The organism is Mesorhizobium sp. M8A.F.Ca.ET.181.01.1.1 (assembly GCF_004792025.1).
In the GTDB taxonomy this organism is placed as follows: Bacteria; Pseudomonadota; Alphaproteobacteria; order Rhizobiales; family Rhizobiaceae; genus Mesorhizobium.
Window position 1 is genome coordinate 220,520 of record NZ_SRTV01000005.1, and the last position, 57,671, is coordinate 278,190.

General features: G+C 61.3%; 49 protein-coding genes, 1 tRNA gene and 3 pseudogenes (2 of these 53 running past the window's edge). 43 read left to right on the forward strand and 10 right to left on the reverse strand.

Annotated elements, in window-relative coordinates; genetic code table 11:
* Positions 1–112 (forward strand): annotated as a pseudogene (locus EN824_RS19530) (S8 family peptidase) (it extends 2,357 nt beyond the left edge of the window).
* A gap of 232 nt (positions 113–344) precedes the next feature.
* Here EN824_RS19530 and EN824_RS19535 read toward each other — a convergent pair.
* The 4 genes from EN824_RS19535 to EN824_RS19550 are packed head-to-tail and all read right to left on the reverse strand — an operon-like array spanning position 345 to position 3,269.
* The gene (locus EN824_RS19535; RefSeq protein WP_126057776.1) at positions 345–1,874 is read right to left on the reverse strand and encodes an E2 ligase fold family C protein; all 1,530 of its coding nucleotides are present in this window, start codon (positions 1,872–1,874) and stop codon (positions 345–347) included.
* Positions 1,875–1,877: 3 nt separating this feature from the next.
* Positions 1,878–2,366 (reverse strand): Mov34/MPN/PAD-1 family protein, encoded by a 489-nt coding sequence (locus EN824_RS19540; protein WP_126057777.1) that lies wholly within the window; start codon positions 2,364–2,366, stop codon positions 1,878–1,880.
* Complete coding sequence (locus tag EN824_RS19545) at positions 2,363–2,980, reverse strand: putative metal-binding protein (protein WP_126057778.1); 618 nt, start codon at positions 2,978–2,980, stop codon at positions 2,363–2,365. Before EN824_RS19545 ends, EN824_RS19540 begins: the two co-directional genes overlap by 4 nt.
* Entirely contained in the window at positions 2,973–3,269 is a 297-nt protein-coding gene (locus EN824_RS19550) for a DUF2604 domain-containing protein (protein WP_126057779.1), read from the reverse strand. Before EN824_RS19550 ends, EN824_RS19545 begins: the two co-directional genes overlap by 8 nt.
* A gap of 311 nt (positions 3,270–3,580) precedes the next feature.
* On the opposite strand from EN824_RS19550, the pseudogene EN824_RS35630 reads away from it, so the two are divergent.
* The 16 genes and pseudogenes from EN824_RS35630 to EN824_RS19625 all read left to right on the forward strand — a co-directional run.
* A pseudogene (locus EN824_RS35630) lies at positions 3,581–3,820 on the forward strand (hypothetical protein); the annotation flags it as partial.
* Positions 3,809–4,732, forward strand: a pseudogene (gene fni / locus EN824_RS19555) (type 2 isopentenyl-diphosphate Delta-isomerase); the annotation flags it as partial. The pseudogenes EN824_RS35630 and fni, both read left to right, overlap by 12 nt.
* Before the next feature lie 515 nt (positions 4,733–5,247).
* Positions 5,248–7,554, forward strand: a complete 2,307-nt coding sequence (locus EN824_RS19560) for a S9 family peptidase (protein WP_126080685.1) — start codon at positions 5,248–5,250, stop codon at positions 7,552–7,554.
* Positions 7,555–8,387: 833 nt separating this feature from the next.
* A complete protein-coding gene (locus EN824_RS19565; RefSeq protein WP_245454737.1) occupies positions 8,388–11,909 on the forward strand; it encodes a Ulp1 family isopeptidase in 3,522 nt (1,173 codons plus the stop codon).
* A 206-nt stretch (positions 11,910–12,115) separates the two neighbouring features.
* Positions 12,116–14,140 (forward strand): conjugal transfer protein TraG, encoded by a 2,025-nt coding sequence (locus EN824_RS19570; RefSeq protein ID WP_024502848.1) that lies wholly within the window; start codon positions 12,116–12,118, stop codon positions 14,138–14,140.
* 116 nt (positions 14,141–14,256) lie between these two features.
* Positions 14,257–14,670, forward strand: coding sequence for a CopG family transcriptional regulator (locus EN824_RS19575; RefSeq protein WP_095488561.1), 414 nt, complete (start codon positions 14,257–14,259; stop codon positions 14,668–14,670).
* The gene (gene trbB, locus EN824_RS19580; protein WP_024502850.1) at positions 14,667–15,635 is read left to right on the forward strand and encodes a P-type conjugative transfer ATPase TrbB; all 969 of its coding nucleotides are present in this window, start codon (positions 14,667–14,669) and stop codon (positions 15,633–15,635) included. The genes EN824_RS19575 and trbB overlap by 4 nt, the downstream gene beginning before the upstream one ends.
* Positions 15,636–15,647: 12 nt before the next feature.
* Positions 15,648–15,956, forward strand: a complete 309-nt coding sequence (locus tag EN824_RS19585; protein WP_126057781.1) for a TrbC/VirB2 family protein — start codon at positions 15,648–15,650, stop codon at positions 15,954–15,956.
* Positions 15,956–16,228, forward strand: coding sequence for a VirB3 family type IV secretion system protein (locus tag EN824_RS19590; RefSeq protein WP_024502852.1), 273 nt, complete (start codon positions 15,956–15,958; stop codon positions 16,226–16,228). Before EN824_RS19585 ends, EN824_RS19590 begins: the two co-directional genes overlap by 1 nt.
* Positions 16,222–18,672: a conjugal transfer protein TrbE gene (gene trbE, locus EN824_RS19595; protein WP_126057782.1), complete on the forward strand. Its 2,451-nt coding sequence runs from the start codon at positions 16,222–16,224 to the stop codon at positions 18,670–18,672. Before EN824_RS19590 ends, trbE begins: the two co-directional genes overlap by 7 nt.
* Entirely contained in the window at positions 18,669–19,394 is a 726-nt protein-coding gene (gene trbJ, locus EN824_RS19600) for a P-type conjugative transfer protein TrbJ (protein ID WP_024502854.1), read from the forward strand. Before trbE ends, trbJ begins: the two co-directional genes overlap by 4 nt.
* A gap of 33 nt (positions 19,395–19,427) precedes the next feature.
* Complete coding sequence (trbL, locus tag EN824_RS19605) at positions 19,428–20,750, forward strand: P-type conjugative transfer protein TrbL (protein ID WP_126057783.1); 1,323 nt, start codon at positions 19,428–19,430, stop codon at positions 20,748–20,750.
* Positions 20,751–21,482 carry a conjugal transfer protein TrbF gene (gene trbF / locus EN824_RS19610; protein ID WP_126063930.1) on the forward strand — a complete coding sequence of 244 codons (732 nt, stop codon included), beginning with the start codon at positions 20,751–20,753 and terminating at the stop codon, positions 21,480–21,482.
* 1 nt (position 21,483) lies between these two features.
* Positions 21,484–22,509: a P-type conjugative transfer protein TrbG gene (gene trbG / locus EN824_RS19615; RefSeq protein ID WP_127232321.1), complete on the forward strand. Its 1,026-nt coding sequence runs from the start codon at positions 21,484–21,486 to the stop codon at positions 22,507–22,509.
* Positions 22,506–23,720, forward strand: a complete 1,215-nt coding sequence (locus EN824_RS19620; protein ID WP_126057785.1) for a TrbI/VirB10 family protein — start codon at positions 22,506–22,508, stop codon at positions 23,718–23,720. Before trbG ends, EN824_RS19620 begins: the two co-directional genes overlap by 4 nt.
* A 12-nt stretch (positions 23,721–23,732) precedes the next feature.
* Positions 23,733–23,975 carry a DUF2274 domain-containing protein gene (locus EN824_RS19625; RefSeq protein WP_126057786.1) on the forward strand — a complete coding sequence of 81 codons (243 nt, stop codon included), beginning with the start codon at positions 23,733–23,735 and terminating at the stop codon, positions 23,973–23,975.
* Positions 23,976–24,210: 235 nt separating this feature from the next.
* On the opposite strand, the gene hemN is transcribed toward EN824_RS19625, so the two are convergent.
* Positions 24,211–25,560 carry an oxygen-independent coproporphyrinogen III oxidase gene (hemN, locus tag EN824_RS19630; RefSeq protein ID WP_126059321.1) on the reverse strand — a complete coding sequence of 450 codons (1,350 nt, stop codon included), beginning with the start codon at positions 25,558–25,560 and terminating at the stop codon, positions 24,211–24,213.
* A 152-nt stretch (positions 25,561–25,712) separates the two neighbouring features.
* Here hemN and EN824_RS19635 point away from each other — a divergent pair, with 152 nt between their 5' ends.
* From EN824_RS19635 to EN824_RS36090, 13 genes are all read left to right on the forward strand, one after another.
* Complete coding sequence (locus EN824_RS19635) at positions 25,713–26,456, forward strand: Crp/Fnr family transcriptional regulator (RefSeq protein WP_126057787.1); 744 nt, start codon at positions 25,713–25,715, stop codon at positions 26,454–26,456.
* A gap of 496 nt (positions 26,457–26,952) precedes the next feature.
* Entirely contained in the window at positions 26,953–28,572 is a 1,620-nt protein-coding gene (ccoN, locus tag EN824_RS19640) for a cytochrome-c oxidase, cbb3-type subunit I (RefSeq protein ID WP_126057788.1), read from the forward strand.
* A complete protein-coding gene (ccoO, locus tag EN824_RS19645; protein ID WP_126057789.1) occupies positions 28,572–29,303 on the forward strand; it encodes a cytochrome-c oxidase, cbb3-type subunit II in 732 nt (243 codons plus the stop codon). The genes ccoN and ccoO overlap by 1 nt, the downstream gene beginning before the upstream one ends.
* Positions 29,304–29,314: 11 nt before the next feature.
* Entirely contained in the window at positions 29,315–29,464 is a 150-nt protein-coding gene (locus tag EN824_RS19650; protein ID WP_024502864.1) for a cbb3-type cytochrome c oxidase subunit 3, read from the forward strand.
* Between the two features lie 2 nt (positions 29,465–29,466).
* Complete coding sequence (ccoP, locus tag EN824_RS19655; RefSeq protein WP_126057790.1) at positions 29,467–30,330, forward strand: cytochrome-c oxidase, cbb3-type subunit III; 864 nt, start codon at positions 29,467–29,469, stop codon at positions 30,328–30,330.
* A gap of 166 nt (positions 30,331–30,496) precedes the next feature.
* Positions 30,497–32,056, forward strand: coding sequence for a cytochrome c oxidase accessory protein CcoG (gene ccoG / locus EN824_RS19660; RefSeq protein ID WP_126057791.1), 1,560 nt, complete (start codon positions 30,497–30,499; stop codon positions 32,054–32,056).
* Entirely contained in the window at positions 32,053–32,550 is a 498-nt protein-coding gene (locus EN824_RS19665) for a FixH family protein (protein ID WP_126057792.1), read from the forward strand. The genes ccoG and EN824_RS19665 overlap by 4 nt, the downstream gene beginning before the upstream one ends.
* Entirely contained in the window at positions 32,547–34,820 is a 2,274-nt protein-coding gene (locus EN824_RS19670) for a cation-translocating P-type ATPase (RefSeq protein ID WP_126059322.1), read from the forward strand. The genes EN824_RS19665 and EN824_RS19670 overlap by 4 nt, the downstream gene beginning before the upstream one ends.
* A gap of 5 nt (positions 34,821–34,825) precedes the next feature.
* Complete coding sequence (ccoS, locus tag EN824_RS19675) at positions 34,826–34,981, forward strand: cbb3-type cytochrome oxidase assembly protein CcoS (RefSeq protein ID WP_081714250.1); 156 nt, start codon at positions 34,826–34,828, stop codon at positions 34,979–34,981.
* A 681-nt stretch (positions 34,982–35,662) separates the two neighbouring features.
* Complete coding sequence (locus EN824_RS19680; RefSeq protein ID WP_126063931.1) at positions 35,663–35,938, forward strand: hypothetical protein; 276 nt, start codon at positions 35,663–35,665, stop codon at positions 35,936–35,938.
* Between the two features lie 280 nt (positions 35,939–36,218).
* Entirely contained in the window at positions 36,219–37,400 is a 1,182-nt protein-coding gene (ubiM, locus tag EN824_RS19685; protein WP_185928959.1) for a 5-demethoxyubiquinol-8 5-hydroxylase UbiM, read from the forward strand.
* Between the two features lie 254 nt (positions 37,401–37,654).
* A complete protein-coding gene (locus EN824_RS36085) occupies positions 37,655–38,818 on the forward strand; it encodes a GGDEF domain-containing protein (protein WP_245455339.1) in 1,164 nt (387 codons plus the stop codon).
* A complete protein-coding gene (locus EN824_RS36090; protein ID WP_245454739.1) occupies positions 38,812–39,477 on the forward strand; it encodes an EAL domain-containing protein in 666 nt (221 codons plus the stop codon). The genes EN824_RS36085 and EN824_RS36090 overlap by 7 nt, the downstream gene beginning before the upstream one ends.
* Positions 39,478–40,931: 1,454 nt before the next feature.
* On the opposite strand, the gene EN824_RS19695 is transcribed toward EN824_RS36090, so the two are convergent.
* Positions 40,932–42,254 (reverse strand): integrase, encoded by a 1,323-nt coding sequence (locus EN824_RS19695; protein ID WP_126057794.1) that lies wholly within the window; start codon positions 42,252–42,254, stop codon positions 40,932–40,934.
* A gap of 114 nt (positions 42,255–42,368) precedes the next feature.
* Positions 42,369–42,458: transfer RNA gene (locus EN824_RS19700), tRNA-Ser, on the reverse strand.
* A gap of 333 nt (positions 42,459–42,791) precedes the next feature.
* On the opposite strand from EN824_RS19700, the gene EN824_RS19705 reads away from it, so the two are divergent.
* The 3 genes from EN824_RS19705 to EN824_RS19715 all read left to right on the forward strand — a co-directional run bounded on the left by EN824_RS19705 (position 42,792) and on the right by EN824_RS19715 (position 44,536).
* Positions 42,792–43,460, forward strand: a complete 669-nt coding sequence (locus tag EN824_RS19705; protein ID WP_135863263.1) for a 50S ribosomal protein L21 — start codon at positions 42,792–42,794, stop codon at positions 43,458–43,460.
* A 98-nt stretch (positions 43,461–43,558) separates the two neighbouring features.
* On the forward strand, positions 43,559–43,828 hold the full coding sequence (gene rpmA, locus EN824_RS19710) for a 50S ribosomal protein L27 (RefSeq protein WP_013529063.1): 270 nt from the start codon (positions 43,559–43,561) through the stop codon (positions 43,826–43,828).
* Between the two features lie 120 nt (positions 43,829–43,948).
* On the forward strand, positions 43,949–44,536 hold the full coding sequence (locus EN824_RS19715) for a GNAT family protein (RefSeq protein ID WP_167531417.1): 588 nt from the start codon (positions 43,949–43,951) through the stop codon (positions 44,534–44,536).
* Positions 44,537–44,736: 200 nt separating this feature from the next.
* Here the strand turns inward: EN824_RS19715 and EN824_RS19720 are convergent, their stop codons facing one another.
* The gene (locus EN824_RS19720) at positions 44,737–45,606 is read right to left on the reverse strand and encodes an endonuclease/exonuclease/phosphatase family protein (RefSeq protein WP_127872162.1); all 870 of its coding nucleotides are present in this window, start codon (positions 45,604–45,606) and stop codon (positions 44,737–44,739) included.
* 130 nt (positions 45,607–45,736) lie between these two features.
* On the opposite strand from EN824_RS19720, the gene obgE reads away from it, so the two are divergent.
* From obgE to EN824_RS19745, 5 genes are all read left to right on the forward strand, one after another.
* Positions 45,737–46,768, forward strand: a complete 1,032-nt coding sequence (obgE, locus tag EN824_RS19725; RefSeq protein WP_135863260.1) for a GTPase ObgE — start codon at positions 45,737–45,739, stop codon at positions 46,766–46,768.
* A 4-nt stretch (positions 46,769–46,772) separates the two neighbouring features.
* Positions 46,773–47,909 carry a glutamate 5-kinase gene (gene proB, locus EN824_RS19730; protein WP_127872160.1) on the forward strand — a complete coding sequence of 379 codons (1,137 nt, stop codon included), beginning with the start codon at positions 46,773–46,775 and terminating at the stop codon, positions 47,907–47,909.
* Positions 47,910–47,912: 3 nt separating this feature from the next.
* The gene (locus EN824_RS19735) at positions 47,913–49,199 is read left to right on the forward strand and encodes a glutamate-5-semialdehyde dehydrogenase (protein ID WP_135932616.1); all 1,287 of its coding nucleotides are present in this window, start codon (positions 47,913–47,915) and stop codon (positions 49,197–49,199) included.
* 27 nt (positions 49,200–49,226) lie between these two features.
* Positions 49,227–49,859 (forward strand): nicotinate-nucleotide adenylyltransferase, encoded by a 633-nt coding sequence (locus EN824_RS19740; protein WP_245520748.1) that lies wholly within the window; start codon positions 49,227–49,229, stop codon positions 49,857–49,859.
* An 88-nt stretch (positions 49,860–49,947) separates the two neighbouring features.
* Positions 49,948–51,240 carry an MFS transporter gene (locus EN824_RS19745; RefSeq protein WP_135932617.1) on the forward strand — a complete coding sequence of 431 codons (1,293 nt, stop codon included), beginning with the start codon at positions 49,948–49,950 and terminating at the stop codon, positions 51,238–51,240.
* Here the strand turns inward: EN824_RS19745 and EN824_RS19750 are convergent, their stop codons facing one another.
* A complete protein-coding gene (locus EN824_RS19750) occupies positions 51,241–52,092 on the reverse strand; it encodes a mechanosensitive ion channel domain-containing protein (RefSeq protein WP_127275334.1) in 852 nt (283 codons plus the stop codon).
* Between the two features lie 242 nt (positions 52,093–52,334).
* Here EN824_RS19750 and rsfS point away from each other — a divergent pair, with 242 nt between their 5' ends.
* From rsfS to EN824_RS19775, 5 genes are all read left to right on the forward strand, one after another.
* The gene (rsfS, locus tag EN824_RS19755; protein WP_023777607.1) at positions 52,335–52,712 is read left to right on the forward strand and encodes a ribosome silencing factor; all 378 of its coding nucleotides are present in this window, start codon (positions 52,335–52,337) and stop codon (positions 52,710–52,712) included.
* An 80-nt stretch (positions 52,713–52,792) separates the two neighbouring features.
* Complete coding sequence (rlmH, locus tag EN824_RS19760; RefSeq protein WP_127872159.1) at positions 52,793–53,275, forward strand: 23S rRNA (pseudouridine(1915)-N(3))-methyltransferase RlmH; 483 nt, start codon at positions 52,793–52,795, stop codon at positions 53,273–53,275.
* A 154-nt stretch (positions 53,276–53,429) separates the two neighbouring features.
* Positions 53,430–54,779: a murein hydrolase activator EnvC gene (locus tag EN824_RS19765; RefSeq protein WP_127275332.1), complete on the forward strand. Its 1,350-nt coding sequence runs from the start codon at positions 53,430–53,432 to the stop codon at positions 54,777–54,779.
* Between the two features lies 1 nt (position 54,780).
* Positions 54,781–56,112, forward strand: coding sequence for a S41 family peptidase (locus EN824_RS19770; RefSeq protein WP_167531416.1), 1,332 nt, complete (start codon positions 54,781–54,783; stop codon positions 56,110–56,112).
* Positions 56,113–56,298: 186 nt separating this feature from the next.
* Entirely contained in the window at positions 56,299–57,495 is a 1,197-nt protein-coding gene (locus EN824_RS19775; RefSeq protein WP_135932618.1) for a divergent polysaccharide deacetylase family protein, read from the forward strand.
* A 29-nt stretch (positions 57,496–57,524) separates the two neighbouring features.
* On the opposite strand, the gene EN824_RS19780 is transcribed toward EN824_RS19775, so the two are convergent.
* On the reverse strand, positions 57,525–57,671 hold the 3' end of the coding sequence (locus EN824_RS19780) for a hypothetical protein (RefSeq protein ID WP_135863256.1). 180 nt of this gene lie beyond the right edge of the window; the window shows 147 of its 327 coding nt (coding positions 181–327); the start codon falls outside the window, past its right edge; it ends in the stop codon at positions 57,525–57,527.

Below are 57,671 nucleotides of genomic sequence, written 5' to 3' on the forward strand. Positions count from 1 at the left end.
CGCTCTGGCTCGGTACGCCCTGATTGTGACGATTCGGGCGCCTGGGGTCGATGTTGACATCTTCACACCCGTCGAAGCAGCCCTGACTGTCGAGACGTCGGTCGAGACCTGATGCAGCACTGTCCAAACCGGCCAACAACGGAGGTTTGACCAGCCTCTGGTGCCATGGCGGCTGGTGCTGGATCATCACGTCGGCACGGGATCATGCGCGGAGGACGATAGGCCGGCAAAGGAGCGGGCCAAGCGTGTCATAATGGCGCCCATGGTCACGCCCACAAGCCGCGCCCCCTGCGTCTACGGAGAGGTGCGCGTCTGCTTAGGCGGCCGAGACATCGCTTACCTGATCAACGCGCTCCGTATTTGCGCCTGTAAGCGGCAATGAAATCGTCGTCGCTACAGATGCAGCGGCCGCTGGAGTCCTTGGCCTTCGGATCGTGCAAGTGAGAGCCAAGGGGGCGCAGAAGATTCACCCGAGTGCTCGTCGTCGGGCTCATGGGAAACCCCGCACTATGCTTGACCAAATCCGCGGCAAGCATAATCCCGGCAAGCACCGACTGAAAGGCCATCGGAACCACAGTTCGAACGCGGCGACTTCCTTCGCTAAGCTGGAACACCAGACCGCCGCAGATAGCCTGCTGATAAAAGGAGCGCAGGGGCTGGCCGACAAACGGGGCTAGCGGTTCAAACGGCACAGCCATCGCTGTAGCCACGCGAACTACAAAGTCGTTGGGAACTCCGGCATTTGTCTGCAGGAGCGTTTTCACCTGCTCGTGTGCTTCCGGTATTCCGAGTTCCTCGGCAATCAGCTGGTGCTCGTCCTTGGATTTTCCGGATGGCAGGTACATGCAACAAAGGCAAGCCTGGCCGTCATCGAAACCATGCCGGGAGATACCGAGATCGTGCTCCTGCATCCAAGCGTTTGCGATCCATCGCGGCAGTGCACCTTGGACAGCCAGACGGTCGGCGGCGGTGTCAAGCGCCACACCCACTTGGTCTAAGACCCAATTGCCCCGGCGCGCAACATATTCTGCCCACGTCAGAGGGTGCGCCTCGACCTCAAGGCCAGTCGATCTAAGGGCGGTGGCTGCAAGAACCGCCTTGGACATACCAATCTCCGCCTGGCCGGCCAATGCGTAGCGCTGCAGGTTTGAGAGTTCGATCGCTTCGTGATCGATTACATGCAGACGACCCTTGAGATCGGGTTGTCTCGCTAGCGCCCAAAGCGAGCCATGGCCTATCGCACCGAGCCCAACGAGGTGGGTTTCGCCAAGGTCGACTGGGAAGTCGATCGGGCCAGCCTCCCCGGCTTTGGTCTTGTCGTAGCTGCATAGCGAGAGGTCGATGGTTTCGTCCAACTCGGCGCCGGTCAACTGGGCGGCGAAGATAGTTCGAAAGACGTTGGCGGCGCCGAAGCAACTGGCGGCGCCAGCTCCAAAAGGCAGCAGACTTGGGCCAGAGCCCACCGGGTCCGTACGCGACAGCTTTGCCGCCCAACCGTCCGATCCCACGAAAAAGATCGGGCACCGGAGTGATGGGCGCGTTACCCCTGCAACGACGCAGACGGTGGCAGACTTGCCGGAACGCCGGATGCCGACTTTTGGATTGATCGACTTTGCCAAGCGCTCCAGCGCTTGGGCTTGAGAGCTCGCCGCGCTGTCCAGCGGGAGTATCGCCAGAACCGGGTAGAGCCTAGCGAGCAATCTCACCGCAAGATCTAGTGTCGCCTGGCCTTCGGCGCAGGAAGCGGCCTGATGGTCGAAGGCGACTGCCACGACCTGCTTTTCAAGAGCTGCTTTGAAGTCTCCCAGATGAAAATCGGCCAGGACCTGAGATGCCGCCGTGGCGGCACGATCGATGAAGTTAGCGAATGCCATTGTTCAACTCGATATCATGATCATTCGCGACAGTGCCGCGGGAGGGAGCGCATTCCATTTGGCCTTTTCGTCAAGCCGATAGGCGGCGACCCGAGCAAAATCGAAAGGCTCGCGGGCGAAATTCGGCACTACCAGCGACAGACACCCAACCGTGGTAGCAACCGCATAAGCGTCGTCCGTCGTCGAATGGTAGGCGCGGCCCGGATGGCTGTGAATCTGGGCCAAGAGTTTCAGGCCGCTTTTGTAGAGCCAGACATTGAGCCGGTGCAGTTCTTCGGCCGCAACGATCACGCAAACGCCATCGTTTGTCCGAATGTGACGCTGCGCCGGGATAACCGTCTCTGTTACGGCAAAGTGCCGGTCTTGCTGAACGCCGACCCAGAGCGCCATCCCCTCATTGCCTTCGCGACCAACTGAGCGCAGATGCCCATGCGTGGTCGAGATGCAGCCGCGCGGGAGAGTCACGATCGTTACATCTCTCAAACCAGTCATTCTTGTATCGCCTGAGGGGATACCACCATTCCTACGATTGCCGGTGGGAGTTGAATCTGCAACTGCTCTATAGGAATGATTCCGTACTTGATGATCTTGTCCAGGATGAAGGCCAAACAGCCTTCGCCAGAACCCCGATGAAGTAGCCATGGATCACCTGAATGGGCTGGATTGTCGTGGTATTCCCGGACGCCCGCCATGCACAGGAATGGTTCGTCCTCGGGACTGTTGGCCTGGATGAAGTCCGTCAGCGGCACGGCGTTCTGCTGGATGAGAGCTCCTATCATCTCCGGCGGCGTTCCGGGCAGCGGCGGACGTCTAAGCATTTTCAGGTATAGATCTTTCCGGGCAATCGGATGACGCGTAAACGGATCGACGAAGACCACGGACGGTGGTCTTAAGTCGTAGTCGGTGAAGTCGACCTCGCTCGCTGCGCTGATCACCCGTGGTTTTAACTTGAGGCTTGCGAAAATGAAGAAAGCGCGCGGAAAGGTCGCCTCGATCAAGAAGCAGCCCTGAGCCCGATAGACATCAGCATATGGCCGGAACCGGCCGATCTCCCGATCAAACTTCGCTCGGGAGACCTCCGGATCCACACTTTGGGGTTTAGGCACCTGCGACGCCCGCCTTCAGGCTGAGGAACAGGGTCACAGTATTCGGGAAACCGAAATCGCCAAGCTTCTTGTCGACGTCGAGCAAGTTGCCGGCCTCATCCTTCAATTCCCAATTCTCGGCTGGTTGGGCGACATTCTGCGTGTTCTCAAGGGCTTTGGTACGAATGACGTGAAGCGGCTGGTTGGGATTGGCTTCGACCTGCGTGGGCTGGCCGTTCACCACCATCGTGATCTCGATCTTGCCCGGCCCGCCGCCGTGATTATCGCCCTTACCCGAATCCTTCGACATTGTCCTACTCCTGTGGCTTGCCAACCGTCCCACGCCCTGGCGCCCACCTGCGAGTGAGACCGGCGGTCTTCAATCGTTCACCCGGCGCCACGGCCGCGAGTACGCGAAAGACAGGGGATAAGCTACCGAATCGGTGCTTGCCTTCTTTTATGGGTGACTTGAGCCGCAAGTAAATGGTCTCAAATTGCTCCTCACAAGTATAATCGATTATAGCAATGCGAAAATATTGGCGACACGCCTATTCATCTGCTCTCTCACTCGCCTGCTCCGTGCTTGGCAAGGGGAGCTTTGACTGCGTCACGCGTCCCCCAATCCTGCAACGCATTCACCCGAGCCTGCGCGACACCAGCGCCCGCACCGGCCGTGATCCGCAGAACGAAACGCTGATCGTGGCGTTCTATCGCGAACTGGCGCTGCTGTTCTGGCTAGACGATTGCAACGACGTTGGCCTGATCGCGCCGGAGCAGCTCGCCGCCGTGGAGCAGGCGCTGGGGCACGGCGTACCGTGCGTTCTCTCCGGATTCGAGGGCTGCGCTCAGCTGCGCGCTTCGCTGGTGCTGGATCGGCGAACGGCGCCGGCCACGGTGGCCGCTGGCTGGGAGTACATCCATTTCGAACACTGCGCACTGCCCGAGTTGGACCTGACGCAGATCGACCTGCGCGCCTCGCTGCTGGGCAAGGCTATGCGCGCGCCGCTGCTGATCAGCTCTATGGCCGGCGGCATGCCACGGGCCGAGGCCATCAACCGGCATTTGAGCGAGGCAGCGCAAGCCTTGCGGATCGCCATGTGCGGTTCGCAGCGTGTGAGCCTGCAATCCCGTAACTCCCAGGGGCTAACGCGCGCGCTGCGCCGCCTGGCGCCAGACATTCCCTTGCTGGCCAATATCGGCGCCGCGCAACTGCGGGAGGCCGACGGCCTGGACCTGGCGCGTCGCGCGGTGGACGCGCTGGAGGCCGATGGGCTCATCGTCCATCTCAATCCGCTGCAGGAAGCGGTACAGCCGGGAGGGCGACCGCGACTGGCGCGGCGTCCTGGCGCTGATCGCTGGCGCCGCGCGCATCGTGGGCGTGCCGATCGTGGCCAAGGAAGTGGGGGCGGCCTGTCCGCCTCGGTGGCCTGTGCGCTCGTCGAGGCGGGCGTGGCGGTAATCGATGTCGCCGGCGCCGGCGGCACCAGTTGGGCCGCAGTGGAGGGCGAGCGCGCCCGCAATGCCGCCGACCGTGCAGTGGCGATGTCATTCGCCAATTGGGGGATTCCCACCCTGACCAGCGTGCAGGCGGTGCGTCGGGCGCTGCCAACGGTGAAGCTGATCGCGTCGGGCGGGATCCGCGATGGCGTCGACGTGGCCAAGGCCATCCGCCTGGGCGCGGACATCGCCGGGCAGGCGGCCAGCGTGCTGGGCGCGGCGACAGTGTCCACCGAGGCCGTTGTCGCGCATTTCGAGATCGTCATCCGCCAGTTGTTGGGTCACCATCAAACCAATTTGACGCCCCGGGACAATATCGTCCGGCATTGTCCGGTGTGCGACGATGTTGGGGATGCGACATAGGCGGATTGCCGTGTATTAAACCGCTTTTCCTTTGGCACGCATATTGCGCCCTATCGGTAAACCTCGTCATGGGCCGGCGGCAATCGCTCGGAGATTGTCGAAATAGCACAATCTGCCGGGGTGACATCCGGCCCGACTAGAGCAGGACCTTTCAGATGATGCAGAAAAGCAAGCGGCCATACTCGCGGGGAAATAGTCGCGTCAGGGCTGCATGGACGCTCTTTCCTGGTTGTTTCGGCGACGGACGCCAACTCTTCAATCGGCACCCGAACCAGTGCCTGGATGTCCAAGGAGCGCCCCTGTTGCGCGTGCCTGGCTGCACCCGCGTGCTGGCTCTCCTCCAAGGCGACGCTCGGCGCTGCTGCAGACCGGCGACGAGAACCCAACTTCAAAATTAGCATTCCGAAAACCGAAAGAAGTGAACAGGTATGTCCAGGATCGGCGCTTTGACGCGCGCGGCATGGCGATCGGCAACTCAGACGCTGGCCAAGGGTTCGAAAAGTTTACACCCGACGCTAGCGCCGGCCGATTTCAAGCGCGCACTTACGATCAACGATCGATATGGCGGGCTCACTGTCAATGTCCCCAAAATGCCTTTCTGGCTGACCGGGGGTGAAGCCTTCGTCTACCGCCGGACTAGCCACGGCGAGCAGCAGTTCATGCAGGTCGATGCTGCCACGGGTTTCAAGCGGCCCGCTTTCGATCAGGCGCGTCTGGCGGCAGCGCTAAACAAGGTGAGCCATGAGAGCTATCAAGCCGGCAATCTTCCGTTCGACCGTTTCGAACTGAGTGAGGATGGTCGCAGGCTCGACTTCCAGATTGAAGACACCCGGTGGAGCTGCGACCTTGCAAGCTATGACTGTACCAGCACCACATTCGATGCAAGGAAAGGGGACCGTAGGGAGCTCAGCCACCGCTACACGCCGCCAGCGGAGAACAACCCCGACAAGAGCAACGCGTCGCCCGACGGCAAATGGATCGCCTATATCAAGAACTGCAACGTTTTCCTGCGCAGCGAGGACGGATTGCAGGATGTTCCTCTGAGCCGGGACGGAGCCGAAGGCAATTGCTACGTCTTTTCGACGCTGAGCTGGTCGCCGGACTCGCGCCACCTCGCCGCTTACCTTGTTCGCCCCGGCTATAGGCGAGAGGTCCGCTACCTCAATTCATCGACGGACCAGTTGGAGCGGGAATATTCAACAATATTCTATCCCAGGCCGGGCGATGTCCTTCCGCTGCCCCAACCAGTCCTGTTCGACATTGCCGGCCGGCGCCAGATCGTGATTGACGGTGCCCTCTTCTCGAACGTCTTCGAACTTTCCCCTCTCCGGTGGTGGGCGGACAGCCGCGGCTTCACTTTCGAATATAACCAGCGCGGGCATCAGCTCTATCGCTTGGTCGAGGTAGACGCCGCCTCGGGCCGCGGGCGCTCCCTGATCGATGAGACCAGCGAGACATTCGTGGATTATTTGCCGCTGGGGCATGGCCAGGAGGATGCCGGAAAAATCTTCCGTTACGATGTCGATGACGGGAAGGAGATCATCTGGGCATCAGAGCGCGACGGGTATGAGCATTTGTATCTTTTCAACGGCCGGACAGGCGCGCTCGAAAACCAGATCACCCGAGGTGAGTGGGTCGTCCGGAGGGTCAACCATGTCGATCCGGTGAAGCGTCAGATCTGGTTCGAGGCGAGCGGGATGAACTCGCAGGAGGACCCCTATTGGGTCCATGCTTACCGCATCGGCTTTGACGGCAAGGGACTGACTGCACTGACGCCCGAACCGGCCAACCACCATATCGAGTTCTCGCCTGACAGGCGCTATTATGTCGATCTCTGGTCACGCATCGATCTGCCCCCGCGCATGGCACTCTACCGCGCCAGCGACAATGCCAAGCTCCAGCAGATCGAGACGGCCGACATTTCCGAGCTCGTCGCCGCAGGCTGGCAGCCGCCGCTCAGTTTCCATTCCAAGGGGCGCGACGGCAAAACTGACATCTGGGGTGTGCTCCACCTGCCAGCCAACTTCGACCCGACGAAGAAATACCCGGTTGTGGAGAATATCTATGCTGGACCCCACGGCTCCTTCGTCCCAAAATCCTTCTCGCGGTGGACAGAGCCGCTCACGCAGCTGGGCTTCGTCGTTGCTCAGATCGACGGCATGGGCACCAACAACCGCTCCCGCGCCTTCCATGATGTTGCTTGGAAGAATCTGAAGGACGCAGGATTTCCCGATCGCATTCTGTGGCACAAGGCGGCGGCCGCGCAATATCCATGGTACGACATATCCAACGTCGGCATTTTTGGCGCATCCGCCGGCGGCCAGAGTGCAGTCAGCGCGCTGCTCTTTCACCCCGATTTCTACAAGGTCGCCGTCGCCAAAAACGGCTGCTTCGACAACAGGATAGACAAGACCTGGTGGAATGAACTGTGGATGGGGTGGCCGGTCGGCATTGAATATTCGCAATCCTCCGCCGTTGACAATGCTCACAGGCTGCAGGGCAAGCTGATGATCGCGGTCGGCGAAATGGATGATAATGTCGATCCGTTTTGCTCGTTCCAGCTTGCCGATCGACTCATCAAGGCAGGAAAAGATTTTGACATTGTCTACGTTCCTGGTGCCAATCACCATACTCTAGGCACCTACACCGAGCGCAAACTCCTAGACTTCTTCGTTCGCAACATTCTCGGTCAGACCCCGCCCGACTGGAACAGCAAACCGATCGAGCTGGAGTAGCTTGTGGCTCTTGCAATTGTTAGCTCGCCTTATCGGCTGTAATCAGGGCGAGGCGCGAGCAAATCTGCACCGAAGGACGATCGTGGAGTCTAGGACTTGCGCTGCGTATTGAGGATAGGCTCGCCGCGACGTTGGTCTGAGCAAACTGCTTGATAGGCACGCCTGCAGACCGCGTGTGTGCGATTGCAAGATCCCCTATCAGCCTGGTGTGAAGCGTTCAGGGGAAAAGCCGCACCCAACGCCGCTTCCGCTCGCCGTAACGCTACGGCGGTGCGGCCCACCCGATCCGCTCGACGAGCATAGGAACACATAGGTCCCCGAACGGACGATTACCTTGGCAATAGAAGACCCTCGTCGGTCATCGCCGCTGTGGGTGGCAGCCCGTCGGTCTGGAGCTGCCACGATTCTCATCCTCGCGTCACATATGAGCTGAAGCTTTCCGGATCGGGTATCCAATCGGCATCCAGTTGCTCGGCGATATGGTTGAATTCTACCTCAGGACAAGAGTGAGTAGAGCAGCCCCGCTACGAAAATCCTATCCTGGTTCGTTTGACGCATCGACTATTCAGATTGATTGGCGTGATACCCGGCGCGGCCGCAACACGCTAGGCCGTCAACCGCTGAGCAGAAAACCAGCCTTCGCCTTCCGCGGCGGCGGACCTCGTCAGCCTTTCGAAAGCTTGCCTGAGTAGGTTGCTCATGTGATCTGTGGAAGTGAGGCTAGCGTGCACCCGTACAAACTGGACATTCATCGTAGCAGCTTGGCTGCAGGTGCAGCACGCCGTACCGCACGAGCAAGCGGACAAGCCGGCCAAGCCGGTTTTGAGCAGCACTTGGGCGAATTGCAGGCGGCGGATGAGTTGATGAGTGCACCAGGCGAGGATGTCCTCGTCAATGGCTCGCATGGCAAAGGTGAGTTGAGACCAACGAAGAGGCAGAGGATCCAAAGCAATCTGCAGCATGCTGTCACTGAGCGGCAACCAGGTCAGGTTGGTGACTCAGGCGCTCGCGCGATGATGCAACTCCCTGCCCATCAGGTGGGTACATCGGAACGGGAGGCGCAGCTCGCGATGCAGGGGGATGAGCACGAATACACCCCAGCGCCGCATCTCGATGGGTCGATGCCCTCGACAGTGCAGCCGGATCGTCCAATTGTGGCCCCCGACGGTGCCGACAAGCGTCCTGTTTATTCCAACGATGCCACCGCCATCGAAGGGCTGAAGTCTGCACTCCTTGCGGGTAAAGCCAGGCCGGACACGGTCACTCGCAGCGCAAATTCTCTTTTCGGCTTTAGTCGTTGGCTCTTTCAAAACAAAAAGCCAGGGTTTGCTGCTCGGCTTTACCATCCGTCGCTGAGCCAGGATCTCGAGGAGTACGAGAGTAGGGGTGGTTCCTCCACAGTGGCTGGCGCACTGCGTCAACTGATGAAGCCGATAGGCGGAGCCGCCCCGATTGTGGGTCGCGCTGTCCTGAACCCCCATCCTGACGACGCCGCGCTCACTAGACATTTCAGATCCGCGAGCGGCTACGCAACTGCTCTTAACCATTTCAGTCATTACCTACGTCAAAATGACAAGCTCGGGATTGCGGGCCGGATTTACGATGAATCGCTGGATAAAGATGTTGAGAGCTACAAGGCCGCCTCCTCTACTCGTGGAGCTCCGATCGAATCTGCACTGGTTTATATCCGCAAGCACCCGCCGCGCGTTATACTCGGGAGTCATCTGGAAAACGCGGTCAGCATGGAGGCTCGTCCCCGTGGCGACGCTGCTCAGCATACCGCACCACAGCAGGGATTCGATTGGCCAGAGGAGCTCCTGCCGGTAGGTTATAAGGAGGGCACCGATCTACCATTGTCTCTCGCCCCAACCGCGCACCAACACCAAGCACCCGACTTTGGAGAGGCCGTCCCTCACTTGAACTGGCGCCACGGCGACCAGGGCGCCCCGGAGGGGCTGGTAGCTGCACGGGACAGGAGCAGCCCGCTGCCAAGCGAGGCGGTGCCACATAAATCTGGACGGGGACTCGCTACGCAGCCCAGATTGTGGGCGGAGAAATCCGCCTCGCCAGAGCTCTTTCGACGGCGGGCGGAGCAGGCTCTGCCGGCGTCCGCCAGAGGTGTGGAGACATCCTCCGCGGTTGATGAAGCCGCCGCTCGCCAAGCTTTGGCTTGGTTGCAGCAGGAGATGGAGGGGATCGAACCGATGCAGGATCCTCATAAGGTGGCTACACCGGAATCTGAGGCGCAGCTCGTCAGGCAGAGGGATGAACACGAATCCACCCCAGCACCGCATCCCGGAGGTGGTGGTTCGATGTCCTCGACAGTGCAGCCGGATCGTCCAATTGTAGTCCCCAACGGTTCCGACAAGCGTCCTGTCTATTCCAACGATGCGACCGCTATCGAAGGGCTGAGGGCAGCATTCCACGCGGGTAAGGCCAGCGCGAACACGGTCACTTTCAATGTAAATTCTCTTTTCGGCTTTAGTCGGTGGCTCCTTCAAAACAACAAGCCAGGGTTTGCTGCTCGGCTTTACCATTCGTCGCTGGATCAGGATCTCAAGGAGTACGAGAGTACGGGTGGTTCCTCCACCGTGGCTGGCGCACTGCGTTACCTCAAGAAGTCGACAAGCGGAGCCCCGATTATGGGTCGCCCTCTCGTGATCCCCTATCCTGACGATGCCGAGCTCATTAGAGATTACAGAGCCGCTTCGACCAAGGAGTACCTGGCAGCGCCTGCGACCGGACGGAATCCAGATACCGTGGGCGGCTATACAAATTTTCTTAGACATTTTAGCCAGTATCTGCGTCAAAATAACAAGCCTGGGATTGCCGCTCGGATTCACGACAAATCGCTGGATAAAGATGTTGAGAGCTTCAAGGCTGTCTCCTATGGTAATAGACTAAGTATCGGTTCTGCATTGGCTCACCTCCGGGATATCCTGCCGCGCATTGTGCTCGGGCGCGAAACTGTCCTTGCTGCTCATCCGGCAGACGCAGTCACCAGGCGCGTTGGGGCCGCTGCTGAAGCTGGGCCAGCGGCACCGGCAAGAGCTCCCCAACCCGCCTCGCCAGCAACCGCTAAGCTGCCAGGCACCTACCGCGGCCTTCCACTGGTTGATGTGACCACACTGACGACCAGTTCCTCTGGGGCTCAGATCGGGGCGCTCGATCCGACAGCCCCGTCCAACGTTGCAACGGGGCGGGTGCTCGGCGCCGCCGAATGGCTGAGCGACGCCCATGTCCAGAGAGATTACAATTTGCTGGAGCGGCAACTGCAGGGGATCAATCCGGCGCTCGCTGCCCGGACTCGGCTGGTGGATCCTTCCGTATCCCATCTACTGCGACACACGTCGCCGCAAGACGCTCGAGGCATATTGCAGTCCATCTATAATCAAAACAACGCCACAGCCGACTTCCTGTTCTTGCCAGTGAATAATGGCACGGCTACTAGCCCCGGCACCCATTGGTCGCTGCTGCTCGTTGATCGCCGCGACCCCGAAAGGCGGTTCGCCTATCACTACGACTCCCTCCAGCGAGAGGGATATAACGACGTGCCTGCAAAACAGCTCGCAGGACTGCTGAATGCTACCTTGGCGCCAGCCCCCATGGCCAGACAGACGAACCATTATGATTGCGGCGTATTTGTCCTGGAGGGCACGTGGGCGCTGGTTGAACGATTGGTGAAAGGGCAGCGGCCAGACCACGAGCCGCTGCCCCTCGACAACCTCGTTGCCGATCGGCAGGCGCTGCAAGACCGGCTAAGGAGGCGCTTGCCGCACGAGGAAGAGCCGCGGCAGCTGCTGGAGGATGAACCCGCCTCCCCACCGATGATGGCATTCGAGCCAGGGGAACTGCGGCAACTGTTGGAAGACGAGCCTGACTCCCCACCAATGATGGCGTTCGAGTCAGGGGAACTGCGGCAACTGTTGGAAGACGAGCCTGCCTCCCCACCAATGATGGCGTTCGAGTCAGGGGAACTGCGGCAACTGTTGGAGGACGAGCCTGCCTCCCCACCAATGATGGCGTTCGAGCCAGGGGAACTGCGGCAGCTGTTGGAGGATGAACCCGCTTCCCCACCGATGATGGCGTTCGAGCCAGGGGAACTGCGGCAGCTGTTGGAGGATGAACCCGCTTCCCCACCGATGATGGCGTTCGAGCCAGGGGAACTGCGGCAACTGTTGGAAGACGAGCCTGCCTCCCCACCAATGATGGCGTTCGAGCCAGGGGAACTGCGGCAACTGTTGAATGATGAGCCTGCCTCCACTTGGGCACAAATCAATTCGACCCCACATGCGCGAGCGGACGGTGTTCATCAGCCAGCCCAGGCGCCCTGGCTCCCTGAACGCAGAAGATAACTTTGCGGAGGAGCGGTCACGCAACTGTCGGCGGCGCCGGGCCTCAGGGTGAATGGAGAGGATGGTGTCGCGTGAAGGCGCAACACGCGTGCTGACCGACCTGCATAGTAGGAAGTCGTTCATTGCTCCCAAATCGTATGTGAGGAACATTCCTGTCCCGGCTGCACCGCGCGATGCTAGGTCGCGTTGTTCAGCGGGCCAAGCCGATGACACCTACGAAGCTACTGATCGGGCAGATCGCCGTTGTGTGCGCAATTGTCATTATCGGCGTATGGACGGCAACCCAATGGTGCGCTCAAATGCTGACCTACCAGACGCCTCTCGGCGCACCATGGTTTCTCTTCGCCGGCTGGCCAATCTACAAGCCGTGGAAGCTGTTTGAATGGTGGTTCCACTTCGATGCTTATGCGCCGGAGGTCTTCGACAAAGCCGGTACGCTTGCAGGCGCCAGCGGATTCCTGGGCTGTGCCGCCGCAATCGCAGGCTCGCTTTTGCGCGCGCGACAGCGCGGGTCGGTTACGACCTATGGGTCTTCACGGTGGGCCACGACTCATGAGGTCGAGACGGCAGGGTTGTTACGGCCGGCGGGCGTTTTCCTCGGTAGGCTGAACGATCGCTATCTGCGCCATGACGGCCCGGAGCACGTCATGGCATTTGCGCCGACGCGTTCGGGCAAGGGCGTGGGGCTGGTTGTTCCAACGCTACTTTCCTGGACCGGGTCTGCCATCATTCATGATATAAAAGGCGAAAATTGGCAGTTGACCTCCGGCTGGCGGTCGAAATTCTCGTACTGCCTTCTGTTCAATCCGACCGACCCGAGATCGGCACGCTACAACCCGCTGCTGGAGGTGCGCAAAGGCCCAGATGAGATCCGGGACGTTCAAAACATCGCCGACATCCTCGTCGATCCCGAGGGCGCGCTGGAGCGACGGAATCACTGGGAGAAGACCAGCCATTCACTCCTAGTTGGCGCCATTTTGCACGTGCTCTACGCTGAAGAGGACAAGACGCTAGCCCGCGTCGCCACCTTCCTGTCGGACCCGCAACGCTCGTTTGCCGCAACGCTACGGCGGATGATGACGACAAACCATCTCGGGACGGGGCATAACCCTCAGGTCCATCCCGTAGTGGCCTCGGCGGCTCGCGAACTCCTGAACAAGTCGGAAAACGAGCGCTCAGGCGTCCTCTCGACCGCCATGTCCTTTCTTGGGCTTTATCGTGATCCAACGGTCGCGGCGGCCACTTCGTCCTGCGACTGGCGCATCGCTGACCTAGTGGATGGAGAGCGACCGCTGTCGCTCTATCTGGTCGTGCCGCCTTCGGATATCTCGCGCACCAAGCCTTTGGTGCGACTGATCTTGAACCAGATCGGCAGGCGGTTGACGGAGCGTCTGGAGGGGGACCCGAAGAAGAGCCGTAAGCATCAGCTGCTCATGATGCTGGACGAGTTTCCGGCGCTCGGTCGCCTCGACTTCTTCGAAACGGCGCTCGCCTTCATGGCAGGTTATGGCATTCGCTCCTATCTGATCGCACAATCTTTGAACCAGGTTTCAAAGGCCTATGGCGAGAACAATGCTATTCTCGACAATTGCCACGTGCGAATTGCCTTTTCCTCCAATGACGAACGCACGGCCAAGCGCATCTCGGATGCCCTCGGCACCGCAACCGAACTTAGGTCGATGCGCAACTATGCGGGCCATCGGCTTGCGCCCTGGCTTTCACATGTCATGGTGAGCCGCCAGGAAACCGCGCGCCCGCTCCTGACGCCAGGCGAGGTGATGCAATTGCCGCCGTCAGACGAATTGGTCCTGGTTTCTGGGTTGCCGCCGATCCGCGCCAAGAAGCTGCGCTATTATCAGGATCAGAATTTCACAGATCGGGTGCTGCCTGCGCCGGTGCTGCACGACGGACCCTATGCGGACTGCCCTGCATCACGCCCGGACGGCTGGACTGGACAAGTGTGCAGCGTCGATAGCCGACTTGCTGCGGACGAGGAAAGCGCCGACGCGCCAGTTGAAGACGAGGGAGGCGTTCAGCAGCAACGCCATCCAAGCCTGCCCGAAGAAGACGTTGTTGTCTCTCAAGAGCCCGATCAGGCCGATCTGTACAAGCCCGCAGACGATGACAGCGAAGCGCTCGCGGACAAGCGTGTCATGGATCGGATTTCCACTGCGGCCCGCGCCTACGGTATCAACGAGGGCAGGGGCGACGATGTCATTCCCGGCTTCTGAAGTCCGCTGAGTTGCAGAGCGCACCTCAGCGTAGATAACGGCCATAAGCAATTTTGAGCGTCTGGCCGATGCTTCTCCCGTCGCCGGCGCAACGCCGGGCCGTCGGAACGAGCCGCATGAAGCCGCACCGCATTCGCCATCAGTTTCTGCTTGAGCCGGAGCTCAGCGAGAAACTGGACAACCTCAGTCGCGATCCGTCAACGACCAAATCAGCGATCGTGGCGAAGGCGATCGAGGCGTTCATCGAGCGGCGTGGCGAGAGCGAGTTCGATCGGCGCTACGGCGTAAGGCTTGACCGGCTCTCCCGCGATCTTGCCCACGTCAGGCGCGATTCCGAGGTGATCCTGGAGAGCCTGGCGCTCTTCATCCGCTTTTCGATCACCCTTCACGCCCACACGCCGGTCCCGGATCGGGCAACGCAGGCTATTGCCCAAGAGCGTTTCGAGAAATTCGTTGAGAAGGTCGGCCGCCAGATCGCTTCCGGCAAAAAGTCGCTTAGCAAAGACAATGGTGGGGGAGGGGAAGGATGAGCTCTCATCCCGAGGCCGACCACCGGCGGCGTGTCATGCTGCGCACCGCCATGGGTCCGGCAATCACCGAAGCCCTGGCCGATCCGTCCGTCATCGAGGTGATGGTCAATCCCGACGGCGCGCTGCGACTCGACCGGTTAGGCGAAGGTCGGGTCGATACCGACGTTCACATGCACCCGTCCGAGGCAGAACGTATCATCCGCCTGGTTGCTTCGCACGTGCGCGCCGAGGCGCACGCCGACAACCCGATCGTCAGTGCCGAATTGCCGTCTGGCGAACGCTTCGAAGGCCTGCTGCCACCTGTGGTGTTGGCGCCATGTTTTGCCATCCGCAAGCCCGCCGCGAAAGTCTACACCCTGGCCGACTATGTTGCCGAACGCATCATGCTGCCGCTGCAGGCCGATGCGCTGAAAAAGGCCGTCCGCGAGCGGCGCAACATGCTGATCGCCGGCGGCACTTCCTCGGGGAAGACAACACTCGCCAACGCTCTGCTGGCTGAAGTCGCCGAATGCGACGATCGGGTGATCCTGATCGAGGACACACGCGAACTGCAGTGCGCGGCCAGGGACTGCGTTGCCCTGAGAACAAGGCGGGGCTCGGTCACCCTTGCCGATCTCGTGCGCTCGACGCTGAGGCTCAGGCCGGACCGCATCATCGTGGGCGAGGTGAGGGGCGCGGAAGCGCTCGACATGCTGAAGGCATGGAACACCGGGCACCCAGGCGGCATCGCTACCGTACACGCCAATTCCGCGCGCTCGGCTCTCTATCGCATTGAGCAACTCGCCCAGGAAGCGGTGGTCACCGTTCCCCGCCGGCTCATCGCTGAGGCGATAGATCTGATCGTCTTCATAGCGGGACGCGGCTCGTCGCGCCACATCGACGCAATCGCCGAGGTCACCGGTCTCGACGGCAGCGGCGATTACGCCGTTGCCCCGCTCACGCTTTCGCAACTCCAGCAGCTTTGAAAGGCCTTCCTCATGCGCAAGAAGCTTCGCTTTCTTTCGTCCACAGCGCTCGCGTTTCTTAACACGGCCCCGGTTTATGCCGCCGGCTCCGGCATGCCGTGGGAGCAGCCGCTGCAGCAGATCCTGGAGTCCGTGCAGGGACCGGTCGCCAAGATCGTTGCGGTGATCATCATTATCACCACCGGCCTGACGCTTGCCTTCGGCGACACCGCCGGTGGTTTTCGGCGCCTGATTCAGATCGTCTTCGGTCTGTCAATCGCCTTCGCGGCATCGAGCTTCTTCCTCTCCTTCTTCTCCTTCGGTGGTGGGGCGCTCGTCTGATGGCCGCCGGGGAGCAGCATATCGAGGGCTTCGCAGTACCGGTCCACCGGGCGCTGACCGAGCCGATCCTGCTCGGCGGGGCTCCGCGCGCGGTGGCGATCCTCAACGGTACAGTGGCCGCGGCCATTGGCTTCGGCTTGCAGCAATGGATTGCTGGTCTGGTGCTTTGGATCGCAGGCCACTCGTTAGCGGTGTTTGCCGCAAGACGCGATCCGGACTTCGCCAGCGTGCTTGTGCGCCACCTACGTCTGAAGGGGTGGCTTGCATGCTGAACCTTTCGGAATATCGAAGCAAAGCCGACCGGCTTGCCGACCATCTACCCTGGGCTGCCTTGGTGGCGCCCGGCATCGTGCTCAACAAGGACGGCAGCTTTCAGCGGACGTTGCGGTTCCGCGGCCCGGATCTCGAAAGTGCGACGGAGGCTGAACTCGTCGGCATTTGCGCCCGGGCGAACAATGCTCTCAGACGCCTTGGCTCTGGCTGGGCATTGTTCTTTGAGGCCGAGCGCACAGAAGCGCTGGGCTATCCGAACTCGCATTTTCCTGACGCCGCGTCGTGGCTGGTCGACGAAGAACGCCGCGCTGCTTTCGAGGGGAAGGTAGCGCACTACGAGAGCCGCTATCATCTGACCTTGGTGTTTATGCCACCGCCGGACGCCCAGGCGCGCGCAGAAAGCGCGCTCGTCGACTCTCATTATTCCCGAGGAGAAAGAGACTGGCGCCAGGATCTGGCGAGGTTCCGTGACGAGACCAACCGCGTGCTCGATCTCTTCTCGGGTTTCATGTCCGAAGTACGCGTCCTCGATGATGCTCAGACGTTGACCTACCTCCACGGCACGATTTCGCCTCGTCGCCATCCTATCATGGCCCCGGAAACGCCGATATATCTGGATGCAATCCTGGTCGATGCGCCGCTTACCGGTGGCCTGGAGCCGATGCTGGGTGAGCAGCATCTTCGCACACTGACCATCCTCGGCTTTCCGAACCTCACCCGGCCCGGAATCCTCGATACCCTCAATCATCAGGATTTCGCCTATCGCTGGATGACGCGCTTCATTCCGCTCGAGAAAACGGAAGCCACGAAGACGCTGACGCGATTGCGCCGGCAGTGGTTTGCCAAGCGCAAATCGATCGTGGCAATCCTACGCGAGGTCATTACCAACGAGCCGGTCCCGCTTGTCGATAACGATGCCGACAACAAGGCGCTCGATGCCGACGAAGCCCTTCAGGCATTGGGCGGTGATCATGTGAGTTTCGGCTATCTCACCACCACCGTGACGGTGTGGGGCGAGGATCGCCAAGCCGCTGCAGAGAAGCTTCGCGCGGTCGAGCGCATCATCAATGGGCTCGGCTTCACCACGATCCGAGAAGGCGTCAATGCGGTCGAGGCTTGGCTCGGCTCATTGCCTGGCCATGTCTACGCTAACGTTCGCCAACCGCTCGTTCATACATTGAACCTTGCCCATCTCATGCCGCTGTCGTCGGTTTGGGCCGGTCCTGCGACAAACGAGCATCTCGCGAAAGTCACCCAAACCGAAGCGCCACCGCTTTTCGTTGCCGAGACCAGTGGGTCGACACCGTTTCGGCTTTCCACCCACGTCGAAGATGTCGGCCACATGCTGGTTGTTGGTCCGACCGGCGCCGGCAAGTCGGTTCTGCTTGCTCTGATTGCTCTGCAGTTCAGGCGCTATGCCGGCGCCCAGGTTTATGTCTTCGACAAAGGCAATTCGGCCCGTGCTGCAACACTTGCCATGGGTGGAGAACACCACGCGCTAGGAGCGGACGGTTCCCTTGCCTTTCAGCCACTGCGCAGCATCAACGACCAGGCTAGCCGAAGCTGGGCGGCCGAATGGATCGCCAGCCTTGTTGCCCACGAGAACGTCACCGTCACGCCGGAGGTGAAGGAGGCTATTTGGTCAGCGCTGGCCAGCCTTGCCACCGCGCCGGCGCAGGAACGCACACTGACCGGTCTTTCGGTCCTGCTTCAATCCAATGCGCTGAAGACCGCATTGATGCCCTACACGCTCGACGGTCCCTTCGGCCGCCTGCTCGATGCCGATCATGATGGGCTGGCCTTGTCGGATGTGCAGTGTTTCGAGACCGAGGAGTTAATGCACAGCCAAGGCGCTTTGCTGCCGGTGCTTACCTATCTGTTCCAGCGACTTGAGGAACGGTTCGACGGACGGCCCACGCTGATCATGCTCGACGAGGCGTGGGTCTATCTCGACAATCCGCTGTTCGCCGCCCGCATCCGCGAATGGCTGAAGGTGCTGCGAAAGAAGAACGTGTCGGTTGTCTTCGCTACGCAGTCGCTGGCTGATATCGCGGGCTCTGGCATAGCGCCGGCAATCATCGAAAGCTGCCCGCAGCGCATTTTCCTTCCCAATGATCGTGCCGTGGAACCCCAGGCGCGCACAGCCTACGAGCGCTTCGGTTTAAGCGAGCGGCAGATCGAATTGATCGCCCGCGCCACGCCGAAGCGTCAGTATTATCTGCAATCGCGCCGCGGCAACCGTCTGTTCGAGCTCGAGCTTGGCCCCATCGCTCTTGCGCTTTGCGGTGCTTCCGATCCGGCCACGCAGACTCTGATCGACAGGATCATGTCCGAAGACGGGCAAGGCAGCTTTGCCTCGCAGTTCCTGATCGCGCGCGGCCTCGATTGGGCCGGCGAACTTCTCAAGCAATTCCCTCAACCAGACAAGGAGCAATTCTCATGATGCGGCGACGCCTTCTCTCCGGCCTGATCACCGTTTCCCTGATCGCCAAGCCTATGGCCGACTATGTGCAGCCCGCGTACGCCCTTATCGTGTTCGATCCGTCCAATTATGCGCAGAACGTGCTGACGGCCGCGCGCGCATTGGAGCAGATCAACAACCAAATCCAGTCGCTGCAGAATCAGGCGACCATGCTGCAGAACATGGCGCGCAATCTTCAGCGTCTGGATTTCTCTTCCGTTGGCCAACTCACCGGTTCGCTCCATCGCATCGACGGCTTGATGGACCAGGCGAGTGGCCTCAGCTTTGATCTGGGCAAGCTTCAAGACCAGTGGCGCAGCCAATATCCGGAAAGCTACGACGCCACGATCAAAGTCAGCGATGTGGCGAGTGCTGCGCGGGAGCGTTGGCAAACCGCCATGCAGGCGTTCCGCCAGACCATGGGTGTCCAGTCGCAAATCGTCGAGAACGTCCGCGCCGACGGCGATCTGCTCGCCGATCTCGTCAACCGCAGCCAAGGGGCGGCCGGTGCGCTTCAGGCAAGCCAGGCCACCAACCAGCTGATGGCGCTTTCGACAAAACAGCAGATGCAGATCCAGACGCTGCTCGCAACGCAGTTTCGAGCTGAGGCCGAGGATGCCGCCCGCAAGGCCCAGTCAGACGAAGCCGCCCGCGAGATGACGAAGCGGTTCTTGGGTACCGGCTCGGCTTATCCCGGCAATTAATCACGAGTTCATCACGACGAGAAAGGCAGCGGCATGAACGACCTTGGCGTCATCGATCGCTTCATGGAGACCTTCATCCGCTACATCGACAGCGGGTTCGGTCTGCTATCGGGCGACCTCGCCTTCCTCACTACCATTCTGATCGGCATTGACATCACACTTGCCGGCCTGGCGTGGGCGCTCGGCGACGAAACCAGCGTTCTCGGCCGGCTTGTCCGCAAGGTGCTCTATGTTGGCGTCTTCGCCTTCATTCTGAACAATTTCAAGAACCTCGCCGATATCGTTTATCGTTCTTTTGCCGGTCTCGGGATTAAGGCGTCGGCCGGCAATCTGTCGGCAGACAATCTCTTGCGCCCGGGCCGCATTGCCGCGACCGGTTTCGAAGGTGCTTGGCCAATGCTTGACCAAGCCAGTCAGCTCCTGGGCTTCCCGGAAATCTTCGGCAACGCACTGACCATCTTCGTGCTGCTGATGGCCTGGTTCCTGGTTATCATCGCCTTCTTCATCCTTTCCATCCAGCTTTTCATCACCATCCTAGAGTTCAAGCTCACCACGCTGGCAGGTTTTGTTTTGGTTCCATTCGCACTTTGGAACCGTTCAGCGTTCCTGGCCGAACGCGTGCTCGGCCATGTTATCTCGTCAGGCATCAAGGTGATGGTGCTCGCCGTCATTGTCGGTATCGGCTCCACGCTCTTCGGGGAGTTCGCTTCCGCATTGCAAGGCAAGGAGCCGGATCTTGCCGGTGCCATGTCCCAGGTACTGGGCGCACTGGCACTGCTTGGCCTTGGCATTTTTGGGCCGGGGATCGCGTCGGGTCTTGTCTCAGGCGCACCGCAGCTTGGGGCGGGCGCCGCCCTCGGCACGACCGCGGCGGCAGCGGGTGTATCACTCGTTGCTGGAGGCACAGCATTTGCTGGCGCGCGTATGGCAACCAGCGGCGGTCTCGCCGCCATCCGAGCCGGCACAACAATGGGATCGGCTGCTTCCACGTCATGGCAGATCGGGCGCGCAACCTCGCCCGACGCTGGCCTCTCCGGTGTGGCTGCTGGAATGCATGGTGTAACCAGTGCAGCTGGCGGCGCCGCTATACGCATAGCGCGATCCGCCACTGCAAGTGTTGGGCGCAACGCCGATGCCGGGCGCGATGCCGCGTGGACCGCGACCGGCGGCGCGCCGACAGCGTCAATGACCGAACGCTCTGCCGGTTCGGCCACTGTTTCGGCGCCGACGTGGGCAAGGCGCCTACGTTCTGAACAGACCGCCCGGGCAAATCGCCACGCTGCCATGCAAGCTGTCCGAGACGGAGACCGGCCGGGAGGCAGCGCCAACCCCTCTCTCAACGACAAGGATGACTAGATGCTCTTCAAGCGACCCGTGCACCGTTACGGCAAAACACCCGAACCGGTCACGCCGTATCAAAAAGCCGCCCAACTGTGGGACGAGCGCATCGGCTCATCTCGACTGCAGGCCAGGAACTGGCGGATCATGGCCCTTGGCTGCCTGGCCTTGGCGACCGGGCTTTCCGGCGGACTCGTATGGCAGTCGATGCAAAGCCGTGTCGTGCCTTATGTCGTCGAGGTCGATGGCTTCGGCGAGACGCGCGCCGTCGCGCCGGCGGTCCGGAATTATGAGCCCTCGGATGCTCAGATCGCCTGGCATCTCGGCCGCTTCATCCAGAATGTCCGTTCCGTTTCCACCGATCCGGTTTTGGTTCGGCAGAACTGGTTGGCAGCGTACGACTTTGCTAGCGATCGCGCAGCGCTCTTCCTCAACGAATACGCCAAGGCGAACGACCCCTTCGGTCAGATCGGAACGCGCAGTGTTTCGGTACAGGTCACCAGCGTGGTCAGAGCCTCCGAAAGTTCATTCCAGGTCAAATGGACCGAGCAGGTGTTTGAGCGCGGAAGCCTTGCCAGCACGATGCGCTGGACTGCGATCCTCACGATCGTGATCCGCTCGCCAAGCAATACGGATCAGCTGCGCAAGAATCCGCTCGGCGTCTTCATCAATGCCATTGACTGGTCACGCGAGCTCGACAGCGCCGTCCCAGCCCCCCTTTCTCCGACGGAGTCCACCAATGAAAGGTAAAATGTCACCGATTCGTGCCGTGCTGATCCTATCGGTGTCGGCAGCGGTCGTTTCCGCTTGTGCATCGAAGAAGGTGCCGCCGCCTGAGATTTCCTATGACGCTGCCGACTTCAAACCGGCCGCGATCGAAAAAGCGCCGGAGAGGCCGATTAGAATTGTCGAGGTGCCAAAACCACTGCCGCTGCCTGGCCAAATGCAGCCCGAGCCCGGCAAGGCCGAGGACAAGCGCCCTCCTGAAGAACGCGTCGCTGATGCCAACAAAGCCGCGACCCAGCAACCCACCAAGTACGGGTATGTTAATGCAGTGCAAGTCTACCCCTTCACCGATGGCGCGCTTTATCAACTCTATGCCGCGCCGGAGCGCGTGACCGACATCGCTCTGCAGCCGGGCGAGAAACTAACCGCCGTGTCGGCTGGCGACACCGTGCGCTGGGTCATTGGCGATACCGCAAGCGGCACCGGTGACAATCAGCGCACCCATGTTCTGGTAAAACCCTTCGCGCCGGGTCTTGCCACCAATGTCGTCATTACGACGGACCGGCGGACCTATCATTTGCAGCTTCAAAGCACCGAGAAGACCGCAATGGCGGCAATCTCCTGGACCTACAGCCAAGACCAGATCATCGCGCTTCGCCAGCGCAATGCTCAAGCCGAGGCAGTTACACCGGTCGCGTCGAACATCGCGCTCGAAAACCTTCGCTTTCGCTACTCAATCAGTGGCGACACACCGCCCTGGAGACCGACGCGAGCCTTCGACGACGGCAGCAAGGTCTATATTGAGTTCCCTCGTCGCATAGATCAGGGCGAGGCGCCACCACTCTTCATCGTCGGCGCAGATGGGAGCAGCGAGCTCGTCAACTATCGCGTGCGCGGCAACTATTACATCGTCGATCGGCTCTTCGCCGCGGCCGAACTTCGCCTCGGCACCAAGCGGCAGCAGGTGATCCGCATCAGCAGGATTGACGGCAGGCAACCGCAACGGCGGATCTCGCTCTTTCGCGGCAGCCGGCGAGGTGAGGGCTCATGATCGAAAATTCCCGCTCTGGCATCCCGCCGAAACTGGATCCCGAGGAACTGCAGCTTCGGGCCTCTCCCCGCCGCGTGGTGCGGTTCAGGCGCGGTGTGATCATCGCTATCGCAGCGCTCGGATCCGGCGCTGTCTTCGGCGTTACCATGATCGCCCTCCAGGGGCCGGCCCTTCGCATCAGGGATCAGGCGGAAGATCTCTACAACACTGAGCGCAAACCAACCGCCGAGGGACTCGATACGCTTCCCCATGACTATTCCGGCATGAAGCCAAAGCCTCCCGTCCTTGGGCTACCTTTGCCGGGCGACCTCGGCCGCCCCATCCTCGAGCGGCAGCGCCAGCTCGGCATCGTGCCGGGCCAAGACATCTCGGCCGAGGAGCAGCGTCTAGCGCAGCAGGCGATCGAAGCGCGTGAATCGCGGGTGCTTTTCCGCGTCGAAAATCGAGCTCAACAGACAGATGTCGGAGAGAGCGTGCAAACTGCTCAGCATCCATTTGAGGCGCTTCCCCAATCCGAAGCAGGACGCGCGTCAGCCTCGGTGGCGGCGGCGGAAGGCGACCAGAACAATCAGCAGCGAAAGCTTGATTTTCTCAGCCAGCGGAGCACTGGCGGGATCTACAATCCGCATGCGCTTCAGACGCCGATCTCGCCATATCAACTGATGGCTGGCAGCGTGATTGCCGCCAGCCTGATCACCGGCATCAATTCCGATTTGCCGGGCCTTGTCGTCGCGCAAGTCACCGAAAATGTGCACGACACGGTCACGGGCAACATATTGCTGATTCCGCAGGGCTCACGTCTTATCGGCGTCTACGACAGCGTCGTCGCGTTCGGGCAAAAGCGAGCGCTGCTGGTCTGGCAGCGCATTCTGCTGCCCGACGGCTCGTCGGCCGAAATCGACAATCTGCCCGCGAGCGACACCGCCGGCTACGCAGGGCTGGAAGACAAAGTCGATTTCCACACTTGGCAGATGATCAAGGGAGTGGCGCTTGCCACATTGCTCGGTGTCGGCACAGAATTCAGCCTCGGCGAAAACGAGAGCGATCTGGTCAAGGCGATCCGGGAATCAGCCCAGCAGAACGCCAGTCGAGCCGGCCAGCGCATCACCGAAAAAAACCTCAATATCCAGCCCACCATCGTCGTCCGCCCAGGTTGGCCACTGCGCGTCATCGTGCACAAGGACATCGTGCTGCGGCCATACGCCAGTTGAGCAGGAGTTATCATGGCTGACCTGAAACTTGGAAAACTTCCGGACCGAACAGCTTCGAAGATCACCATTACCGTCAGCGCGGAGCTGAGCCAAACACTCAAGGAGTATGCTGCACTTTACCGTCAGACCTATGGTCAGTCTGAAACCGTGGCAGAACTCATCCCTTTCATGCTGGCGGCGTTTCTGGAAGGCGACCGAGCCTTTGCCAGGGCCAGAAAAGAACGTCTGCCGACGGAGCTTGCCGGAAAATCGTGACTCCTCCGCTAGGGCAGCTGGAACATTGCCTAGCTGTCGCGACCTACCTGCTCCTCGCGAAGCATAGGATCAAACCCCTTGGAATGTAGGTATGCGCAAGAGAGGATGTGGAAGGAGATACCGCGCAACAGCCTAAGTTTGCATTTTCGATTTGATGCGGTAGTCGCCTATGAGCGGTCAAAACGAACGCAGCTGGTTCGCCGATCGACCAAACGGCGAGCGCACTGTGCTTTGCTCAGACCGCCACCGAGTGCCTCGCCGTTCCCCCTTTGAAATATGTATCGAACTTGGCCGCGATGGTTCGAATGAAGGGGCGACTTTCAGTCCGTACGAGGAAACTGTCACCATCGAATTCAAGCGCTCGGGCAGGATCGTGGAGTGCGATGGACCTCGAGCGATGAAGGAGCTGCTCGCCGGCTTTGCCGAACCGCTCCACCAGATCGACTGCCGAGAAGGCAAAATCACACATCAGCCGCTCGATGATCCAGCCACGGACGCGATCGTCGTCGGAAAGGGCAACGCCGCGGACGGCAGCCAACCCGCCATCCGCAACCATGCGCCCGTACCCGGCAGTCGAAGCCATGTTTTGCACGTAGCCTTGGCGAAAACGACCGATGGACGAAGGGCCAAGTCCGATCAGTGTCGGGCAGCGATCCTCAGTGTAGCCCTGAAAATTGCGATGCAAAACCCCTGCGCGGGCCGCTATGGCCAGCGCATCGTCGGGCTTCGCGAAATGATCGAGTCCTATTGCCTCATATCCCTTGGCGACAATTGCCCGCGCCGCGAGTTGAGATTGGGCGAAACGCTCAGTGGGACTCGGCAGCCATGCCTCGTCGATCATCGTCTGATGCTTCTTGAACCAGGGCACATGTGCGTAGCCGAACAGGGCCATCCGGTCTGGCTCCAAGGTCAGTGCCTGCGCCACCGTGGAACAGATCGTCTCGCGTGTCTGATTCGGGAGCCCGTAGAGCAGGTCCAGATTGACCGATTCGACGCCCCGCGAACGAACCCCGTCGACGACTGCCTTGGTCTGCAAAAAACTCTGCTCACGATTAATTGCTTTTTGCACTTGCGGATCGAAATCCTGCACGCCGAGGCTCGCCCGGGTTACGCCGATTTGAGCAAGTGCATCAAGGCGCGCCTTGTCCATGTCGTTGGTTTCGATTTCGATGCTGACCGTAGCATCCGGGAGAAAGTCGAAGCTGTCCCGCAAGGCCGCTCCAAGAGCAACCATATCATCGGGCCTCAGAATAGTTGGCGAACCGCCACCGAAGTGGATTGCACGGACATGTGCCTTGCCGCTCAGCAGACCGGCAATCGTGACGATTTCGGCATTCAGCGAGCGCAGATAAGCGGCCACCGGCTCATATTGGTGCGTCTGCTTGGTGTGGCAGGCGCAGAACCAGCAGAGCTTGTCGCAGTAAGGAATGTGCAGGTACAGCGAGATTTCGTCGCCGCTTTCCAGCGTCTCCAACCAGCCACGGTAAATGGCAGCATCGATCCCCGAATGGAAATGCGGCGCCGTCGGATAGCTGGTGTAGCGTGGGACGTTCTCGCTGAGTTTGACAGCTATTTCCGATTGCATCTCGCGTTCACCGTGTTGCCCGCCGGAACACTGCACGCATCGCTGAAGCAGACCCTGATCTCGATCAGCCGCGCTCATGGACAAACCGCCGCAGGATTTCTCTACCCTGGATGGGTATCCTGCCGGCAGTTAGGATCGGGTAAGGCGAACGCATGACCTTTCGGCAAGACATTCATAGTTCCGGCATTCCTGTTCTTTGCTTCCCTTGCGAGGCACGGCGTCGCGGTGTCTGCGGTGCGCTCGATCCAGACAATTTGGTTGGGCTCGCCAAGACTTGCTCGCGTCGCCGGATCGAGTCAGGAATGGAGTTGACCGGCGAGGCACAGAACGTCGACAGCTACTCCAACGTGCTTTCAGGCGTTGTAAAGCTATCAAAGAGCCTGTCGGATGGGCGCCAGCAGATCGTCGGTCTCCAGTTTGCACCGGATTTTCTGGGACGTCCTTTCAAGGTGGAAAGCTCGATCAATGCGGAAGCGGCAACAGCAGTCACGCTGTGTTCGTTTCCGCGAGCGGCCGTCGAACGGATGATGAAGGCGTCACGGGAATTCGAGCATCGCCTGCTCAAACAGACGCTGAATGAACTCGATGAGGCGCGCGAGTGGATGGTGACGCTGGGGCGCAAGACAGCTCCGGAAAAGGTAGCGACTTTTCTCCTCATGATGGCCCGGAATATCGATTCCAGTCTCGATGCGGCTTCCGGGTCGGCGTCCTTCGATCTGCCGCTGACGCGTGTCGAAATGTCTGATTTCCTTGGAATCACCAACGAGACCGTGAGCCGCCAACTGACGCGATTGCGGGCTGACGGGGTGATTCGGATTGAGAACGCACGCCATGTGACGGTGGACAGCATAAGCCGTCTGGAGAAGCGCTGTGGCGGCGGACGCGAGCGGCCCTAAGCGGCGAGGCCATGTCGCATGACTCCGGGGCGGGCCGTGTTTGCCTTTTAATGCGATGTTGCCGCGCCTTCGACGAAGCGGCGTCACGGTCGAGACAAACAGCTTTCGGGCTTTGATAGGAACGTGACCAATCGCCAGGTGTGTTTCGGCACATACCGGCGAAGCATGGTCCTTAATCTGCCACGGCTCGGCGGAACGATCGCGTTCGTTTCCAATGGGATCCGAACAACGTTTGGCAGGGCATCGGCAATAGCATCCAACGCGCGCAGGGCCTCAGCTTTCGCCTCAGCGATCGCGTCTGCGCCCGCCCAACCCAGGGAACGCCTTCCATGAGGGGGGTGAGCCCGCGCTGCGTTCCTCGTTCATTCGCCACCTGCTGATTGCGCCGCCGACACAAAATCTTGCGGCCTGACATAGATCAGGGCGAGGGGGCGGCGGCTGCGCGATTAGTGCGCTGCGGATTTGGCATCCACCAGATTCGAGATCGGGATCTGCAATGAAATTCGGCACAGAGATCGTCCTTCTAAGCGTGTTCGCTTTTGCGGCCCTGGTGGCCGCCGGCTTCGGCGTGGATGAACCTTTCCGCCGACACATGTGGGTGTTGTTCTTCGCAGTGGCTGGTTTCACTGCGATCCTGTTGCGCAACACGGAGTTCAAGCCAGCAGCTCCGATTGACCCATCCGCTTACATGGATGGTCCGATCCGCTACGGCGCGATCGCCACCGTGTTCTGGGGTGTCGTCGGCATGCTGGTCGGCGTGGTGATCGCGCTGCAGCTCGCCTACCCCGATCTCAACATCCAGCCCTGGTTCAATTTCGGTCGTTTGCGGCCGTTGCACACATCCGGTGTCGTCTTCGCCTTCGGCGGCAACGCGCTGCTTTGCACGTCTCTGTATGTCGTGCAGCGCACCTGCCGCGCCCGCCTCTTCGGCCGTGATCTGGCCTGGTTCGTCTTCTGGGGCTACCAGCTGTTCATCGTCATGGCCGCGACCGGCTACCTGCTCGGCATCACCGAGGGCCGCGAGTACGCCGAACCCGAATGGTATGTGGATGTCTGGCTGACCATCGTCTGGGTCGCCTACCTCATTCTGTTCCTTGGCACGATCCTGAAGCGCAAGGAACCGCATATCTACGTGGCCAACTGGTTCTACCTGTCGTTCATCGTCACCATCGCGATGCTGCATGTGGTCAACAACCTGTCCATACCAGTCTCGTTCCTGGGCTCCAAGAGCTACTCCGCCTTTTCAGGGGTCCAGGACGCCTTGACGCAATGGTGGTACGGCCACAACGCGGTCGGCTTCTTTCTCACCGCCGGCTTCCTCGGCATGATGTATTATTTCGTGCCCAAGCAGGCGAACCGGCCAGTCTATTCGTACCGGCTGTCGATCGTCCATTTCTGGGCGATCATCTTTCTCTACATCTGGGCCGGGCCGCATCACCTGCACTACACCGCCTTGCCCGATTGGGCGCAGACGCTCGGCATGGTGTTCTCGATCATGCTGTGGATGCCGTCCTGGGGCGGCATGATCAACGGCCTGATGACGCTGTCCGGCGCCTGGGACAAGCTGCGCACCGATCCGATCATACGCATGATGGTGATGGCCGTCGCCTTCTATGGCATGTCGACCTTCGAAGGCCCCATCATGGCGATCCGGGCGGTCAATTCGCTGTCGCATTATACCGACTGGACGATCGGCCACGTCCATTCGGGCGCGCTCGGCTGGGTTGGCATGATCTCGTTCGGCGCAATCTACTACATGGTGCCGAAGCTCTGGAACCGGCAACGGCTCTACTCGTTGCGGCTGGTCACCTGGCATTTCTGGCTGGCGACACTTGGTATCGTTGTCTACGCCGCGGTGATGTGGGTATCCGGCGTCATGCAGGGCCTGATGTGGCGCGAATACGACGAGCAGGGCTTCCTGGTCTACTCCTTCGCCGAGACCGTCGCCGCCATGCACCCCTACTATGTCATGCGCGCCATCGGTGGGGCCATGTACCTCTCCGGCGCGCTGATCATGGCCTGGAACATCACCAGGACCATCCTCGGCCACCAGCGCGAGGAGGAGCCGATGCCGAGCCCCGTCGCCATCCGACCTGCGCGATCAGGAGCCAGGTAATGGGCTTGATGGACAAACACGCAATCATCGAGAAGAACGCCACGCTTCTTCTCGTTGGCTCGCTGCTCGTGGTGACGGTCGGCGGCATCGTCGAGATCGCGCCTCTCTTCTATCTCGACAATACGATCGAGAAGGTGGAAGGCATGCGCCCCTATTCGCCGCTCGAACTTGTCGGGCGCAACATCTATATGCGCGAGGGCTGCTACCTCTGTCATAGCCAGATGATCAGGCCGTTCCGCGACGAAGTTGAGCGCTATGGCCACTACAGCCTAGCTGCCGAGTCCATGTACGATCACCCCTTCCAGTGGGGATCGAAGCGCACCGGGCCGGATCTCGCCAGAGTTGGCGACCGCTACTCGAATGCATGGCATGTCGCGCATCTTACCGACCCGCGCTCGGTGGTGCCGGAATCGATCATGCCGAGCTATGGGTTCCTGAAAGACACGCCGATCGACGTGAAGGATTTCTCAACGCATCTGGTCGCCAACAGGCTTGTAGCCGTCCCTTACACCGATGACATGATCGTCCACGCCAATGCGGATCTGGCGGCGCAGGCCGATCCCAATGCCGACACATCAGGCCTTGAGGCGCGTTACCCAAAAGCCAAGATCGGCGACTTCGACGGCAACCCGCAACAGGTCACCGAAATGGATGCCCTGCTCGCCTACCTGCAGATGCTTGGCACACTGGTCGACTTCAAAAATTACGACGAAGCCGCCGGCTACCGCTGAGGAGAACGCTGATGACCTACAATTTGATGCGGGCGTTTGCCGACAGCTGGGGCCTGGTTGCGATGGCGCTGTTCTTCGTGGGGTGCATCGCCTTTGCCCTACGCCCCGGCAGCCGAAGGCTGGCCGACGAAGCGGCCCGCATTCCGCTCGAGGACGAGTGATCATGAGCGACGAGCATATCGATGAAATCTCTGGCGTCTCGACCACCGGCCACGAATGGGATGGCATCCGGGAGCTGAACAACCCGCTTCCCAGATGGTGGGTTATCACCTTTTACGTCACCATTGTCTGGGCGATAGGCTACACCATCGCCTATCCAGCATGGCCTCTGTTGCACTCGGCGACGAAGGGTGTGCTCGGCTATTCCAGCCGCAACGAGGTCAGGAACGAGCTGACTGCGGCTGAGGCCGCCAAGGGCAAATATATCTCGGCGGTGGAGTCCAAGAGCGTCTCGGAGATCTCCGCGGACGACGGCCTGCGCGAATTCGCAATCGCCGCCGGTGGCGCCGCTTTCAAGGTCAATTGCGTACAATGTCACGGCTCCGGCGCCCAAGGTTCCAAGGGCTTTCCCAATCTCAACGACGACGACTGGCTATGGGGCGGCAAGGCCGAGCAGATCCAGCAGACGATTACGCACGGCATCCGCTTCGCATCCGATCCGGACACGCGCCTGTCGGAAATGCCGGCCTTCGGCGACATCATTACCGCCGACCAGATCGCACAAGTCAGCGCCTACGTGGCCAGCCTTTCCGGCAAGGTCCGCGATGCAAGTCTGATCCAACCCGGCGCCAAGGTCTTTGCCGAGAACTGCGTCGCCTGTCACGGCGACAATGCAAAAGGCAACAGGGAATTCGGCGCCCCCGACCTGACCGATGCGATCTGGCTCTATGGATCCGGTGAGACAGCCATCGCCGCACAGGTCCGTGCGCCAAAACAGGGCGTCATGCCGGCCTGGGTTGGCCGTCTCGGCGAGATCAAGGTCAAGGAACTTGCAGTTTATGTCCATTCGCTTGGCGGCGGAGAATAGGAATGGAAGTCCTATTCTTCGGTCCCCCCTGCCAAGCGGACGAGGCCCGGCGTGAGCCGGGCCTCGACACCATCCCTAATGCGATCTGCACAACCCGGCAAGGCTATCCTACCGCGAGGCTTTACGACAGGTGCCCCTGACATTGGCTGGGAAAGTGGAGTTGCACATGCGTGATAAGACGCAGTTGACACGGCTCGAAACAGAAACTGTCAATTCCGCCAAAACCCGCAAGCCGCTTTATGCCGCGCGTCAAAAGATCTTTCCGAAGCGCGCCTCGGGCAACTTTCGTCGCTTCAAATGGCTGGTGATGACGATCACACTTGGCATCTACTACCTGGCTGCGTGGCTGCCTTGGGCTCGCGGTCCATTTGCCCCGGACCAGGCAGTCCTGCTCGATCTCGCGAACCGGCGCTTCTACTTCTTCTTCATCGAGATATGGCCCCAGGAATTCTTCTATGTGGCCGGCCTCCTGGTCATGGCGGGCGTCGGTCTTTTCCTGATCACCTCGACTGTCGGCCGTGCCTGGTGCGGCTATGCATGCCCTCAGACGGTGTGGGTCGATCTGTTCCTCGTCGTCGAACGTGCGATCGAGGGGGACCGCAACGCCCGCATGAAACTTGACGCAGGTCCCTGGACCGCGCGCAAGCTCATGCTGCGTGTGTCCAAGCACACCATCTGGCTGGTCATAGGGGCGGCGACTGGCGGCGCCTGGATCTTCTACTTTGCCGATGCACCGACGCTGCTCGGCGAGCTCTTCACCGGCACTGCGGCGCCCGTCGCCTACATCACTGTCGCCGTCCTGACGGCTACCACCTACACGTTCGGCGGTCTGATGCGCGAACAGGTCTGCACCTATATGTGCCCGTGGCCCCGCATCCAGGCGGCCATGCTCGATGAAAATTCCCTCACTGTCACCTACAATGACTGGCGCGGCGAACCGCGTTCGCGCCACGCCAAGAAGGTGCTGGCCGCAGGCCAGCCCGTGGGCGACTGCGTCGACTGCAATGCCTGTGTCGCGGTCTGCCCGATGGGGATAGACATTCGCGACGGCCAGCAGCTCGAATGCATCACTTGCGCGCTCTGCATCGACGCCTGTGACGGCGTCATGGACAAGCTCGGCAAGGAGCGTGGGCTGATCGCCTATGCGACGCTCTCCGACTACAACGCCAACATGATGCTGGCGACTGCAGGCGGGTCCAGCTCAGTCAATCCATCGCTGATCAGGACCGCTGATGGCCTGTTCTCCGACAAGGTGGCGCATTTTCACATCCGCAAGATCTTTCGGCCGCGCACCTACGTCTACATGGGCTTGTGGTCGCTGATCGGCCTCGGCCTGCTCTATTCGCTGCTGACGCGCGATCGGCTCGAACTGAACGTATTGCATGATCGCAATCCCCAGTTCGTCACGCTGACCGACGGATCCATCCGCAATGGCTATACCGTCAAGCTGCTCAACATGATCCCCGAGCCGAGGACGATCGTCGTAACCATGCAGGGCCTTGAAGGCGCTGACATGGTCGTCGTCGGCGACGACATCCCCGCAGGCCGTTCCTTCGCCATTCCGGTCGAACCCGACCGCCTGAAAATGCTGAGGGTCTTCGTTCGCCAGCCGGCGGACCAGATCCGCGCTCCGGCACAGACCTTCAAGTTCCGCGTCGAGGACAGAGCCAGCTTTGAGTCGAACGAGTACACCGCCACCTTCAACGCGCCGGAGCCCCTCAGATGACTGCCAATGTACAAAAGCCTCGTGAATTCACCGGCAGGCACATGCTGGTCATCATCCTGGCCTTTTTCGGCGTGGTCATCGCAGTCAATCTGACCATGGCAACGCTCGCCAGCACAAGCTGGACTGGCCTCGTCGTCGAAAACACCTATGTGGCGAGCCAGCAATTCAACAAGAAGGCCGAGGAAGGACGGGCGCAGGCAGCACTTGGCTGGACCGGCAAGCTGACCATCGCATGGGGCGAAGTTCGCTATGGCCTCGCCGACGTCGCCGGCAAGCCGGTTCCCTTGCACGGCGTCAAGGTGCTGTTTCGCCATCCCGCGTACGAGAAGGAGGACAAGTCGGTCACCCTCGCACCCGCCTCGGGCCAGGAATTCGCAGCCCAGCACATGCCGAAGGACGGCGTCTGGATTGTCGAAGTCGACGCCGACGCCGGTCTGGACAAACCGTATCGCGACGTCCGCCGGATCATGATTTCCAATGGAGCGCTGCAATGAGTTGTTGTGCACCGGGCGCCGAAATGGCGCTTGATCTGGTCAACACCGGATCGGTCCTGCCGTCCAGCCAGGAGATCAGGCTGGCGAGCCGATCGCTTGGCGATGATCTTCACCAGACCGATCTTTCAGTACCGACGGTTCATTGCGCAGGCTGCATCCAGACGATCGAGACGGCGCTGGGAAAGCTCGATCGCGTCGAGAGCGCCCGCGTCAACCTGTCGACGAAACGGGTCTCTGTCCGGTGGCGTGGTGACGAGGTCCCACCGTTCGTCGTCGCGCTTGGGCGGCTAGGCTACCAGGCGCATCTCTTCCCTTCCGAGGTCGGCGACAAGGACAGGACGTTATCGGATTTGATCCGCGCGGTCGCGGTTGCCGGCTTTGCGGCGGGCAACATCATGCTGCTTTCGGTCTCGGTCTGGTCCGGCGCCGAAGGTGCTACCCGCGACCTGTTTCACTGGGTCTCGGCGCTGATCGCCATTCCTGCCCTCGCCTTCGCCGGCGGCATCTTCTTCCGTTCGGCCTGGAATGCTTTGCGCCATGGCCGCATGAATATGGACGTGCCGATCGCGGTCGGTGTTTCGCTCGCCTACGCCATGAGCCTCTACGAGACGATCAACCATGGCGATCACGCCTATTTTGACGCGTCGGTATCGCTGCTGTTCTTCCTGTTGATCGGCCGCACGTTGGATCACGTGATGCGCGAACGTGCCCGGACCGCTGTGAAAGGCCTGTCCCAGTTGGCCGCACATGGCGCCATGGTGCTGCGCAGCGACGGCGCGCGCGACTATTTGCCGGTCGGCGAGATCGAACCAGGCATGCGGTTGTTGATCGCAGCCGGTGAGAGGATCCCCGTCGACGGCAAGATCATCCAGGGAACGTCGGATCTCGACTGCTCGCTGGCCTCAGGCGAAAGCACGCCGAAAAACGTGGCGCCGGGCGAAGCAGTTCAGGCCGGCGTGCTCAATCTTACCGGCCCGCTGACGATTGAGGCGACAGCCGCCGCGAAGGATTCGTTTCTGGCGGAAATGGTTCGTCTTATGGAAGCCGCAGAGGGCGGCCGCGCGCATTATCGCCGGATCGCCGATCGCGTTTCAGCGCTCTATGCCCCGGTGGTTCATCTCACAGCCTTCGCGACGTTCCTTGGCTGGATGGCGGTGACCGGCGACTGGCACCGGGCGATAACCATCGCCATTGCCGTTCTGATCATCACCTGCCCGTGCGCGCTCGGCCTCGCCGTACCGATCGTTCAGGTGGTCGCCGCGCGGCGCCTGTTTGAGAACGGCATCATGGTAAAGGACGGTTCTGCCATGGAGCGCCTGGCGACGATTGATACAGCGGTGTTCGACAAGACCGGAACGCTCACGCTCGGCCAGCCCCGGCTGGTCAATGCATCGTCGATCGATCCGGCCATGCTGGCAGTCGCGGGAGACATGGCTACGCATTCCCGCCATCCTTTTTCAAAGGCCATAGCCGGTTTTGCCCATCCCGGCGGGCAGTACAAATTTGATGCCGTCACCGAGCATCCAGGGTTTGGAATCGAAGCCACTGGAGCCGGAAGCACCTGGCGGCTAGGCCGACGCGGATGGGCTGGATGGAGAGCCCGGACCGGTGGTGAAGGCAAACATGGCGGAACCGTGCTGACAAAAGACGGGTTCATTGTCGCGACCTTCGATTTTGAGGACGCGCTGCGCGCAGACGCCAAGGCGGCGATCGGGCAATTGAGCCATGCCGGGGTGTCAGTGGAAATGCTGTCGGGCGATACTGCGGGTGCCTGCGGTGAAGTCGCAGAAATGCTGGGTGTCAAGGACTTCGTTCCGTGCCTGCTGCCATCCGGCAAGGTCGAGCGCATCGAGACCCTGGCGAAAGACGGACACAAGGTTCTGATGGTTGGCGACGGCCTCAACGACACGCCGGCGCTCAGCGCGGCGCATGTCTCGATCGCTCCAGCTACCGCCGCCGACATTGGCCGCAATGCCGCCGACTTCGTATTCCTGCGCGAAAGCCTTCTGGCAGTGCCTCTCGCGCTGGACGTCTCGCGCAAGGCGGGACACCTGATCCGCCAGAACATCGCGATTGCGATCGTCTACAATGCGGTGGCAGTACCAATCGCCATCCTCGGGCACGCCACGCCTTTGTTAGCGGCGATTGCCATGTCTGCCTCATCGGTGCTTGTTATTGGAAACGCATTGCGCTTGCACGGCTTCGGGGCGAATGCGACGCTGCAAGTTATTCAAAAAGTCGGACGCTCCGCAGTCAGCTATTCGGCATAATCCTCGTGACGACGTTGCTCTATCTCATACCAGTGGCCCTTTTTCTGGGTGCACTGGGTGTGTCCGGCTTCGTCTGGGCATTGCGAAGCGGTCAATACGAAGATCTCGACGGAGCCGCCGAGCGGATACTAATTGATCGGGACGACAAACCGGAACGCTGATTTCAATCCGCTGTGCATAAGATGCGCGGATCGCGCTCGTCAGTCGAGCCGGCTCGGTCGGGAACAAGCTGTCCATGCTCCATGCTCCATGCTCCATGACCATCTTGACCTAAGCTGCACACTACATTTGTGAAAAGCCTCTGTCGTGCGAAGGACTGCCTCCCATTGCACCCAGTATGAGGCGGCTGATGCCACGAGAGTACCTCGCGTGGCCGGACGAGAGCTTGGCCATGTGCGCACGGGTTCCAAAGTGGAACGTCACGGTCGATCACCTGACCGTGAACCGCCAGTGCCGATTGGTCATGTCTGGCTGATCCAGATCAGGGTCATACTCATCGGTGTGTTCTATTGACCAGTCTTCGACGGAGAAATGCATGACTTACGGAAAGATTGGTCGTCATTATCAGCACCTTCACGGTTCTGGGTTTTCTGTCGTGTGGTCGGCCATGCCTTGTGCTTACGGCGCAGCCATTAGCTGACCGGCGTCGTGTGTATCTCGCTTGCTGGCTGACCATCCGCGTGGCTGCGCGGACACGGGGGCCGATCAACAGCTTTCGCCTTTGATGGGTTGTGTGCGTCGAAAGTGGCCTTCTTTGGGCTGACTTCGTAGAAATGTTCCAGGGCTCGCATCCAGCGCCGAAGATCCTCGTGATGTCAACGTGCTGCGGAGCATCATCGGGGTTGGGACGTGCGTTTTCGAGATCGATCAACCGTCCGAAGTTGATCATTGGTTCGAGTGACGCGCGCTATTTCGACGACTATGTCGCCGCGTGGGCTTTGCTCTATCGGCGACTGAATTGCAAGGACATCGACATCGAAGCCATGCAGCAGGTTCTTGATGAGATATGCGCGGTCGTGGATAAAAGTTTCCGCTACCTTGGCTGGGATGACGAGAGAGAGCGCTACGTTCGATACCCTCGCAAGAGAGCCCGCTTCGACGTCGTGGAGCGTGAGTAGTATGCGCAAGGGTTCCAGGTGGAATGTGGCGATCGATGCGGCGCGGCCGTGGCTGACCAGCGTCGCGAGTGTCTCGCTTGCTGGCGGCGATCTGCGCGGCTGCGCGGCCAAAGGGCGGGATCGGTTAGCCGCATCCACCTCTGAGCGCTTTGAGTGCTTCGTTGCCGATCGATGCGAATCTCCCGGCCCAGCGCCTTTAGGCAATGCGGCGGCCACGGAGCTCATGTCACTCGGCTCAGTTCCACCGTTACACGAGGATAGGCGACCGGATGGCGGCACGCTGATGGGCTCTGACGATAATTTTGACATCGTTGTCGTTGGAGCCGGCCCGGTCGGCCTTTCGTTCGCTGCGTCGCTTGCCCAAAGCGAACTCAAGGTGGCAGTTGTTGAACAGAACACATTCGATAGTCTGGCGAATCCGGCTTTCGATGGTCGCGAAATCGCGCTGACCAACGCTTCGATCAGAACCCTTCGCGAGCTCGGCGCCTGGGATGTCATCCCGGCTTCGGACAAATCAGCACTTCAAGGCGCGCGCGTGCTCAACGGCTCGAGCGCATTCGCTCTTCGTTTCGATCCTCCCAGCAACTCTGGAGAACCGCTGGGGGTTTTGGTTCCAAATTGCCGGATCCGCGAGGCGCTGTTCAAAATCGTCCGCTTGCAGGATCGCGCCCGGCTGTTGTGCGGCCACTCGGTCGTCGATGCAACAAACAGCCAAGAAGGAGCAGTCGTAACGCTCTCTAATGGCGCGCGTTTAACTGCTCGGCTGGTTGTTGCCGCGGATTCGCGTTTGTCCGCCACGCGTGATCTGCTAGGCATCGGCGCCGATATCAACCGGCTTGGCCACTCGATGCTGATTTGCCGAGTGAGGCACGAGCGCGCCCACCACCAGATCGCCATCGAATGGTTCGATCACCATCAGACGATAGCGATGTTGCCCCTCGCGGAGGGCATGTCGTCGCTGCTGCTCACATTGCGCTCAAACGAGGCCTATAGACTGCTTGCCTTCGATGATGATTTGTTCCTGTCGGAGTTGACGAAACGGTGTCGAGGGCGCCTTGGAAAAATGACCTTGGCAAGCAAGCGCCACACCTATCCGCTGGTCACGACCTGGGCGCACAAATTCCGGGCGCCGAGCGCCGCACTCATCGGCGACGCTGCCATCGGCATGCACCCGGTGACCGCTCACGGATTCAACATCGGTCTCAGCAGCCAGAAGCAACTCGCCCGTGGAATCATGACTGCGTGCCGCGACGGCCGCAATGTTGGCGACCCCGACATGCTGCATATATACGAAAGGCGGCTGCGCCTGTCGGCGGCGCCGCTCTACCATGCAACGAACATATTGATTGGACTCTACTCCAGAGACCACCTGGCGGCACGGCTTGCAAGGCATCTGGGGCTTCGCTTTGCCCAACATGTTCCCCTTGTCCGGCATGGGATATCGGCGGAGCTCCAGCGGTGATACTGCACCAGCAGTCGCATTTTTGCGCGTGCTGGGCGAGCGATGGGAGAGAGTGCATGATGCACCGGAGTAATCCTGCTCCCCGACGCTGATCTCCGATTGAAGAATTAACCCGTCCTTCAGGGGGGCTGCATAGGCTGCGGACAAGCAGGAGTAAGCAAGCTGACCCGTCCAGCCTTGGAAAAGAAGATCCGCTGGAGGCGAGAATCCTTCAGGACCAGCTCGCTGATCTGAGGGCAGGCCTTTTCGTCTCAATGCCGATAAGCATTGTGCTGTCCGGGCTGATTTTGACCGTGCAGGCCCTTTCCGGGAACGGTCTTGCTGGCGCGGCCTGGTTTTCGGTCGTTAATGCGATAAATGCCGCCCGCCTTGCACTCGCCCGTCATCAGCTGAAGGAACCCGGAGTCCAGGATGATCTGACACGGGTTTGGCTGCGGCTTCGCTGGTTTGGCAGGCTTGCTCTTCTGGCGGGATTCACCTGGTCATTCCTTGCCATCCTAACGGCTGGATACACGACGTCTCAAGCATCGCTGCATCTAATAATTCTGGCGGGCATTTCAGCTGGCGCGGTCACGTACGGCAGCTCATATGCTGCGGCAGCGATATGCTTCATCACACCGCCACTCCTCATTGCCGCCGCATGTTTGCTGACGAAGGGAGCCCCGGAAAACTACATTCTGGCTTTTGCCGTCCTGCTTTTCGAGGGCGGCCTGGTTCGATCCTCGTTCGTTGGACAAGCGCGCTTCCGTGACGCGAGCCGCCTGAGACATCAAGCCGAGCGGCTTGCCGCGGAAATGGAGCGCAATTCCAGGGAGGACCATCTTACCGCGCTCCTCAACAGGCGGGGCCTCGAACATGCAATCGATCAGTTTGAGAACACCGATGGACCCTTTGTGGCCATGCTGATTGATCTGGACGGGTTCAAATCTGTCAACGGTACCTACGGTCACAGAACGGGTGACGAGCTGCTTGCCAGGATCGCCCGCCGAATAGAGGAAGAAGCACCGGAGGGCTCAACGCTCGCCCGCATCGGTGGGGATGAATTCGTGCTGGTTTTTTCTTCGCGAAAGAATTCTCCTTCTCCCACCAATCTCGCGTCCAATCTCATAGCCAAGCTTGCTCGCCCCTATCCTGGGATCGCATCCGTCCGCATTGGAGCGTCTATAGGAATCTACTTGGCTGAAAACCCCGGACTGACGGAAATGTTGTTGCGGGCCGACATCGCCCTTTACACAGCTAAGCGCCGCGGCAGGAATGAATTTTGTCTGTTCGGTGCCGAGCTAGCCCGGGAACTGCAACGCCGCCAGTCAATCGAACGCGATCTTCATTCGGCGATAACGATGAGAAGCTTGGTCGCTTGGTTTCAGCCAATCGTAAGACTCGAAACTGAAGCGTCGTCGGTTTTGAAGCCTTGCTAAGATGGTCTCACCCGCTTCACGGTCCCATTTCTCCGCCCGAGATCATGACAGCGGCACGCGAAACTGGAATGCTTCAGCTGCTAACTCAAACGGTATTCGCCGACTGTTGCGCTCTTATCGAGGGCTTGGTCAAAGCTGACCGTCGTGATGTTCGTGTGGCGATGAATGTTTCACCGCGCGAGTTGGAAGCTGGCGATATTGACGAGATGATTCTTAATGGTCTGGCGGCAAAAGACCTCCCTGCAACGATGTTCGACATCGAGATTACCGAAGAAGCCCCAGTGGATCCGGACAGAGTGGATGAAAAGCTCGGCCAGCTTTCACATGCTGGCATTTCTATCGCGCTCGAGGACTTCGGCACCGGTTTTTCGACGTTGGCATCGCTCAAGGACAGTCGGATCAGGAAAGTGAAAATAGATCAGGGCTTCATTCGCGGCTTAGCCAAGTCCCGGGAGAATCGGCTGCTTGTCAAAGCGGTGATTGACCTTGGTAGGACGCTCGGGATCGAGGTCATGGCCGAGGGCGTTGAAACAGAGGCAGATCGGCAAACTCTGTACAAGCTTGGCTGCAGAACCGCGCAGGGCTTCCTGTTCTCTAAGGCAGTGCCTCTCCATTTGGCACTTGATTCGGTAGTAAAAGAGCACGCGAAGGAGTTGTGACCGGCCTCTCCGTCCGTGCTGCTCGCGGAACTTTCATGTGGGGTGGACCTGACGCGCGAAAGCCGTTTCGGACGGTAGAGTTATTACGGGGGCGAAACTGAGCACGTGGTTTGGATAGCAGCAATCCGGTCCACCGGCGCACATGCAGCGGCTTCATACAAGCGTTCAAGTTGCGAGATGAGCTTGAGTGAACGACGTCGGAGAATTGCGTCCCTTGGACGCTGGTTTCGCGGTTCCCGTAGGATTCGATTACGGGAAGCGTTCTTGGCTGCTTCTCGGCTCAGCGCTCATCTGGATGAACAACGTACCCGCGGTCAAGGTTTTCGCGACCTCAACCCAGTCACCATCCCGCAACAGCAGCGGTCGGGTCCTGATCAAGCGCTCAGCCTCAGCACAGGTGCTGGAGCAACGGTAGAGCGCGGAAAACGTGTATCGGAATGCGCTGGCTCACCATAGGAAGCTGCCACGGCATGTCGAATGTCCCCAGGGGGCGGGACCGTTCCCTTGCATTTGTCTCGATGACGGGCTCTCAAAGCTAAAGCCAAGAGAGCTTTATAAAAATCGCACCCGATCGGCTGCGCAACGACGACCAGCTGAGGCCCGATCGGGTGCTAAGGTCGTGCCAAAAAAGGCGCGTCACTGTCGCATTTCTAGCCGGCTTGCGATCGGACGTCATCTCTTGGCGATCGTTGCCCCTTCTCTCAAATGCGCTTAGCGGCGCCGACGGCGAATAGCGCAAGCTTTTCCACCCGTTTCTACTCCACTACCGAGACTCGTCACCAACCTCCTTTTATTCGCTTCCATATGGCCCATCCTGTCTCCAATCGAGGAGGAGCGCGAACATGGGCCAAGCCGTAGAACGTCTCAGTCTCGGGAATTCTTCTGCTCGCCAAACTGCCGTTGTCACCGGCACCATATTTGGCAGGGTGACAGTGAACGACAAGATATCAGGCGTTCTTGTCTGGGCTGAACTATGCTTGCAAGCCATAACCCAAAAATCGCCGATCCCTTTGAATTCGAGCCGGATGAATGGGTGTTTCAAAATTTTTGGCGGTTTTAGGCAGAACCCTCCGATGGCCCGCGTACCGGTCAAGCTTCGTGAGCACTTTAGGTTCGTCGATCAGGCATAGGTTTGTATCCCATGCCACATGCTGGCCGTTTGCCTAGTTCGGAAGCCCTCGAGAGGCGTTGCTCGTCTTGGTATGGCGTCGCCCCTTTTTCCGATCCATCGGCCACGGAGCTAGAATGCTGTCTAGCTGTTGCCGCCTACTTGGTCATCCGGCATGGAGATGCCTATATACCGACCTTCGAAAGGCTGGAATACGAGGTCGAACAAATGCGGCGGAAGCTCGGAAATCGCGAGCGAGCGCAGCGCGTGCTGGCCACGCTCAACCTAAATGGCTCGGACAGCTGGAGCCGTGAGGTTGGTTCTCAAGGCCTGGATGGCGCCGCAATCACATTCGCCCGGGCGGGGTAAAAGCGATTTTTTGAAGCCACTCGCGCTTTTGCGCTAACGAAGGTCCCGCGCCGTATTTGGGCCGGATCCATTTGTGGCCCATCAGAGAAGCAATTACCTTCTCCGGCGCCTCAACTGCCGTCAGCCGGTCCTCGAAAGTGTGTCGCAGGCTATAAAGACTATGCTCGGAAGTCGGCAGAAGTTCCTTGCTGGCGAGCACCTTGTTGACGAGCGCTGAAAGTGACGCGGCCTTGTCGCGATAACGAGGAAAGCCGTCCGGATGGAGCTTGATGGCTGCAAGTGCGCCGCCAACCAAGGGAATGTCACGGGCTGAATGACCGGTCTTCAAGCGACGGCCATTGGGGCGCACCCGCACATGCGGGATTTCTTGATCGAGGTGGATTGTTTCGGTGGTGAGGTTTGCCGCTTCAGAAAGCCTGAGTCCGGTATCGGCAATCACATAGATTAGATGGCGGGCTTCGTCATTGAGTCCGTCGAGCGCGCCTTCAGCGAGTATCTTCTCCTGAATGAACTCCGCTGTGAACGCAGCGCGTTGCCCGGGGACGGCGCCGGAAAGACGCAGGTTTCGAAAAACCGGCTCCAGCTTGAGCTGGTGAGTCAGATCGACGACGCGCAGCATTTTCGAAACATGGCCGATGTCCTTGTTGGCCGTACCGATATCAAGTCCATCCTCAACGATCCGCTTTTGCCACCACTCGCGGAACGCGATTGCGTCGTCCCGAGTGAGGCTTGCGATCTCCTTGTCGCCAATGACTCCAACCAGATTGGCAACTGCGCGCTTTTTGGGGTTACGCCATTTCTTGATTTGGTTAGGCGACATGGTCAGCAAGTTCTGTTGCTCGATCGTCTCGAATTCCTTGATAAGACCGCTCAGGCGGACCGCTGGCCGCTTCTCCCCACCCATGACGGCCGAGACGTCCTGCGCGTCCTCGATCGATTTTTTGTCGAGGAGCAGCTTGATACGGGCCATGAGTTCGTCGAGCGGCCCCGCTGCTAGTTCCTCGTTAGAGCGATAGGCCAATCCAAATGACCGCGCGCGCTTCCTCGCGGCTTCGAAACGCAGCCCCGCCTCGGCGGATTGGCCTTCCCGCAGTCTACGCCAATACGCCTCCAGCCCCGCGCCGAGGCTTTGCACTGCATCTCGCGCCCGTACACCGCGGGGATCGTCAGCCACGGCGACGCCCGTGGAAATGCGTACTAGGCAGCGGCGATCAAACGCCGCGAATTCCTTCGGCACCCTGCGGACGAGATACCAGATGCCTTCACGTTTATGCGGCTTTGGCGCTGCGGAACGTCGCATTATCTTTCTCTAATGTTACACAGTTTGTTACACAGTCTAAGATAAGTTTCGCTTCGCGCTGGTCAAGCGCAACAAGGAAGCTTTTGAAAGGAAACGATTATTATGGAAGCTAAATGGCGGAGAGGGAGGGATTCGAACCCCCGATGGGCTTGCACCCATGCCGCATTTCGAGTGCGGTGCATTCGACCACTCTGCCACCTCTCCGCGGTCATGGTCCGCCGTTGCCGGCGCGGCGCACTAGATAACGGCTGATCGGGCAGGTTACAAGGCCAAATCCGCCGGAAATTCAGCTTGCCGTCCCGGACCTTGCCTGGACCGATGCCGCCCGTCCCCGGCAGGCAATGCCGGCTGGTCCGCCAGGGCGAGGAATCGGGCTGTTTGCCTTGACTCCCACGCAACCTTCGGTTAGGGACAGCGCGCAATCGGCGTGGAGGGTTCTTCCGCGCCGCTTGTTTTTTGAACCCGCAGACTGACAAAAAGACGGCCGAACCGCCAGAGGCGGTTCATCAAGGCCGACCGAACAGCGAAAGGCAAAAAATGTTCGCAGTCATTAAAACGGGCGGTAAGCAGTATCGCGTTGCCGCCAACGATCTCCTGAAGATCGAAAAAGTCGAAGCCAATGTCGGCGACATCGTCGAGATCGGCCACGTGCTCGCGCATGGCGAGGGCGAGAATGTCACGTTCGGCGCGCCGTTCGTCGATGGCGCTCTGGTCACCGCCGAAGTCGTCGAGCAGGGCAAGAACCGCACGGTCATCGCTTTCAAGAAGCGCCGCCGCCAGAATTCGCGCCGCAAGATCGGCCATCGCCAGCTTTTGACCACCGTGCGGATCTCCGAGATCCTGCTGGGTGGCGCCAAGCCCGCCAAGAAGGCCCCCGTCAAGGCGGAAGCCAAGGCTGAGGTTGCTGCCGAGGCCGCGCCGAAGGAAGCCAAGGCCAAGAAGGACGCCCCCAAGGAAGAGGCGAAGGCCGAGGCCGTCGCCGCGCCGCTGTTCAAGGCGCCGAAGGGCGAGCCGGACGACCTGACTGTGATCAAGGGCATCGGCCCGGTCGCCGCCAAGGATCTCGCCGAGCAGGGCATCATCACCTTCGCGCAGCTCGCCAAGCTCAGCGACAAGGATGTCGCCAAGATCGACGAGCACATGCCGTTCAGCGCCGACCAGATCAAGGACTGGCGCGAACAGGCCAAGGAACTGGCGAAGAAGTAATTTTTCCGGCGAAACATCAGCCGGATCGGACTTGAAACGGAACGCGAACGCGTTCATAAGGCCTTTTAGGCGCCTTGCGGCGCAACGGAGTTAGTTAGATGGCACACAAGAAAGCTGGCGGCTCGTCGCGCAACGGTCGCGACTCGCATTCCAAGCGTCTGGGCGTGAAGAAGTTCGGCGGCGAAGCCGTCATCCCGGGCAACATCATCATTCGTCAACGCGGCACGACCTGGCATCCCGGCGTCAATGTCGGCATGGGCACGGACCATACGCTTTTCGCGCTCGAAACCGGCGCCGTGACGTTCAACAAAAAAGCCAACGGCCGAACCTACGTATCGGTCAACCCGATTGCCAAAGCCGCGGAGTAGCCGGTTCCGCACTAGAACACCGGCGCCCATCTCGGGAACCGGTGTCTGGCAAAGCCAGGAAAAGGATCAGGGGAGATGGGTTTCCATCTCCCCTTTTTCTTTTGCCTGGAGGACGTTGAAATGGTTGCCGAAGCGGAAGACTCAGAAGACGAAAGTTACGCGATAGATTGTCCGGTGCTGGTTACTGAGCGGCTGGTCATGCGCGCTCCCGAGGAGCGGGATATCGCCCAACTGGTCGAGCTTGCCGACAACCGTCACGTCGCCGAAATGCTGGCCCGCATGCCGCACCCCTATGGCGAAGCCGAGGGGCGTGCCTTCCTCGCCATGACCAAGGCGCGCCGCGCCGGCATCGCCTATGCGCTGACGCTGGCCGGCACCGACACTTTCGTCGGCTGCGCGGGCTTGAACACCACCGATCGCGGGCTGGAACTCGGCTACTGGATCGGCGAGCCCCACTGGAAGCGCGGCTATGCGACCGAAGCAGCGCACGCGCTGGTCGATCTCGCCTTCCAGAAGACGTCGATCCAGGTGCTGCATGCCTCGACGCGGGTCATCAACCCGGCCTCGCGCCGGGTGATCCACAAGTGCGGCTTCCAGTATGCCGGCCAGGGCATGCTGAACTCGATCGTCGCCGGCCAGGTGCCTGTCGAGCGTTACCGGCTCGACAGGAAGACCTGGACCAGCCTGCGCAACTGGATCCATTTCTAGGCGCGTCGATATTCAGGTCAGGCCGGCCTGCGAATGGCGGCTTCCTGCGCTTCCGGTGCTCGCGTGCTTCAGTACGCTCCGCTCCGGTTCTCGGAAGCCATCATCTTAGGCTCGGCCTGACCTGAATCTCGGTGCGTGGTGCGGAACACGACAAAATCAACTGCGGACCAGACTTGATCAACTGCGGACCAGACTTGGCCTCAGCCCAGTTCGACCCAGACCGGCCGGTGGTCGGATCCGACGGCTTGCCGGTCGACCCACAGGCGCTTCAGCGAGCGGGCAAGCGACGCGCTGGTGAAGACATAGTCGATGCGCTTGTGGCGGCTGGCGTTGGTGGGGTCCTTGGGATCGACCCAGGAGACGAGATCCTCGCCGGCGACATCGAGGCGCACGGCGGCATCGACGGCGAAGTCGGCGGTCAACGGCATGCCGAATTCATGGTCCGGCTGGCCGGCAAGTTCGACATATTCCGGCGAGCCGGCCAGCATGTTGAAATCGCCCATGCCGACAAAGGCTTCCGGATGGGGCAGTTCCGGCAGGCCGATCTCGGCGACGCCGGACAATGCGCCGCCTTCGAGCGCATAATTCAACAGGCGCTGGCGCAGGAACTGAATCTGGCTGGCGCGCTCGACCGGGCTGCGGTGATCGAGATGGATGGAATAGAAGCGGATGAAACCAAGCGGCGTCTCGATCAGCGCTTCGAGTGCGCCGCGCTGGAAGTTCATCATCTCGAAGCTGCGGCTGCGCGGCAAGAGCAGGTTGCGCGACAGATGAATGGGCGTCCTCGACAAGACCATGTTGCCGAGCTGGAAGGTGGTGGTGATGGCGCGGCCGTTCTCGATGCGCGAGCCGATATTGGCCTCGAAATTGCTGCCATAGACGGCGAAATAATCGGGCAGCGCCTCGCCGATCTCGGCGACCATGTCGCGGCCGCCGTTCCTGGGATTGTTGCGGGTGACCTCCTGCAGCGCGATCACGTCGGCGCCGCGCACGGCATCGGCGATGCGCCCGACATCGTAGCGCCCATCGAGACCGATGCCGTACTGGATGTTGTAGGTTACAAGCTTCATTCCGACATCTCCGGCCGACCCCACACGGCCATTGTCACAAAACGGCCTCGCCCTTGGCCGCGCCTTGGTTTAGAGCAAGGCCCAAGGTTTAGAGCAATGCCGCAAGGCCAATAAAAGAAACTGCGATCCCATGAAATTTCTCGATCAAGCCAAGGTCTATGTCCGCTCCGGCGACGGCGGCGCCGGTTCGGTGTCGTTCCGGCGCGAAAAATTCATCGAATTCGGCGGGCCGGATGGCGGCGACGGCGGCCGCGGCGGCGATGTCTGGCTGGAAGCGGTCGATGGGCTGAACACGCTGATCGACTATCGCTACCAGCAGCACTTCAAGGCCAAGACCGGCGTCCACGGCATGGGCCGCAACATGACCGGCGCCAAGGGTGCCGACGTCACACTGAAAGTGCCGGCCGGAACGCAGGTCTTCGAGGAAGACAACGAGACGCTGATCTGCGACCTGACCGTGGTCGGCCAGCGCTTCCTGCTCGCCAAGGGTGGCAATGGCGGCTTCGGCAACCAGCATTTCAAGACCTCGACCAACCAGGCGCCGCGCCGCGCCAATCCAGGCCTGCCGGGCGAGGAGCTCAACATCTGGCTCAGGCTGAAGCTGATCGCCGATGCCGGCCTGGTCGGGCTGCCCAATGCCGGCAAGTCGACGTTCCTGGCGGCCGTCACCGCGGCCAAGCCGAAGATCGCGGACTATCCGTTCACGACGCTGCATCCGGGCCTCGGCGTCGCGCGCATCGATGCACGCGAATTCGTCATCGCCGATATTCCCGGCCTCATCGAAGGCGCGCATGAAGGCGTCGGCATCGGCGACCGCTTCCTCGGCCATGTCGAGCGCACGCGTGTGCTGCTGCATCTGGTTTCGGCACAGGAGGAAAATCCGGGCAAGGCCTACAAGACCGTGCGCGCCGAACTCGAAGCCTATGGCCACGGCCTGACCGACAAGGTCGAGATCCTGGCGCTGAGCCAGGTCGACACGCTCGACGCCGACGCACGCAAGAAGAAGGTTGCTTCACTCAAGCGCGCCGCCGGGCGTGCGCCGATGCTGCTGTCTGCCGTCACCGGCGAGGGTGTCGAGGCGGTGCAGCGCGCGCTGATGGCGGTGATCGCCGAAGCCCGCGCGCAAATTGCCGCCACGGTCGAGACGCGCTGGGAAAAGTAGGGCCATGCAGTCGCTCAGGAAATACCGGCGCATCACCGTCAAGATCGGCTCGGCGCTGCTCGTCGACCGCACCAGCGGCCTGAAGCGCGACTGGCTCGCCTCGCTCGCCGACGATATCGCCGTGCTTGCCAATGGCGGCGCCGAGATCCTCGTCGTGTCGTCGGGCGCCATCGCGCTTGGCCGTACCATTCTCGACCTCGGCAAGAGGGCGCTGAAGCTCGAGGAAAGCCAGGCAGCGGCGGCCGTCGGCCAGATCGCGCTCGCCGGCGCCTGGTCGGATGCGCTCGGCAAAGGCGCCCTGAAATCGGGCCAGATCCTTTTAACACTCGGCGACACCGAGGAACGCCGCCGCTACCTCAATGCACGCGCGACGATATCGACGCTCTTGAAGATGAAGGCGGTGCCGGTCATCAACGAGAACGACACGGTGGCGACCTCCGAAATCCGCTATGGCGACAATGACCGGCTGGCCGCGCGGGTGGCGACGATGATGGGGGCGGACCTTCTGGTGCTGCTGTCCGACATTGACGGGCTCTACACCGCGCCGCCAGCGCGCGACCCGCAAGCCAAATTCATTCCGTTGGTCGACCGCATCACGCCTGACATCGAGGCGATGGCGGGTGCGGCGGCGTCCGAGCTGTCGCGCGGCGGCATGCGCACAAAGCTCGATGCCGGCAAGATCGCCACGGCCGCCGGCACGGCAATGATCATCACCTCCGGCACCCGGCTGTCGCCGCTGATGGCGATCGAGCGCGGCGAGCGCGCCACCTTCTTCAAGCCGAGCGCAAATCCGGTCAAGGGCTACAAGACCTGGATCGCCGGCCAGCTCGAACCGGCCGGGCGGCTGACCGTCGATGCCGGCGCCATCGGCGCGCTCATTTCGGGCAAGTCGCTGCTGCCGGCCGGCGTGAAACTGGTCAGCGGCAATTTCTCGCGCGGCGATACGGTGGCGATCCTGTCGCCCGAGGGCCGCGAGATCGCGCGCGGGCTGGTTGCCTACGATGCCGCCGATGCCGTAAGGATCGCAGGCCTGAAGACGGCCGAGATCGAAACCGTGCTCGGCTACGAGGCGCGTTCGGCGATGATCCACCGCGATGATCTCGTGGTGAGTCACGCTGGAGGCGACATAAGCGGAGGATGAGCCATGCTGAAGCTGCATGAAAAATCCGGGGACGATACCGTGGCGCTGATGGCCAATATCGGCCGCCGTGCCCGCGCTGCCGCGCGACCGCTGGCCATCGCCACCACCGCCGCCAAGAATGCCGCGCTTGTCGCCATGGCCGAGGCAATCCTCGCCCGGGAACGGGACATTCTCGACGCCAATGCCGTCGACGTCTCGAATGGTGAGGAATCCGGGCTGTCGGCCTCGTTCATGGACCGGCTGAAACTCAATCCGGCGCGCATCCGCGCCATGGCGGATGGCATCCGCGAAATTGCCGAGCTCAAGGATCCGGTTGGCGACGTCATTGCCGGATGGGATCGCCCCAACGGCCTGCACATAGAGCGCGTGCGTACGCCGCTCGGTGTCGTCGGCGTCATCTATGAAAGCCGGCCGAACGTGACGGCGGATGCCGGCGCGCTTTGCCTCAAGGCCGGCAATCCGGTGATCTTGCGCGGCGGCTCGGATTCGCTCAATTCCTCCTCGGCGATCCACGCCTGCCTGGTCGAGGGGCTGAAGGCGGCCGGTCTGCCCGAGGATGCCATCCAGTTGGTGCCGACCACCGACCGCGCCGCGGTCGGCGAAATGCTCAAAGGGCTTGGCGGCAATCTCGACGTCATCATTCCGCGCGGCGGCAAAAGCCTGGTCGGGCGGGTGCAGAGTGAGGCGCGGGTGCCGGTCTTCGCCCATCTCGAAGGCATCTGCCATCTCTATATCGACCGGTCGGCCAATCTCGACATGGCGGTGCGGATCGCGGTCAACGCCAAGATGCGGCGAACCGGTGTATGTGGTGCCGCCGAAACGCTGCTGGTCGACCGCGCGGTCGCCCCCAGCCATCTGGTGCCGATCCTCGATGCCCTGCGCGCCGCCGGCTGCGAGATCCATGCCGATGCCGAAGTGATGAAAGTCTTCTTCGACGCCAAGCCGGCGACCGATGCCGACTGGGTAACGGAATATCTCGACGCGATCATCGCGGTGAAGCTGGTCGACGGCATCAGTGGCGCGATCGACCACATCGAGACCTTTTCCTCGCATCACACCGAGGCGATCGTCGCCGAGGATGGCCAGGCGGTGGAACGGTTCTTCAACGAGATCGATTCGGCGATCCTGCTGCACAACGCCTCGACGCAGTTCGCCGATGGCGGCGAATTCGGCATGGGCGCCGAGATCGGCATCGCCACCGGCAAGATGCATGCGCGCGGGCCGGTCGGCGTCGAACAGCTGACCTCGTTCAAATACCGTGTACGCGGGTCCGGACAGGTGAGACCTTGACGCCGTTCGTCGCCAGAGCCTGAAGCGATGCTGGCTTCTTCCGAACCGGCGGTACCCTCCCACTATCTTCGCATGCCGCACGCCGAAAAGGGCCTCGCGGTGGGTCTGTTCGGCGGCTCGTTCAACCCGCCGCATGCCGGCCACGCCCTGGTTGCCGAAATCGCTTTGCGGCGCCTGGCACTCGATCAGTTGTGGTGGATGGTGACGCCGGGAAATCCGTTGAAGAGCACACGCGAACTGGCGCCGCTGAGCGAGCGCATCGCGTTTTCCGAGAAGATCGCCAAGAACCCGAAGATCAAGGTCACGGCCTTCGAGGCGGCACACAATGTGCGCTACACCGCGGACACGCTGGCTCTGGTCAAGGCGCGCAATCCCGGCGTCGACTTCGTCTGGATCATGGGCGCCGACTCGCTGCGCGATTTCCACCGCTGGCAGCGCTGGCGCGAGATTGTGCTCACCTTTCCGATCGCGGTCATCGACCGTCCGGGCGCCACGCTGTCGTTCCTGTCGTCGGTGGTTGCCAAGACCTTCGACTACGCCCGCATCGACGAGGGCGACGCACCGCTGCTCGCCCGCATGAAGGCGCCGGCCTGGACCTTTATCCACGGTCCGCGTTCATCGCTGTCGTCGAGCGCGATCCGCGAGATGGCGAAGGGCTGAGCGGCCGGTTCGGGTGGCGGAATCATCGGGCCAGCGATGTCGTTTTTGCAGCGGCATCCGCCCAATCAATAGGCGATGCTGATCGGGCATGCTGGAAAAGACCCACCCCACACTCGATCCCGAGCAAGGCGACACGCCCGCGCCGCTGATCGCGATTGCCAGCGTCATCGTATCGATGGCGCTGATTGCCATCGGCAATGGGCTGATGTTCGCCTACATCCCCGTGCGGCTCGGCGTGGAGGGGTTCGATCCGGTCTGGGCCGGGCTGATCGTCACCGGCCTGTCGGCCGGCGGCCTTGCCGGCTGCATCCTGACCGGGCCGCTGGTGCGCAGGGTCGGCCATGCACGCGCCTTCATGGTGCTGTCGGCGCTGATCGCGCTGTCCAATGCCGCTATCGGCGCCGGACCGCACCCGCTGCTGTGGATCGTGGCGCGGGCGCTTTACGGCTTTGCCATATGCGGCCTGTTCATCGTCGCGCAGAGCTGGCTCAACGACGCGCTGCCGAACGCCATACGCGGCCGGGTGATGGCTGTGTTCTACGTCGCCTATATTGCCGGCCTCGGCGTCGGCTACGCGACGCTTGCCGTCATCGACATCCACACGGTCGCGGCGTCGTTGATCGGCATCACCTTTACCGCCCTGTCGATCCTGCCTGTCGGCATGACGCGGCTTGCCCAGCCGCCGGCGCCGCAGGCGGCTTCGGTGGCGTTGCGCCAGGCCTGGCGGATCTCGCCGGTCGGCGTCGCCGGCATGCTGGCGGTCGGCGGCCTGTCGATGATCATTTCCGGCTTCGCGCCCATCCACGCCACCGCCAAGGGCTACAGCCAGGCCGATGTCGCGTTGCTGTTGTCGGCGATGCCAGTCGGCACGCTGATCCTGCAGATACCGCTCGGCTGGCTTTCCGACCGCACCGACCGGCGTTACGTGCTTGCCGGCGCCGCGGCGCTCGCGGTCGTCGCCAGCGTGCTTGCCATCGCCTTCGACGGCGGTGCGCTGATGGTCCTGTTGGTGATCTACCTGATCTGGGACGGGGCGGCGGAATCGATCTACGCTCTCTCCAGCGCGCATGCCGCCGACCGCGCCAGGAAGGATGAACTGCTCGCGCTGTCGAGTTCGATGCTGTTTGCCTGGTCGCTCGCCGGCTTCATCGTGCCGGGCATCGTCACGGCGCTTTCGGCCGCCTTCGGCACGGCAACCTTCATCTATGTCGGCATCGTCATCGCCTCGGTATTCTGCCTGTTCGTGCTGTGGCGGGTGATCGCGGCGCGGCCCGTTCCGGCGGGCGCCACGGGCAGCTTCGCGCCGATGTCGGCGCAAGCACCGTTGCCGGTGGAACTCGCCTTCGCGCCGGACGAAGAGGTCCGCCACAGGGGCGGCTGATTATTGTTTGCGGGCCTCGGGTGGCGGCGCTTCCGGGGGTGGCAGCGGGATGGAGATGCCTTCGCTGTCGAAGGCCTGCTTGGCGCGTTTCGTCATGTCGATCTGGGTGGCGAAATAGTCCGCCGCCGCGGTCCAGTAGCGCAAGGTAAGCGAAACGGTCGTGTCGCCGAGTGCGGCCACGAAGGCGATCGGCGCCGGTTCGCGGCGAATGCGCTTCTCGGCGCCGGCAATGGCAAGCAATGTCTTCTGCGCCCCATCTATGTCGTTCCAGGAGCCGATGCTGAGCGTGATATCGGTGCGGCGCACGCCGTTGCGGGTGAAATTGCGTACCGGCTGATTCCACAGCGTCGAATTGGGGGCCAGTATGTAGACGCCGTCGGCGGTCCTGAGCTTCGTGGCGAAGAGGCCGATTTCCTCGACCGAACCGGCAATGGCGCCGACCTCGACGGATTCGCCGATGCGGAACGGCCGCAGCGCGAGCAGCATGATGCCGGCCGCGATGTTCTGCAGCGTGCCTTGCAGGGCGAGACCGATGGCCAGGCCGATGGCGCCGATCGCGGCGATGATCGATGCGGTCTGCACGCCGAACTGGCCGAGCACCATGATGACGACAAGGATCAGGATGGCGTAGCGCACGATCTTGGAAAAGAAATGCCGCAGCGTCGCGTCGAACCCGTGGATGTGGCCGAGGCCAGCCGAGATCGAGCGCTCGGCAAGGTTGGCAACGATGTAGCCGACCACCAGGAGGATGACGGCGCCGATGGCGGAGAAGGAATAGGAGACGATCAGCGTACTGAGCTGAGCGAGGCCGGCCTGGACGGTGAGAAGGGTGTTTTGCGGGTCGATCGGCATGGCGGGATTCCGGTTGGTCGGTCAGCCGATAACCGCTGCCGGACGCCTGGGTTCCGATGTTTTTTCGTGTCGCGCGGAACAATATGCCAGTCGGCAAGTTCGCGTCAGTTGGGGCTCCGTCTTGAAACTGCAACGGAACTCTGCCTATCTAAGTGGTGTCACCTGCTTTCAGGGGTGATTTGGTTGTTCTTGCTGCGAAAGGAAATACACTGAGAACAGCACTGCGGAAGAAGGCCGATATCATGCCTTCGCCGGCCAGGATCAGCGTAGACGACGCCGTGTCCCGTGCCATCAAGACAGTCCTTGCCAGTCTGGAAGACTCCAAGGCCGAAAATATTGTCTCAATCGACATTCAGGGGAAATCGAGCCTCGGCGACTACATGGTCGTCGCGTCGGGCCGATCGCACCGTCATGTCTCGGCTGTCGCCGACCATCTCCTCAAGGCGCTCAAGGATGCCGGCCTCGGCACGGCGCGCGTCGAGGGGCTGTCCGGCGCCGACTGGGTCCTGATCGATTCTGGCGATATCATCGTCCATGTCTTCCGTCCCGAAGTCCGCGAATTCTACAATCTCGAAAAGATGTGGCAGGCGCCGGATCTCGAGGAAGAGACCCTCCACTAGGCCGATTTTGTCTGATGCATGTCGTTGCCTAAACCGGTTCCCACTTGGGTGACATGCATTAGCGGCTCATAGAGGCGAGGATGAAGATTTCAGTTCATGCCGTGGGCCGAATGAAAGCCGGCCCCGAGCGGGAGTTGGCCGACCGCTATTTCGAGCGTTTCGCCAAGAGCGGGCCCGCCGTGGGGCTCGAATTCGCCGGGATCACCGAGATCGCCGAGGGCCGCGCGCAGAGCGCCAGCGAGCGCCAGCGCGACGAAGGCTCGCGCCTGCAGGCGCAGCTGCAGCCAGGCACTGCCCTCATCCTGCTCGACGAGCGAGGCAAGAGCCTGTCCTCCCAGGATTTCGCCAGCCATATCGGACAGTTGCGCGATGGTGGGCGCAAGGCGCTGGTGCTCGCCATTGGCGGCGCCGACGGCCACGATCCGCCGCTGCGTGACCAGGCCGAGCTGGTGATGTCGTTCGGGGCGCTCACCTGGCCGCATCAGCTGGTGCGCGTGATGCTGGGCGAACAACTCTACAGGGTGGCGACCATCCTGTCGGGCCATCCCTATCACAGGTCCTGAAAGCGCCGGGTCGCACCGAATTTAGCCCCAATGCCGCGTAAATTCATCTGGGGGCTGCTTTTGCTTTGCAGGGCGTTTTTGCGAACCCTTTGGGCGACGGGCGCTAACATGGTTGATGATTCGTTAACGAAGCCGCGGATAGAGTCGATCGCGAATGTCTGAAGGCTATAAATCGACGACGGGCTCATCGACCGGGGGCTCCTGGAGCGCGCGCTGCGGCATCGCTGCGGCGGTGATGCTTCTATCGCTCCATGCGGCGCGGGCGGAAAACACGCTCGACATGGCGCCCGATCCGGACCAGAGCCGCGCCGAATACGAGCAGGTTTCCAAGGAAATAACGCTGTCGTCGGAACGGCTGGCCAAGCTCGCCGCCGATATCGCCGCGGTCAAGAAGGACCACGCCTCGATCACCGCCGCGCTGATCCAGTCGGCGATGACCGAACAGAAGCTCGGCCAGGACATCGAGGACATCGGCGCCAAGCTGGAGGGGCTGAAGGGCCAGCAGCAGAAGATACGCGCTTCACTGTCGGCGCGGCGCGACGTGCTGGCCGAAGTGCTGGGCGCCCTGCAGCGCATGGGGCTCAATCCGCCGCCGGCGATCCTGGTCAAGCCGGAGGACGCGCTGTCGTCGGTGCGCAGCGCCATCCTGCTCGGCGCCGTGGTGCCGGAACTGCGCCAGCAGACCGATGCGCTGCTGGCCGATCTCAAGGAACAGACCCGGGTGACGGCCTCGATCGAGGCCGAGCGGGCGCGGCTGACGGCCGCGGTCGGCGACCAGGCGGCGGAGAAGAGACGTCTTGGCATGCTGCTCGAAGCCAAGCAGAAGCTCGAGGCCGACACGAAGGCGCAGATGGCGGCCGAACAGCAGCGTTCCGAGCAATTGGCGGCCAAGGCCAGCAGCCTGAAGGATCTGATCGCCTCGCTCGAAGCGCAGGCGGACAAGAACCGCAAGGCCGCGGATGCCGCGAAGGCAGCCGCCGCGAGCCAGGCCGGCGGTACCGAGCCCGGAGGCGACCAGACGGCATCGCTGCCGGTTCCAGAGGGCAACCGGTTGACGGCGGCAGCGCCTTTCTCGGCGCTGCAGGGACAGATCGCCCTGCCGGTCACAGGCCGCATCAAACGCCGGTTCGGCGCCGACGACGGTAACGGCGCCTTGATGCTTGGGGACATGGTTGCGACACAATCGGGAGCCATCGTTACCGCGCCGGCGGATGGGAATGTGCTTTATGCGGGGCCGTTTCGTTCCTATGGTCAACTCTTGATCCTCAATGCCGGCGACGGTTATCATGTCGTCTTGGCTGGGATGAGCAGAATCAGCGTCGCGACTGGCCAGTCAGTGCTCGCAGGAGAGCCGGTCGGCGCGATGGGAGAAGCCCGGGTGGCAAGCACCTCGGTTTCGAAGAATGGAAATGCCACGCCGGAACTCTATGTCGAGTTCCGCAAGGATGGAAAACCCGTCGATCCGGCCCCATGGTGGGCGGACCGTTTTTCTGGAAGGACGTGAAATGATGCGGAAACTGTCGCTTCTGTTTGCCGGTGCGCTGATGGGCGCGTCCGCCATGAGCCTTGTCTATGGCGCACCCGGCTCGGCGGCGAACGCTGCGGGGTCGGAGACCTACAAGCAACTGGCGATCTTCGGCGACATCTTCGAGCGGGTGCGGGCGCAGTATGTGACCCCGCCCGACGACAAGTCGCTGGTCGAGAACGCCATCAACGGCATGCTTTCTTCGCTCGATCCGCACTCCTCCTACATGAACGCCGAACAGGCGCAGGACATGCGCGTGCAGACCAAGGGCGAATTTGGCGGCCTCGGCATCGAGGTCACCATGGAGAACGACCTGGTCAAGGTGATCACGCCGATCGACGACACGCCGGCCGCCAAGGCGGGCGTGCTGGCCGGCGACTATATCGCCAAGATCGACGGCGAGGAGGTTCGCGGCCTGACGCTCAACGACGCGGTCGACAAGATGCGCGGCCTGGTCAACACGCCGATCAAGCTGACCATCCTGCGCCAGGGCGCCGACAAGCCGATCGAACTGACGGTCGTGCGCGACATCATCAAGGTCAAGGCGGTCAAGTTCCGGGTCGAGAACGACATCGGCTACATGAAGATCACCTCCTTCACCGAAAAGACCTATGACGACCTCGAGAACGCCATCGACACCATCAAGAAGCAGGTGCCGGACGACAAGTTGAAGGGCTATGTGCTCGACCTGCGCCTCAACCCGGGTGGCCTGCTCGACCAGGCGGTGAGCGTGTCGGATGCCTTCCTCAAGCGCGGCGAGATCGTCTCGACGCGCGGCCGCGATCCCAAGGACGTTACCCGCTTCGACGCCAAGCCCAAGCAGACCGACGACATCAACGGCAAGCCGATGATCGTGCTCGTCAATGGTGGCTCGGCCAGCGCTTCGGAGATCGTCGCGGGCGCGCTGCAGGATCTGCGCCGCGTCACGGTGGTCGGTACGCAGTCCTTCGGCAAGGGCTCGGTGCAGACCATCATCCCGCTCGGCGAGAATGGCGCGCTCAGGCTGACGACGGCGCTCTATTACACGCCGTCGGGCAAGTCGATCCAGGGCAAGGGCATCACGCCCGACATCAAGGTCGACCAGCCGTTGCCGCCGGAACTGCAGGGCAGGGACCTGACGCGTGGCGAGTCCGATCTCAAGGGCCATATCAAGGGCGCCGACGAGAGCAAGACCGGCTCCGGCTCCGCAGCCTATGTGCCGCCGGATCCGAAGGACGACCTGCAGCTCATCTATGCCGAGCAGCTGCTGCGCGGCCAGAAGACCGATCCGGCCTTCCCGCCCAATCCGGAAAAGGCCGTGCTCAACCAGTAAGGCCAGCAACCGGTCTGGCCGGTTGAACGAAGCAATGCGATGCTGCCGGGACCGTGAGGTTCCGGCAGTTTGATTCGGGGCAGGACCAGGCCTCCAGGGACGGCGCCAAGGGTGGGCCAGGATTGATGAATTCGTGCATGTCTTCCCGAAGGAGGTCGCCTTCGGACCGTGCACCGGGGACAGGGCTTGGCTGATATCGGCAAGGACATCGAACGCCCGCTTGGACAGACGGTCCGGGCGCCGCGTGCCGCCGGCAAGATCAGCGTAGGCGTGATCGCGGCGAGCGCGGTCGTGCTGGCCGTGGTCGGAGTCTCGGCCGCGATCGCGCTCAGGGAAAAGCCGTTTCGAAAACCGCAGGAAGTCGCCGTTTCGACGCCGAAAGTGACCGCGGCGGCGGAGCCCGCCGTGTCGTCTCCCGCATTGGCCCCGGCAGCGACGCCAAAGGTGGAGACGCCGGCGAAGGACTTGTCGACCAAGAGCGGCGGTCCGCAGATCATCCATGTGCAGACGGAAGAAGGCGATGGCCCTCCCAAAGCCGCAATCGTCATTCGCGATCCGTCGACGGTCGGCCAGAACCTCAAGATCGCACATATTCCCGACAGGGCGCTGATCGAAACCAGTGAAACCGGGCCTTTGCCGATGCGCTCCGCCGATGGGCGGCGACCGTTCGACGTCTATGCGCGGCCATGGTCCGGCACGCGTGGCGCACGTGTTGCAATCGTCATTGGCGGGCTAGCGGTTTCACAGACCGGTACCCAGGCGGCGATCGCTAAGCTGCCGGCGGAAGTGACGCTGGCCTTCGCGCCGCAGGGCAACAGCATCGGCCGCTGGATGCAGGCCGCGAGGCAGAGCGGCCATGAGATCGTCATGCAGGTGCCGCTCGAACCGTTCGACTATCCCAACGTCAACCCCGGCCGCAACACGCTGACGGTGGCGGCGACCCCCGACGAGAATCTCAGGAATCTGCATTGGGCGCTGTCGCGGACGACGAACTATACCGGCGTCATGAACTATATGGGCGCGCGTTTTTCCTCCGACGCGGCGGCGATGCAGCCGTTCATGGCCGAGCTCGGCAAAAGGGGCCTCGCCTATATCGACGACGGCTCGTCGGCGCGCAGCCTGGCTCCGGACATGGCGTTGAAGGATGGCGTGCCCTTCGTCGCCGGCGACACGGCGATCGACGCGGTGCAGGATCGCGGCGCCATCCTGAAGAAGCTCGACAGTCTCGAAGCGACCGCGCGTGCCAAGGGTACCGCTGTCGGTATCGGCTCGGCCTTCGACCTGACGGTTGACACCGTCACCGCCTGGATCGCTGAAGCGAAGAAGCGCGGCATCGAGATCGTGCCGGTTTCAGCGGTGGCCGTCGATCCGCAAAAAGGATAGACGATGTGGACAATCAGCTTGTGACGATTTCAGCGATGGCGAGAGACGAGCTTTCTCTGTGCTTCGTTGAGCGCGCTATCCCAATCGACCTCGCGCTTAGATCGCGGGATTTGCCGATGTTCATTGTTGTAGAATAGTGTCCCATGGATTCCGAGCGCATCGCGCTTAAGGATAGG

Bases quoted from the DNA above. Each gene is read 5' to 3' on its own strand.
- ccoO (WP_126057789.1), top strand. From the start codon at position 28,572: ATGGGCTTGATGGACAAACACGCAATCATCGAGAAGAACGCCACGCTT.
- EN824_RS19720 (WP_127872162.1), bottom strand. From the start codon at position 45,606: ATGAAGCTTGTAACCTACAACATCCAGTACGGCATCGGTCTCGATGGG.
- rlmH (WP_127872159.1), top strand. From the start codon at position 52,793: ATGAAGATTTCAGTTCATGCCGTGGGCCGAATGAAAGCCGGCCCCGAG.
- EN824_RS19635 (WP_126057787.1), top strand. From the start codon at position 25,713: ATGACCTTTCGGCAAGACATTCATAGTTCCGGCATTCCTGTTCTTTGC.
- hemN (WP_126059321.1), bottom strand. From the start codon at position 25,560: ATGCAATCGGAAATAGCTGTCAAACTCAGCGAGAACGTCCCACGCTAC.
- obgE (WP_135863260.1), top strand. From the start codon at position 45,737: ATGAAATTTCTCGATCAAGCCAAGGTCTATGTCCGCTCCGGCGACGGC.
- EN824_RS19750 (WP_127275334.1), bottom strand. From the start codon at position 52,092: ATGCCGATCGACCCGCAAAACACCCTTCTCACCGTCCAGGCCGGCCTC.
- rsfS (WP_023777607.1), top strand. From the start codon at position 52,335: ATGCCTTCGCCGGCCAGGATCAGCGTAGACGACGCCGTGTCCCGTGCC.
- EN824_RS19535 (WP_126057776.1), bottom strand. From the start codon at position 1,874: ATGGCATTCGCTAACTTCATCGATCGTGCCGCCACGGCGGCATCTCAG.
- EN824_RS19665 (WP_126057792.1), top strand. From the start codon at position 32,053: ATGACTGCCAATGTACAAAAGCCTCGTGAATTCACCGGCAGGCACATG.
- EN824_RS19670 (WP_126059322.1), top strand. From the start codon at position 32,547: ATGAGTTGTTGTGCACCGGGCGCCGAAATGGCGCTTGATCTGGTCAAC.
- ccoN (WP_126057788.1), top strand. From the start codon at position 26,953: ATGAAATTCGGCACAGAGATCGTCCTTCTAAGCGTGTTCGCTTTTGCG.
- EN824_RS19625 (WP_126057786.1), top strand. From the start codon at position 23,733: ATGGCTGACCTGAAACTTGGAAAACTTCCGGACCGAACAGCTTCGAAG.
- trbL (WP_126057783.1), top strand. From the start codon at position 19,428: ATGAACGACCTTGGCGTCATCGATCGCTTCATGGAGACCTTCATCCGC.
- proB (WP_127872160.1), top strand. From the start codon at position 46,773: ATGCAGTCGCTCAGGAAATACCGGCGCATCACCGTCAAGATCGGCTCG.
- EN824_RS19575 (WP_095488561.1), top strand. From the start codon at position 14,257: ATGAAGCCGCACCGCATTCGCCATCAGTTTCTGCTTGAGCCGGAGCTC.
- ccoP (WP_126057790.1), top strand. From the start codon at position 29,467: ATGAGCGACGAGCATATCGATGAAATCTCTGGCGTCTCGACCACCGGC.
- EN824_RS19540 (WP_126057777.1), bottom strand. From the start codon at position 2,366: ATGACTGGTTTGAGAGATGTAACGATCGTGACTCTCCCGCGCGGCTGC.
- ccoG (WP_126057791.1), top strand. From the start codon at position 30,497: ATGCGTGATAAGACGCAGTTGACACGGCTCGAAACAGAAACTGTCAAT.
- trbE (WP_126057782.1), top strand. From the start codon at position 16,222: ATGCTGAACCTTTCGGAATATCGAAGCAAAGCCGACCGGCTTGCCGAC.
- EN824_RS19650 (WP_024502864.1), top strand. From the start codon at position 29,315: ATGACCTACAATTTGATGCGGGCGTTTGCCGACAGCTGGGGCCTGGTT.
- EN824_RS19620 (WP_126057785.1), top strand. From the start codon at position 22,506: ATGATCGAAAATTCCCGCTCTGGCATCCCGCCGAAACTGGATCCCGAG.
- EN824_RS19745 (WP_135932617.1), top strand. From the start codon at position 49,948: ATGCTGGAAAAGACCCACCCCACACTCGATCCCGAGCAAGGCGACACG.
- EN824_RS19590 (WP_024502852.1), top strand. From the start codon at position 15,956: ATGGCCGCCGGGGAGCAGCATATCGAGGGCTTCGCAGTACCGGTCCAC.
- EN824_RS19570 (WP_024502848.1), top strand. From the start codon at position 12,116: ATGACACCTACGAAGCTACTGATCGGGCAGATCGCCGTTGTGTGCGCA.
- trbJ (WP_024502854.1), top strand. From the start codon at position 18,669: ATGATGCGGCGACGCCTTCTCTCCGGCCTGATCACCGTTTCCCTGATC.
- EN824_RS19705 (WP_135863263.1), top strand. From the start codon at position 42,792: ATGTTCGCAGTCATTAAAACGGGCGGTAAGCAGTATCGCGTTGCCGCC.
- EN824_RS19765 (WP_127275332.1), top strand. From the start codon at position 53,430: ATGTCTGAAGGCTATAAATCGACGACGGGCTCATCGACCGGGGGCTCC.
- trbB (WP_024502850.1), top strand. From the start codon at position 14,667: ATGAGCTCTCATCCCGAGGCCGACCACCGGCGGCGTGTCATGCTGCGC.
- EN824_RS19560 (WP_126080685.1), top strand. From the start codon at position 5,248: ATGTCCAGGATCGGCGCTTTGACGCGCGCGGCATGGCGATCGGCAACT.
- EN824_RS19695 (WP_126057794.1), bottom strand. From the start codon at position 42,254: ATGCGACGTTCCGCAGCGCCAAAGCCGCATAAACGTGAAGGCATCTGG.
- trbF (WP_126063930.1), top strand. From the start codon at position 20,751: ATGCTCTTCAAGCGACCCGTGCACCGTTACGGCAAAACACCCGAACCG.
- EN824_RS19585 (WP_126057781.1), top strand. From the start codon at position 15,648: ATGCGCAAGAAGCTTCGCTTTCTTTCGTCCACAGCGCTCGCGTTTCTT.
- EN824_RS19715 (WP_167531417.1), top strand. From the start codon at position 43,949: ATGGTTGCCGAAGCGGAAGACTCAGAAGACGAAAGTTACGCGATAGAT.
- EN824_RS19770 (WP_167531416.1), top strand. From the start codon at position 54,781: ATGATGCGGAAACTGTCGCTTCTGTTTGCCGGTGCGCTGATGGGCGCG.
- EN824_RS19550 (WP_126057779.1), bottom strand. From the start codon at position 3,269: ATGTCGAAGGATTCGGGTAAGGGCGATAATCACGGCGGCGGGCCGGGC.
- EN824_RS19740 (WP_245520748.1), top strand. From the start codon at position 49,227: ATGCTGGCTTCTTCCGAACCGGCGGTACCCTCCCACTATCTTCGCATG.
- EN824_RS19735 (WP_135932616.1), top strand. From the start codon at position 47,913: ATGCTGAAGCTGCATGAAAAATCCGGGGACGATACCGTGGCGCTGATG.
- rpmA (WP_013529063.1), top strand. From the start codon at position 43,559: ATGGCACACAAGAAAGCTGGCGGCTCGTCGCGCAACGGTCGCGACTCG.
- trbG (WP_127232321.1), top strand. From the start codon at position 21,484: ATGTCACCGATTCGTGCCGTGCTGATCCTATCGGTGTCGGCAGCGGTC.
- EN824_RS36085 (WP_245455339.1), top strand. From the start codon at position 37,655: ATGCCGATAAGCATTGTGCTGTCCGGGCTGATTTTGACCGTGCAGGCC.